The organism is Actinospica durhamensis (assembly GCF_018139695.1).
In the GTDB taxonomy this organism is placed as follows: domain Bacteria; phylum Actinomycetota; class Actinomycetes; order Streptomycetales; family Catenulisporaceae; genus Actinospica; species Actinospica durhamensis.
Genome location: NZ_JAGSOG010000010.1, coordinates 1 through 55,133, shown reverse-complemented (window position 1 = coordinate 55,133; position 55,133 = coordinate 1). Strand labels below are relative to the sequence as shown.

Genomic DNA, 55,133 nt, shown 5'->3' with positions numbered 1-55,133 from the left:
GGTTCGACACCGCTCGCCACCAACTGCGCACCGAGCGCGGCCACCATGGCGCCGTTGTCGGTGCACAGGCCCGGGCGCGGAACACGCACCCTGATGCCCATCGCCTCGGCCCGCTCGGTGGCCAGCGCGCGCAGCCGCGAGTTGGCCGCGACGCCGCCGCCGATCAGCAGATGGTCGACGCCGTTCTCCTTGCAGGCGCGCAGCGCCTTGCGGGTGAGCACGTCCACCACGGCCTCCTGGAACGAGGCGGCCACGTCCGCCACCGGCACCGGCTCCCCGGCCCGCTCCCTGGCCTCGATCCAGCGCGCGACCGCGGTCTTGAGGCCGGAGAAGGAGAAGTCGTACGGGGCGTCGCGCGGGCCGGTCAGGCCGCGCGGGAAGGCGATGGCCGCGGGGTCTCCGTCGCGGGCCGCGCGGTCCACGTGCGGGCCGCCCGGGAAGCCGAGGCCGAGCACCCTGGCCACCTTGTCGAAGGCCTCGCCGGCCGCGTCGTCGATGGTGTTGCCCAGCGGGCGCACGTCGGTGGCCACGTCCGGCACCAGCAGCAGCGAGGAGTGGCCGCCGGAGACCAGCAGCGCCATGGCCGGCTGCGGCAGCGGGCCGTGCTCGAGCTGGTCCACGCACACGTGCGCGGCGAGGTGGTTGACCCCGTAGATCGGCTTGCCCAGCGCCAGCGCGTACGCCTTGGCCGCCGCGACCCCGACCAGCAGCGCGCCGGCCAGGCCCGGGCCCGAGGTGACCGCGATCGCGTCGATGTCGGAGAGCTTGAGCCCGGCCTGGTCCAGCGCCCGGTGCACGGTCGGCACCATCGCGTCGAGGTGCGCGCGCGAGGCGACCTCGGGGACCACGCCGCCGAACCGGGCGTGCTCGTCCACGCTGGTGGCCACCGCGTCGGCGAGCAGCTCGATCCCGCGCACGATCCCGACCCCGGTCTCGTCGCAGGAGGTTTCGAAGCCGAGCACGATCGGCTGGTCGGCGGTCATGGGTTCACCCTGTTCTCGATGTCTGCTTCGGCGCCGCCCGCGGGCAGGGCGTGCGCGCCGCCGCCCGCGATCCCGGCCGGGCCGGGACCGAACCGGGCCAGCACCCCGCCGGCGCGCATCACCAGCGCGTCCACGTTGGCCGGCTGGTAGTAGCCGCGGCGCACCCCGATGCCGACGAATCCGAAGCGCTGGTAGAGCTTCTGTGCCCGCTCGTTGTCCACCCGGACCTCGAGCACCACCTCGTCGCAGCGGCGCCGGGCCGCCTCCCGCATCAGTTCCGTGAGCAGCCGCGCGCCGAGCCCGCGCCCGGCCCTGGCCGGGTCCACCGCGATGGTGAGCACCTCGGCCTCGCCCACCCCGGCGAGCAGCCCGGCGTAGCCGACGATGCGCGGCTCGTCCGTGCCCGGCCGTCCGCCGCGCGCGCCGGTGTCCTCGGCCACCACGTAGTGGCGGCTGCCGGCCTCGGCCAGCTCGGACCAGAACATCCCGACCGACCAGGCGTCCTCGGGGAAGGTCAGGTTCTCCAGCAGGATCACGCCGGGCAGGTCCCACCAGCGCATCCGGCGCAGCCTGATCCCGGTCTCGGCGATCTCGGCCGGCGGCCGGGCCGCGCCGTTCACGCCCGGCCCGCCCCGGTCGTCGCGCGGCCGCCGAGCTCGCGCGCGTCCGGCTGGTGCACCGACTTGCGCGCGCCGGGCTCGACCGCGTCGGGGCGGCGCAGATACAGCGGCAGCGGCGGCAGCAGCGCGCCCGGGTCCTCGGCCAGCAGACGGGCCGTCAGCTCGGCCAGCCCGGCCGCGCTCGGCAGCGCCGGCTCGAGCGCGCGCGGGAAGAACTCCGGGTAGAGCGCGGGCCCCTGCCCGGCCACCGCACGGCCGGCCAGCCGCTCGGCGATGTCGGCCGGCCGGTCCACCGCCGGTGGCGTTCGCCGTCGTCCGTGCGCGTCGTACTCGGCCCAGTACACCTCGCGCCGGCGCGCGTCGGTGGCGACCGCGAAGTCCTCGGCCCCTGCGGCGGCGACCGCCGCGGCCAGGATGTCGAGCGTGCACACCCCGTAGACCGGGATCTCCAGCGCGTCGCCCAGCGCCCGAGCCGTCATCAGACCCACCCGCAGCCCGGTGAACGGGCCTGGCCCGACCCCCACGGCCACCGCGGTCAGCGCCGTGCGGGAGGCGCCGGCCGCGGCCAGCACCCGCTCGATTCCCGGGGCGAGCAACTCGCCGTGTCTGCGGGCGTCGACCTCGGTGTGCTCTGCGAGCACGCCGTCCTCGCCGCGCAGGGCGACGGTCACCGCCGGGGTCGCCGTGTCGAAAGCCAAGAGCAGCACCCGGCCATTATTCATCACCGCGAGTCCGGCCCCCGTCACGGCTCCGATCCGGCGCCGGGGCCGCCCCCGTACCGGCGCGCCGGGCCCGCCACGGACCGTGTCGAGGCGCATTCGCCCGCCCCCGGCTCTTAACCCATACGGTGCCGGTAGGGCATGATGAGCCCCATGGGTAGAGGAACCCGGGCCGCCGGCGCCCGCAAACACGGCGCCGCCCCCGCGGCCCCGGACCCCGTGCGGGGTCCCCGTCCGGCCCGGAAATCGGGACGGGGCGCGACCTTCTCGGTCCTCATGATGACGATCGCCGCGCTGGCCGGCGTGGGCATCCTCGCCGCCCAGGCCGAGGCGACCGCGCCGCACGCGAGCGCGAACAGCGCCGCGAAGGTCTCGGCGACCTCGACCAACGCCGCGCCCCAGGCCGACGCGCTGCCGGCGAACTCGGGCAGCGGCACCCGGATCGTCTACTCCCCGAGCCTGCACCGGGTCTGGCTGGTTCAGGGCTCGACCGTGAGCCGCACCATGCAGGTGGTGCCCGGCACCGTCACCCCGCCCGCGGGCACCTACCCGGTCTACGCCAAGAGCCCGGGATCCACCGGCGGTGACGGGGTCAGCGTCGTCTACCTGGTGCGCTTCGACTCCAGCTCCTCCACCGTCTTCGGCTTCGACGCCGAGGCCGGGCTGATCGGCATGCCCCCGGCGCCCAAGGGCCACACCGGCGGCGTGCGGATGGAGCAGACCGACGCGCAGGTGCTCTACCAGTTCGCCGCGGTCGGCACCGACGTCGTCGTGGTCTGACGCTCTCGCCGCGCGCCGGCGCGCGGCTCAGACCTGCTCGACGGTGATCTCGCGCACGTCGTCCGCGCGGGAGCGGTCGAATCTGACCACGTAGTGGCCCTCGCGCCCCTCGGCCAGGGCCTCGGCCTTGCCCTCGCCCCACTCCACCACCGTGACCGACTCGTCCATCGACGCGTCCAGGTCCAGGTCGTCGAGCTCTGCCAGGCTGACCAGCCGGTAGGCGTCCACGTGCACCAGCGCCGGGCCGCCGGTGAGCGAGGGGTGCACCCGGGCCAGCACGAAGGTGGGCGAGGTGATCGGCCCGCGCACCCCGAGGCCCTCGGCCAGCCCCTGGGTGAAGGTGGTCTTCCCGGCCCCGAGTTCACCCGAAAGGATGACCAGATCGCCGGGCCGCAGCCGTGCGGCGAAGTGCAGCCCGACCGCGCGGGTCGCCGCCGCGTCCTCGGCCCGCGTCGTCGTGGTCTGTGATCGCTTCGGCTCCGAGGCCGCCGACGGTCCGTCAAGCACGTTCACTGCGCCGCTCTCCTGGGGGACGGGGACGGGTCGAGTCGCGCCTCGACCCGGTCCACCAGGGTACGCAGAGCCTCGTCCACCGAGTCCGGGTGCTCCAGGATGACGGCGTGTCCGGACTCCGGCAGCACCACGTACGCGGCCGAGGGGATGGCCGCGGCCAGCGCCTCGCTGTGCGCCACCGGCAGCACCAGGTCCCCGGCTCCGCCGAGCACCAGCGTGGGCACCCGGTCGAACAGCGGCACCGCCGCGCCCAGGTCCAGGTGGCTTATGGCCGGGTAGAACTCGGCGATCACGTCGATCGGGACCGACTCGATCATGTCGAGGGTGAAGCGCACCACCGACTCCGGCACCTCGGAGCCGTAGGCGTAGCGGCGGGTGAGCACCAGGCCCAGGTCGCCGCCGAGCGACCGGCCCCGGTCCACCAGCGCCGCCTGCCGGGCCAGCAGGCCGAGCATCCCGGGCGTGGCCCGGTGCAGCAGCTGCGCCCCGGGCCGCGGCAGCCCGAAGGCCACGTCCTCGAACCGGCCGGCCGAGGTGCTGATCAGCGCGGCGCCCACGATCCGGTCGCCGATCAGCTCCGGGTGCGCGGCGGCCAGCGCCATCATGGTCATCCCGCCCATGGAGTGCCCGACCAGGATCACCGGGCCCTCCGGACAGGTGGCCTGGAGCACCGCGTAGAGGTCCTCGCCGAGCTGATCCACCGTCACCGGCTTGGTCCGGCCGTTCTCCTCGCGCGGCAGCCGGCCGGAGCGGCCGTGCCCGCGCTGGTCCCAGAACACCATCCGGTGTGTGGCCGAGAACTCAGCCCGCTGATAGTGCCAGCAGTCCTGGTGCAGGCAGAACCCGTGGGTGAACAGCAGTGTCGGCCGCCCGGCCGCCTCGTCCGGATCGCTCGCCGCCCCCGCGCGCCCCACCACCGCGCCGCCGGCGAACCCGCGCGGCTCGTCCACCTCGACGTAGAGCTCCACCCCGTCCGAGGCGGTCACCGTGCGCGGATCGCCGCGCAGAGAGCCGAAGGGCTCGCCCGGGTCGTGTATGGCGGCCATCCGCCGCACCGCCCGCCCGATGGTGAGCCGCTCCACGGTGAAGCCCACCGCCACCCCGGCCGCGACCACCCCGACCGCGGCGCCGAGAAGCCCGGCCCGCCTGCCCTTCCCCGACGCCTCTGCCACCGCTCGGCCGCCTTCCGCACTGCCCCGGCGCCCTCGCGGCGCCACCGCCTCACGCCGCCGCCGAACCGGGCGACGTGCCCTCACCGCGGCCGCAGCGCCGCGATCTCACTCGCTATTGTTGCCCGGCAGCCGCGCTTCAAGCGTTCGACCGGCCGACACCGCACGGTTCCGGCCGAGCCACCTGACGTGCGCTCAGTCCACGTACACCCGCGGCACCCGGCCACCGATTCGGGTGACCACCTCGTAACCGATGGTGCCGATCGCCTGTGCCCAATCCTGCGCCGTCGGCCCGCCGTCCTCGCCCGGGCCGAACAGCACCACCTCGTCGCCCGCCGCCGGACTCTGCTCGCCGGGGCCGGCCGGACCGAGGTCGACCACGAACTGGTCCATCGCCACCCGGCCCGCGATCACGTATCTGCGCCCGCCGATCCACACCGGGCCCCGGTCCGAGGCCGCGCGCGGGATGCCGTCCGCGTATCCGGCCGGGACCAGCCCGAGCCGGGTCTCGCCGGTCGTGTGATAGGTGTGCCCGTAGGACACCCCGTGCGCCTCCGGCACCTGCTTGACCAGGGCCAGCCGCCCGCGCAGGGTCATCACCGGCCGCAGCCCGAAGTCCGCCGGCACGCCCAGTTCCGGCGCCGGGCTCAGCCCGTAGACGGCCACGCCCGGGCGGACGAGGTCGAAGTGGCTCTCCGGCAGGGTGAGGGTGGCCGGGGAGTTGGCCATGTGCCGCAGCCGCCCGCGCAGCCCGGCCGCCTCGGCATACTCCAGCGCCTCGTGAAAGCTCGTCAGCTGACGGCGGATCGAGGGATGCCCGGGCTCGTCGGCACAGGCGAAGTGCGACCACAGGCCGGTCACCTCCACCAGCCCGGCCCGCTCGGCCTTGACCGCCTCGTCCACCACCGCGGGCCACTCCCGCGGCTGGATCCCGTTGCGCCCGAGCCCGGTGTCCGCCTTCAGCTGGATCCGCGCGGGCCGCCTGGTGCCACCCACCGCCGCCAGCACCGCGTCCAGCGACCACTGGCCCGAGATCGAGACGTCCACCCCGGCCCGCACCAGCGCCGCGAAGTCGTCGCCGGGCGCGTGCAGCCAGGTCAGGATCGGCACCTCGAGCCCGGCCGCGCGCAGCGCGAGGGCCTCCTCCGGCAGCGCCGTGCCCAGCCAGGCCGCCCCGGCCTGGACGGCCGCGCGGGCACAGGGCACCATTCCGTGCCCGTATGCGTCGGCCTTCACCACGGCCATCACCTGTGCCGGACCGGCGATCTCACGCAGCCGGCGGACGTTGGACCGAAGCGCGTCGAGATCCACACGGGCTTCGAGCCGTGCGGGCGGTGCGGCGGTACGGGTGCTCATCCGGCGACATTCTGCCAGGCCGCCGACAGGGCCGCGACCAGGTCACTCGCGGCGACCGGACCGCTGCGAGCCGCGAGCAGCCCCGCCGACCCGTGCAGATAGGCCGCCACCGACGCCGCGTCCAAAGCCGAAAGCCCGCCCGCCAACAGACCTCCGGCCAACCCGGCCAGCACGTCGCCGCTCCCGGCCGTGGCCAGATACGCGGTCGCGTGGGTGTTGACTCTTAAACCGGGTGCAAGGGGGTCCGCGATCAGGCTGAAGGGCCCCTTCAACAACACCGCGGCGTCGTAATCGCGCGCCAGGGCCCGCACCGCCTGAATTCTTCCTGAGTCCACCTCCTCGGCGCTCGAGCCGAGCAGTGCCGCCGCCTCGCCGCTGTGCGGGGTCAGCAGTGTCGGCGCACTGCGCTTGAGCGACTCCTTCGGCAGCAGCCTGAGACCGTCCGCGTCCACCAGCACCGGCACGTCGCTCTCCAGCACCCGGCTGAGCCTGCGCCGCGCCTCCTCGCTCTGCCCGAGCCCGGAGCCGACCACCCAGGCCTGCACCCGGCCGTCGCCCAGCAGCACCTCCGGATGGGTGCCGACGACCTCGACCGGCCCGTCGTAGCGCACCGCCCCCACACCCGAGCGCAGCGCCGCCCCGGTCGCGAGCAGCGCCGCGCCCGGATAGCGCTCGGAGCCGACCGCGAGCCCGACCACGCCCCGGCTGTACTTCTGGGCCAGGCGCGCGGGTTCGGGCAGCAGAGCACGCACATCCGACTCCTGCAGCACCTCGGCGACCGGCCGGGCCTCGGGGAAGTCGAGCCCGATGTCGACGAGTTCGACGATGCCGGCGTGTCCGGCCGCGGGGTCGATCAGCAGCCCCGGCTTGAAGGTGCCGAAGGTGACGGTGACCGCGGCCCGGATCGCGAGGCCGGCCACCTCGCCGGTGTCCGCGTCGACGCCGCTGGGCAGGTCCACCGCCACGATCGGCGCGCCGGTGGCCTCGACCGCGGCGTGCGCGGCCTCGGCGAGTTCGGCGAAGACCCCGCGCAGCCCGCCGCGGCCGCCGATGCCGAGCAGTCCGTCCATGATCAGGTCCGCGCGCCCGGCCAGGGTCCGGGCGTCGCCGGGCCCTGCGACCCGTCCGCCGGCCCCGCGCAGGGCGGCGAGCCCCGCGGCGTGCGCCCGGTCGGGGTCGGCGAGCACGGCGTGCACCGCGGCGCCGCGCCGGGCCAGCAGCGCGCCGGCGTACAGGGCGTCGCCGCCGTTGTCGCCCACGCCCACGAGCAGCAGCACCCGCGCGCCGTAGACGCCGCCGCGGGCCTGGCCCAGGATGGCGGCGGTCACGCTCGCCAGCCCGGCCGCGGCCCGCGCCATCAGCGTCCCGTCCGGAAGACGGGCCATCAGTTCCTGTTCCGCCGCCCGCACGGACGCGACGTCGTATGCGTACCTCACCCCGCCATTGTGCCGGGTCAGGCCGATTCGGCCACGACCATCGCCGAGGCGATCCCGGCGTCGTGGCTGAGCGAGAGGTGCCAGCGCACCACGCCGAGCTCCTGCGCCCGCCGGGCCACGCCGCCGGTCACCACCAGATACGGCCGCCCGTTCGGCTCGCTCCGCACCTCGGCGTCCTGCCAGCTGAGGTCTCCGGGCACGCCCAGGGCCTTGCCCACGGCCTCCTTCGCCGCGAACCTGGCCGCGAGCGAGGCCGTGGCCAGGCCCCGCTCGCCGGGGGTGAAGACCCGCTCGAGCAGCGCCGGGGTGCGCTCGAGGGTGGCCTGGAACCGCGCGACGTCGACCACGTCGATGCCCACGCCCACGATCATCGGCGGCCTCCGGCCTGCTGAGAGTGCTGCTACTCCACCGTCACGGACTTGGCCAGGTTACGCGGCTGGTCCACGTCGAGGCCCTTGGCGTCCGCGAGCGCGGAGGCGAACACCTGCAGCGGCACGGTGGCCACCAGCGGCTGGAGCAGGGTGGGCAGTTCCGGCACGTAGATCAGCGTGTCCGCGAACGGGGCCACCGCGGTGTCGCCGTCCTCGGCGATCACGATGGTGCGCGCGCCGCGGGCCCGGATCTCCTGGATGTTGGAGACGATCTTGTCGTGCAGCAGCGGCCGGTCGGCCGGGGGCACCACGACGACGACCGGCAGGCCCTGGTCCACCAGCGCGATCGGGCCGTGCTTGAGCTCGCCCGCGGCGAAGCCCTCGGCGTGCACGTACGCCAGTTCCTTGAGCTTCAGGGCGCCCTCGAGCGCCACCGGGTAGCCCACGTGCCGGCCCAGGAACAGCACCCGGCCCTCGTCCTTGAGCAGCCGGCCGAGCTCGCGCACCGGGCCCATCCGGTCCAGCGTCTCGCGCACCTTGGCCGGGGCCTGGGACAGCTGCTCGAGGATGTCGGCGATCTCGTCCGGGAACTTCGCCGCGCGCACCTGGGCGAGGTAGAGCCCGACCAGGTAGCAGGCGATCAGCTGGGTCAGGAAGGCCTTGGTGGAGGCCACCGCGATCTCCGGGCCGCCGTGCGTGTAGACCACGGCGTCGGCCTCGCGCGGGATGGTGGCGCCGTTGCTGTTGCAGATGGCCAGGACCCGGGCGTGCTGGTCCTTGGCGTGGCGCAGCGCCATCAGCGTGTCGGCCGTCTCACCGCTCTGCGAGATCACCAGGACCAGGGTGTCCCTGGTCAGGATCGGGTCGCGGTAGCGGAACTCGGAGGCGAGTTCGACCTCGACCGGGATCCGGGTCCAGTGTTCGATGGCGTACTTGGCGATCATGCCGGCGTGGTACGAGGTGCCCGCGGCGATCACGATCACCTTGTCCACGCTGCGCAGTTCGCTCTCGCTCATGCGCATCTCGTCGAGCTGCAGCCGGCCCTCGGCGCTGATCCGGCCGAGCAGCGTGTCGGCCACGGCCTGCGGCTGCTCGTCGATCTCCTTGTCCATGAAGTAGTCGTAGCCGCCCTTCTCGGCGGCGGCCACGTCCCAGTCCACGTGGAAGGGCTTGCCCGCGGCGGGCTCGCCGGCGAAGTCGGTGATGACCACGGCGTTGCTGCGCACCTCGACGACCTGCGCCTGGCCGAGCTCGATCGCCTCGCGGGTGTGGCCGATGAACCCGGCCACGTCGCTGCACAGGAAGGCCTCGCCCTCGCCGACGCCGACCACCAGCGGGGAGTTCAGGCGGGCGCCGACCACCACGTCGGGCGCGTCGGCGTGCACGGCGACCAGGGTGAAGGCGCCGTCGAGGCGGCGGCAGACCCGGCGCATGGCCTCGGCCAGGGCGCCGTCGCCGTGGGACTCGACGCAGCCGGGGAACTGCTGGCCGAGCAGGTGCGCGACCACCTCGGTGTCGGTCTCGCTGGCCAGGGTGATCCCGGCCTGCTGCAGTTCCTCGCGCAGCGCGGCGAAGTTCTCGATGATGCCGTTGTGTACGACGGCGACCCGGCCGGTGGAGTCGAAGTGCGGGTGCGCGTTGCCGTCGGTGGGCCCGCCGTGGGTAGCCCAGCGGGTGTGGCCGAGGCCAAGGCCGGACTCGGGCAGCGGGTGCGCGGCCAGCTCCTTCTCCAGGTTGCCGAGCTTGCCGGCCTTCTTCCGGGAGGTCAGCCCGCCGTCGGCCACCACGGCCACTCCGGCGGAGTCGTAACCGCGGTACTCCAGCCTCCGCAGCCCCTCGATCACGACATCGAGGGCCGTTTTAGGACCGACATATCCGACGATTCCGCACACCTGGATCTATTCCTCTCGCCGTAGGTGTCCCCACTCTATCCGTCCCGAGGCGTACGCGACTGTCCCGAGAACTGTAAAACCGCAGGTAGAGGTATAGACCAGTGCTCCGGACGGGTTCGCCGGGGCCCGGCCGCCCGAGACCGGGGGCCGGCGGGATCGGGGAAATACCCCGAGACCGGCTCGGGGCCCGCCATCCTTCCGGATGACCTCGGAACCCGCCCACGGCCCGACGCCGCGGCCGGGCCGCGGCGACTACCGTTCGCAGCGTGTCAGTCATCGAGCAACCGATCATCGAGGCGAAGTCGCTCACGATGCGCTATCCGGGCGGCGTGACCGCCCTGAGCGACCTCGAGCTGTCCGTCCAGCCGGGTATCACCGGCCTGGTCGGCGCCAACGGCGCCGGCAAATCCACCCTTATCAAGATCCTGCTCGGGCTGATCACGCCGAGCTCCGGCCAGGTCCGGGTACTCGGCCTCGACGCGCAGGAGCAGGGTCCGGAGATCCGCGCCCGAGTGGGCTACATGCCCGAGCACGACTGCCTGCCCGCGGACGTGAGCGCCACCGAGTTCGTCACCCACCTCGGCCGGATGAGCGGGCTGCCGCCCACCGCGGCCAAGGAGCAGGCGGCCGAGGCGCTGCGGCACGTGGGCCTGCACGAGGAGCGCTACCGCCAGATCGGCACCTTCTCCACCGGCATGAAGCAGCGGGTCAAGCTGGCCCAGGCACTGGTCGGCAACCCGGGGCTGCTGCTGCTGGACGAGCCCACCAACGGCCTCGACCCGTCCGGGCGCGACGCCATGCTGGCGCTGATCCGCCGGATCGGCTCCGAGTTCGGCATCGCCGTGGTGGTGGCCTCGCACCTGCTGAGCGAGATCGAGCGGATCTGCGACCACCTGGTGGCGATCGACGGCGGCAAGCTGCTGCGGGCCGCGTCGCTGGACTCGATGACCCAGGCGCTGCCGTGGCTCGCGATCGAGGTGGACGAGGGCAGCGAGCCGCTGCGGGCCCGGCTCGAGGGCGCGGGCCTGACCGTCAGCCTGCAGGGCCGCGCGCTGCTGGTCCGGCTGGACGGGGACCCGGTCTTCGACACCGTGCGCGACACCATCGCCGACCTCGACCTCCCGCTGACCCGGCTCGAGCACCGCCGGCACCACGTCGAGGAGCTTTTCGAGCGGCGCGAACTCGACGAGCCGACGGAGGCGAAGCTGTGAGCACCCCCACCACGAGCGTCATCCACGACATCGGATACAAGCCGTACACCGGTCCACGCCTGGGCCGCGGCCAGATCCTGCGTGCCCTCTACGTTCACGGACTGCGGGCGGTGTTCGGCTTCGGCCGCGGCCCCAAGGCCAAGATCGTGCCCTGGTTCGTCACGCTGGTCATGGTGATCCCGGCCGCGCTCAACGTCTACGCCAGCTCCGAGAACAAGCCGCTGATCCTGGACTACTCGCTGATGGGCGTCCGGATGATGCTCTTCACGGTGCTGCTCGTGGCGGTCAGCGCGCCGGAGTTGGTCACCCGGGACCTGCGCCACCACACCCTGCCGCTGTACTTCTCCAGGCCGCTGCGCCGCGGGGACTACCCGCTGGCCAAGCTGCTCGCGCTGTTCACCGGCGTGCTGGCGGTGACGCTGCTGCCGGTGCTGATCACCTACCTCGGCCAGGTCGCCTCGTCCACCAGCGGCCACATGATCTGGCTCGACACCCGCGCGGCCTTCCCCGGCCTGTTCGTCTCGGTGCTCCAGTCCGCCGTGCTCAGCGTGCTGGCGCTGCTGCTCGCCGCCTCCACCAGCCGGCGCGTCATCGCCACCGGCCTGATCGCGATCTTCTTCCTGGTCACCCTGGCCATCTCGCAGGTGATGGCGAACGCTCTCGGCACGAGTTGGAAGACCCACCAGGAGAGCTGCGTGGTACCCGCCCTCGACCCGAACGCGCCGAACCTGAGCGGAAACCTCTTCGGGGTCGGCGGCGGCGTGAACGGCCCGCCGGACTTCGTCATCAACCAGTACTGCCAGGGTGTGAACGCGCGCGAATACGGCATCGACAACGTCACCGGGGTGAAGGACCCGAACAAGCCCGGGTACGCCGACATCACCGTGACCTACGAGACCCCGGTCTACTCCGCTATCGCCAAGGCCGGCGGCCTGGCGAATCCGGTGTACGTGGTCGAGGGCCTGCGCATCTGGGTGTTCAACGCCACCGACAGCGATCTGCCCAACCCCTCCCCGCTCGGCCCGCTCTACGGCGCCGAGGCCGCCCTGATCGTCCTCGGCGGCAGCGCCGGGCTGTTCCTGCGTTACCGGAAGGTGAGCGTCTCGTGACCGCCGTCGAACCCTCCGCCGTGCCCGCGGCCCGTACGGCCCCGGAGCCCGCGACCCCCGCCGTCGTCAGCTTCGACCACGTGACCCACTGGTATGGCAACGTGGTCGCCGTCAACGACATCTCGCTCGAGCTCGGGCCGGGGGTGACCGGGCTGCTCGGCCCGAACGGCGCGGGCAAGTCCACCATCCTGCACCTGCTCTCCGGCTTCCTCTCGCCCTCGCGCGGCTCGGTCACCATCGGCGGCGTCGCCCCGTGGCGCCACCCGGCGATCTTCGACACCGTCGGCCTGGTACCCGAACGCGACTCGGTCTACGCATTCCTGACGGCGCGTGAGTTCGTGCTGGCCTCGGCGAAGCTGCACAAGCTGCCCGACCCGAAGGCCGCGGCCGAGCGGGCGCTGCAGTTGGTGGAGATGATCGACGCCGCGGACCGCCCGATCCAGACCTACTCCAAGGGCATGCGCCAGCGGGCCAAGGTGGCCGCGGCGCTCGTGCACGACCCGAAGGTGCTGCTGCTGGACGAGCCGTTCAACGGCATGGACCCGCGCCAGCGGATGCACATGATGGACCTGCTGCGCGACCTCGGGCAGCGCGGGCGCACCATCTTGTTCTCCTCGCACATCCTGGAGGAGGTCGAGCGCCTGGCCGACACGGTCCAGGTGGTGGTGGCCGGCCGGCTCGCCGCCTCCGGCGACTACCGGACCATCCGGCGGCTGATGACGACCCGGCCGCACGTGTTCCTGCTGCGCAGCACCGACGACCGGGAACTGGCCAGGGTGCTGATGGCCAGCCCCGCGGTGCAGGGCGTGGCGCTGACCAAGGACGGCCTCGAGGTGCGCGCGAGCGACCACGGCACCTTCACCCGGAAGCTGGCCCGCTCCTGCCGGGACGCCGGGATCGGGCTGCGCGAGGTCATCCCGTCGGACGAGTCGCTCGAATCCGTCTTCGCCTACCTCGTGGGAGCCTGAGCCATGTACAACACCACTGTGGCCTGGATCACCTTCCGGGCGTTGTTCGGGCGCAGAAGGGCCCTGCTGTTCGCGTTGCCCGCGCTGATCCTGATCGTGCTCACGCTCGGGCTCAAGAGCGCCAGCGGGACCGTGGCCGACTGGCCGGCCATCGTGCTCGGCCAGGTCGGCGCGGGAGCCGTGGTGCCGCTGACCGCGCTGCTGATCGGCACCTCGGTGCTCGGTTCGGAGATCGACGACAACAGCGTGCTGCACCTGCTGGCCACCCCGGTGCCGCGCCGGGCCGTGGTCATGGCCAAGACGAGCGTCGCGACGGCGGTGACGTTCCTGTTCGCGGCCGTGCCGGTGCTGATCGCGGGCGTGATCGCGCAGGGCGGGCTGCACTCGCTGGCGGTCGGCTGCTTCCTCGGCTCGGCGCTCGGCGCGGTCGTCTACTCCTGCCTGTTCGTGATGATCTCCGCGGCGGTGCGCCACCCGGTGATCTACGCCCTGGCGTACGTGGCGCTGTGGGAGGAGCTGATCAGCAACCTGGTCAGCGGCGCGAAGTACCTCTCGATCGAGCAGTGGTCGCTCGGCGTCGCGCACGCGGTGTCGAAGAACACGAATCTCAACGCGCACCTGACCATCACCCCGTCGCTGGTGCTCGCGGTGATCGCGGTGGTGGTGCTGCTGACCTACGCGACGCGGCGGCTGAGCGCGTTCACCGTCCGGGCCGACTAGAGGTGTAAGTGCCCTGGCCCGGAATTCGGCTCAGTACACGTCAGGGCGCGCCGTACGCACGGCGCGCCCTGACCTCGTCTCAGCTTCAAGCCACCTCGGCCACCGTGTCGGCCACCGTCAGCGCGGCGCGCACCGCGTCGGCCAGCCGGTGCGCGACCGACTCGGCCTGCTCCTGCGTCTGCGCCTCGACCATGACCCGCACCAGCGGCTCGGTGCCCGAGGGACGCAGCAGCACCCGGCCGCCCGAGCCGAGCTCGACCTCGGCCTCGGCCACCGCGGCGGCCAGTTCCGTGCTCGCGGCCAGCCGCGACTTGTCCACCCCGCGCACGTTCACCATCACCTGCGGCAGCTTGCGCATCACCGCGGCGAGCTCGGCCAGCGGCTTGCCGCTCTCGGCCACCCGGGCCAGCAGGTGCAGGCCGGCCAGCACGCCGTCACCGGTGGTCGCGTGTTCCTGCATGATGATGTGACCGGACTGTTCGCCGCCGAGCACGAAGCCGCCCTCGCGCATGGCCTCGAGCACGTAGCGGTCGCCCACGGCGGTCTGCACCACCTTGAGCCCGGCCCGCTCCATCGCGATCTTGAAGCCCAGGTTCGCCATCACCGTGGCCACGACCGTGTCCGACGCCAGGGCGCCGCGCTCGCGCAGGGACAGCGCGAGGATCGCCATGATCTGGTCCCCGTCGATCACCTCGCCGGTGTGGTCCACCGCCAGGATCCGGTCCGCGTCCCCGTCGTGCGCCACCCCGAGGTCGGCGCCGTGCTCGAGCACCGCGTCGCGCAGCGCCTCGAGGTGGGTGGAGCCGCAGCCGTCGTTGATGTTCAGCCCGTTCGGGGCGTCGCCGATGGCGATGACCTCGGCACCGAGCCGGCGCAGCGCCGCGGGGGCCGCCACCGCGGCGGCGCCGTGCGCCGTGTCGAGCACCAGCCGCAGCCCGTCGAGCCGGTTGGGCACCGTGGAGACCAGGTAGTCGATGTAGCGCTCCACCCCGTCCGGCAGGTCGGTGATCCGCCCGATGTCCGCGCCCACCGGCCGCTGCCACGGCTCGCCCAGGCGCGCCTCGATCGCGTCCTCCACCTCGTCGGCCAGCTTCAGCCCGCCGCGCGCGAAGAACTTGATGCCGTTGTCCGGAGCCGGGTTGTGGCTGGCCGAGAGCATCACCCCGAAGTCGGCGCCGAGCGCGATGGCCAGGTAGGCCACCGCCGGAGTCGGCAGCACGCCGAGCCGCACCACGTCCACCCCGGCCGAGGCCAGGCCCGCGGCCACCGCCGCCTCCAGGAACTCACCCGAAGCCCGCGGGTCGCGCCCGATGACCGCCGTGGGCCGGTGTCCGGCGAAGTCGCCGCGCTCGGCCAGCACGTGCGCCGCCGCGACTGCCAGGTCGAGCGCGAGCTCCGCTGTGACCTCGCGGTTCGCCGTCCCGCGTACTCCGTCGGTGCCGAAAAGTCGGGCCATGGATGCGGACCCCTTAGGTGTCGTGGTTGGGCCTGAGAGAGAACAGACAACCCCACCGTACGCCGTCGGGCGGACGATGGGGCTGTCTGACTTGCCGATAAACGGGGAAGACGTCCTCGTCGTGTTCGACGATTAACGCTTCGAGTACTGCGGAGCCTTACGGGCCTTCTTGAGGCCCGCCTTCTTGCGCTCGGTGGCACGCGCGTCGCGGGTCAGGAAGCCGGCCTTCTTCAAGGTCGGACGGTTCGCCTCGACGTCGGCCTCGTTCAGGGCGCGGGCGATGCCCAGGCGCAGCGCGCCGGCCTGGCCGGAGATGCCGCCGCCGTTGATGCGGGCGATCACGTCGTACTGGTCGTCCAGCTCGAGCACGTGGAACGGCTCGTTGACTTCCTGCTGGTGCACCTTGTTCGGGAAGTACCCGTCGAGGGTGCGGCCGTTGATCTTCCACTTACCGGTGCCGGGGATGATGCGCACGCGCGCCACCGCCTCCTTGCGCCGGCCGGTGCCGCCCGCGGGAACCAGGTTCGCGGCGCGGCGCACGGGGGCGTCGGCGGCCGGAGCGGTCTCCGTGGTGTAAGTCTCGGGAACTTCTTCGTCGTCGAGGGTCTCGACGTCGGTGGTCTGGTCGGACACTGCCGCAAACTCCTTGATCGTTACTGGGCGACTTGGGACAGCTCGTACGCGACGGGCTGCTGTGCGGCGTGCGGGTGGTTCGGTCCGCCGTAGACCTTCAGCTTCTTGAGCATGTCGCGCCCGAGGCTGTTGTGCGGGAGCATGCCGCGCACGGCCTTCTCGAGGGCCTTGCGCGGGTCCTTGTCGATCAGGTCGCCGTACTTGACCGAACGCAGACCACCCGGGTAGCCCGAGTGGCGGTAGGCGAGCTTGTCCTCGCGCTTGTTGCCGGACAGGTGCACCTTCTCCGCGTTGACGATGATGACGAAGTCACCGGTGTCCACGTGCGGAGCGAACTGCGGCTTGTGCTTGCCACGCAGCAGGATGGCCGTCTGGCTGGCGAGCCGGCCGAGAACGAGGTCAGTGGCGTCGATGACGTACCACTTGCGCTCGACCTCGCCGGGCTTGGGGCTGTACGTACGCACGGGTCGTATGCCTTCACTCGATGTCGGAAGTCCACGGGTTCGTGGAAGTGGACGTGAACCGCAGGCGGAGTGCACTCGACACCTACGGCATCAGGCACCGGGCCCCCCGGTTCCTTGTACCCTCAGCCCGGCGGGCCGGTCGGAGTAGAAGTCCGGGCGCGCATCAGATCGCGCGGAACACAACTGGCCTCACCGTACAGGGACCGACCCGGCCAGGTCAAAACGGGGTACTCGTCCGATTCGTCGGAACCGCGGCGGGGCTCGCGGCCCTCAGCAGCCCAGCACCCGTATCTTGCGCGTCTCCTCCACCCGCGCGGCCAATTCGGCGTCGCTCGGGTACCTGACCTCCTCGAGCGTCAGCCCGTGCGGCGGCAGCACGTTCACCGACGGGTGCCGCTCCCGGCTCGCCAGCACCGTCGCCGGGAAGTCGGGCGCGACCCGGCCGTCGCCGGCCATGAGCAGCCCGGCGACCAGGGCGCGGACCATGGAGTGGCAGAACGCGTCGGCCTCGATGGTGGCCTCGAGCTCGTCGGGCCTGGTGCGCTCCCAGTGCACGTCGAGCAGCCGGCGGATCGTCGTCGCGCCCTCGCGCTTCTTGCAGTACGCGGCGAAGTCGTGCTCGCCGAGCAGCAGCCGGGACGCCTCGGCCAGGCGCTCGAGGTCCAGCTCCCGGTTGTGCCAGAGCACGAACCTGCGGCGGGTGGGCAGCGTGCCGACCCTGGAGTCGCAGACGCGGTAGACGTAGCGGCGCGAGGTGGCGGCGAAGCGGGCGTCGAAGCCCTCGGGGGCGGCCGAGACCCGGGAGACGCGCACGTCCATCGGCAGCTTCCCGGCGAGGCGGCGCAGCAGCTTCTCCTCGTGCGCCAGCCACACCCCCTCGGGCATGTCCACGTGCGCCACCTGCCCGGACGCGTGCACGCCCGAGTCGGTGCGCCCGGCCACGGTCAGCTGGGCCGGCTCGTCGAGGCGCAGCACCGCGGTCAGCGCCTCCTCCAGCACCTGCTGCACCGTGCGCACGCCGCTGCGCTGCCGGGCCCAGCCGGCGAACTCGGTCCCGTCGTAGGCCAGGTCCAGCCGTACCCGGGTCACCCGCGTCATGCTCCAGCCTCTCCCATCCTCGTGAAACACCGGCCCTCGTGCCGAAAGCCGAAAGGGCGCCCCGCCGGGACCTGCCCGGCGCGACGCCCTTCACCGTACTGCCTCGAAGCTCCGTGGAGCCCGGACTCAGGACTCGGTGGTCTCCGACTCCGCGGCCTCGTCAGTGGCCTCGTCCGCCTCGGTCTCGGCCTCGGCGGCGGGCGCCTCGTCCTCGACGACCGGGGCCTTGGCCTCGGTCTCCTTGACCGCGCGCTTGGTCGCGGCCTCGGCCTCGCGGGTGGCCTCCTGAGCGACCGTCAGCGGCTCGACGAGCTCGATGATCGCCATCGGGGCGTTGTCGCCACGACGCGGGCCGAGCTTGACGATGCGGGTGTAACCACCCGGGCGGGCCGCGTAACGCGGAGCGATCTCTTCGAACAGCTTGTAGAGCATGTCGCGGCCGCTGTAGAACGGCGTGTTACGCAGCTCCAGCGTCGCGGCCACCTGCCGACGGGCGTGCAGGTCGCCCTTCTTGGCCTTGGTGATCAGCGGCTCCACGAACGGGCGCAGCTGACGGGCCTTGGCCTCGGTGGTGGTGATCCGCTCGTGCTCGATCAGCGACTTGGCGAGGTTCGCCAGGATGTGCTTCTGGTGGGTACCAGAGCCGCCGATACGCGGACCCTTCTTGGGGGCGGGCATGTTCTCTCCCTGATTGATCCTGTGCGAGCCGGACTAGGTACTCACACAGTCCCGGGGCTCCTCGGTAACGGAGCCCCGGACGTGTTGTGGCGCCTGACGTGATGTCAGGGCGAAAATCAGTACTGCTCGGTCTCCGCGAACGACAGGTCGTCGTCCTCGTAGCCCTCGTCCGTGGCGGCGAGGGCGGCCGACGGGTCGAACCCGGGGGGCGAGTCCTTCAGCGCCAGGCCCATGCCGTGCAGCTTGGCCTTGACCTCGTCGATCGACTTCGCGCCGAAGTTGCGGATGTCGAGCAGGTCGGCCTCGGACCGGGCGACGAGCTCACCCACGGTGTGGATGCCCTCGCGCTTGAGGCAGTTGTAGGAGCGGACGGTCAGCTCCAGCTCCTCGATCGGCAGCGCCAGGTCGGCGGCCAGAGCGGCGTCCGTCGGGGACGGGCCCATGTCGATGCCCTCGGCCTCGACGTTGAGCTCGCGGGCCAGACCGAACAGCTCGACCAGCGTCTTACCGGCGGACGCGACGGCGTCGCGGGGGCGCAGGCAGGGCTTGGTCTCGACGTCCACGACCAGCTTGTCGAAGTCGGTGCGCTGCTCGACACGGGTCGCCTGGACCTCGTACTTGACCTTGAGCACCGGGGAGTAGATCGAGTCGACCGGGATGCGGCCGATCTCCTGGCCGGGCTGCTTGTTCTGCACGGCGGAGACGTAGCCGCGGCCGCGCTCGACCGTGAGCTCCATCTCCAGCTTGCCCTTGGAGTTGAGCGTGGCCAGGATCAGCTCGGGGTTGTGCACCTCGACGCCGGCCGGGGGGGCGATGTCGGCGGCGGTGACGATGCCGGGGCCCTGCTTGCGCAGGTACATCACGACCGGCTCGTCGTGCTCGGAAGACACGACCAGACCCTTGATGTTCAGGATCATGTCGGTGACGTCTTCCTTGACGCCGGGGATGGTCTGGAACTCGTGCAGCACGCCGTCGATGCGCAGGCTGGTCACGGCCGCGCCCGGGATCGAGGAGAGCAGGGTACGGCGCAGCGAGTTACCGAGGGTGTAGCCGAAGCCCGGCTCGAGCGGCTCGATGGTGAACCGGGAGCGGAATTCGTCGACGACCTCTTCGGTCAGCGTGGGGCGCTGAGCGATGAGCAAGGGAAACCTCCATGATCAAGGACGCCCGACATATGACGTCCGACAGTGCACCTGGGCTGGAAAGCGCACAAGGTGCCGTCCCAGTATACCCCAACCGGGGCATACCGAAACGGCACCTTGTCAAGCGCCGGGCGTGCTTACTTCGAGTAGAACTCGACGATCAGCTGCTCCTGCACGAGCGTGTCGATGGCACCGCGCTGCGGGAGCGCGTGCACCAGGATACGCATCTTGGACGGCACGACCTCGATCCAGGCCGGGACGGTCCGGTCGCCGGACTCGGCGCGGGCCACCACGAACGGGGTGAGCTCGAGCGAGGACTTGCGCACCTCGACGATGTCGCTCTCACTCACGCGCATCGAGGGGATGTCGGCCTTGTGGCCGTTGAGCGTGATGTGGCCGTGGCGCACCAGCTGACGGGCGTGGTCACGGGACTTGGCGAAGCCCGCGCGATAAACCACGTTGTCAAGCCGGGTCTCGAGGATGCGCAGCAGGTTCTCGCCGGTCTTGCCCTGCTTGCGGCTCGCCTCCTCGTAGTAGCCGCGGAACTGCTTCTCGAGGACGCCGTAGATGCGCGCGCACTTCTGCTTCTCGCGCATCTGCAGCAGGTACTCACTGTCCTTCGAGCGGCCGCGGCCGTGCTCGCCCGGGGGGTACGGACGGATCTCGATGGGGCACTTGGCCGACTCGCACTTGGCACCCTTGAGGAAGAGCTTCGTCTTCTCGCGGCGGCACCGCTTGCAGTCGGCTCCGGTGTAACGGGCCATTTCTCAGTATCTCCTAGGACTCGGGCTCAGACGCGGCGGCGCTTCGGCGGACGGCAGCCGTTGTGCGGGGACGGGGTCACATCGTTGATGGACCCGACCTCGAGGCCGGTCTGCTGCAGCGAACGGATCGCGGTCTCGCGGCCGGAGCCCGGACCCTTCACGAACACGTCCACCTTGCGCATGCCGTGCTCCATGGCGCGACGAGCGGCGGCTTCGGCGGTCATCTGGGCGGCGTAGGGGGTCGACTTGCGCGAACCCTTGAAGCCGACCTGACCCGACGAGGCCCAGGAGATCACGTTGCCCTGGGGGTCGGTGATCGAGACGATCGTGTTGTTGAACGTGCTCTTGATATGGGCGTGCCCATGAGCGACGTTCTTCTTCTCCTTGCGGCGCACCTTGGTCTTGGCGGCTGCCGCAGCCTGACGGCTCTTGGGAGGCATTTCTCGGTGTACTCCAGGTTGAGGTGATCGGTCCCTGATTTCCGGATTTCCAGAGGGAACCGGAGGGGGACTACTTCTTGCCCGGCTTCTTCTTGCCGGCGATGGCGCGACGCGGGCCCTTACGGGTACGCGCGTTGGTGTGGGTGCGCTGGCCGCGGACCGGCAGGCCCTTGCGGTGGCGCAGACCCTGGTAGCACCCGATTTCCATCTTGCGACGGATGTCGGCGGCCACTTCGCGACGGAGGTCACCCTCGGTCTTGTAGTTGGCGTCGATCCAGTCGCGCAGCTTGATCAGGTCGTCTTCGGACAGGTCCTTGACGCGGATGTCCGGGGAGATCCCGGCCCCGGCGCAGGTAGCCTGCGCCCGGGTACGGCCGATGCCGTAGATGTAGGTCAGCGCGATCTCCACCCGCTTCTCACGGGGGAGATCGACTCCGACGAGGCGAGCCATCTGGCTGTCTCCTAGATTCTGTTCCGGAGGTCTGGCGCGGTACCGTTCCCGGTCGCAGCCGCGAGCGGCCGTACATGGAAGGTCCCCGGCCTCCGAGCCGAGGGTGGCGTCCCGTTCCGACGGCCGAGGCCGCGCTGGTGGAACGGGGGTCGGGATACCGCGCTCTTACGGGTGCTGGACGTCAACGCGAAGACGACGAGCAAGCGCAGGCAAGAAACACGTGAAGCGCCTCGCACACGCAGGTCAGCGGCTGAAATCAGCCCTGGCGCTGCTTGTGGCGAAGGTTCTCGCAAATCACCATGACCCGGCCGTTGCGGCGGATCACCTTGCACTTGTCGCAGATCTTCTTGACGCTCGGCTTGACCTTCATAACAGGTCCCTTTCGAGCGGCGACCGCTGGAGGGCGGCCGTGTGATCGCGATGTTTTTACTTGTACCGGTAGACGATCCGCCCACGGGTCAGGTCGTACGGGCTGAGCTCGACGACGACCCGGTCATCCGGCAGGATACGAATGTAGTGCATCCGCATCTTTCCGCTGATGTGCGCAAGAACTTGGTGCCCGTTCTGCAGCTCCACCCTGAACATGGCGTTGGGCAGAGATTCGACGACGGTGCCCTCGATCTCGATGGCCCCTTCTTTCTTGGCCATATCCTCGCACTTCTTTGGTCGGAGACGATGGGGGTCGGCCTTGGCCGGTGCTGTAGGTGGCCGAGTGCGTACAGCACCCATGACACATACCGCAACGAAGTCTACGCTGCGCGCCTGCGGAAAGGCCAATCGGACGATCTTGGCGGACGACCGGTCCCCCGACCCCGCGGCCTCAGTGCTTGTTGCCCCATTCCTTGATGAAACTCGCCAGGCCAAGGGCGCCGATGATGCCGAGCGGCCAGGCCGGCCAGTAGTAGCCGGCGCCGGAGATCACCCAGATCACGCTGAGCACCACGCCCAGGCTGATCCAGCTCGAGACGGCGCCGCGCACCTGCCGGGAGACCGGAACCCGCGCCGCCTGCCTGCGGGCGAGCTCCGCCTGGGCCCGGCCGTGCGCGGCGAGGTCCACCGGCAGGTCGGTGGTCAGCTCGGCCAGCGAGCCCATGGTCCGTGCCGAGTACGCGGCGCTCATCCGCTCCTCGAACTCCTCCGAGGTCAGCCGGCCCTCGACGTTGTTCTGCCGCAGGATCTCCACGACCCGCTCGCGGTCCTCGTCGGACGCCCGGATCGACGGGTTCAGCGCGTCGGCGCCCTCGTTCTTCCCCATGCGCCCAGCTTAGCCAGGCCGACGCGGCCGCGTCAGTGACGGATGTCAGGCCTCAGGGGTGCACCGTGACGCCGAAGGGCGCGAGCCCGGCCTTGCCGCCGTCCGCCGCGGTGGTCACCCACAGGCCCTGCTCGGTCAGGCACACGGTCTGCTCGAAGTGCGCGGCCGGGGAGCCGTCCCGGCTCACCACGGTCCAGTCGTCGTCGAGCTCGAGGGTGAACTTGCTGCCGAGGGTGAGCATCGGCTCGATGGCCAGCGCCATCCCCGGCCGCAGCTTGAGCCGGGAGCCGCGGTCCATGCTGCGGTGGTTGTGCACGAACGGATCCATGTGCATCTCGGTGCCGATGCCGTGCCCGCCGTAGCCCTCGACGATGCCGTAAGGGCCCTGCGAACGCACGTAGCCCTGGATGGCCGTGCCGATGTCACCGAGGCGCTTGCCGTCCTGGATGGCCGCTATCCCGTGCCACATGGACTGCTCGGTCACCCGCAGCAGCTCGGCCAGGGACTCGTCGATCTCGCCGCAGCCGACGGTGATGGCCGCGTCCCCGTGCCAGCCCTGGAAGATCGCGCCGCAGTCGATGGAGATGATGTCCCCGTCGTGCACCACGGTCTTGCCCGGGATGCCGTGCACGATCTCGTGGTTGAGCGAGGCGCAGATGACCCCGGGGAACGGCGGGTGGCCGTAGCCCTTGAACGAGGGGACCGCCTCATGCGACCGGATGTAGTCCTCGGCCAGGGCGTCGAGCCGGGCCGTGGTCACCCCGTCCTTGACCTCGCCGCGCAGCGTCTCAAGGGCGCCGCGCACGATCAGCCCGGCCTCGCGCATGAGCGCGAACTGTTCCTCGTTCTTGAGCTCGATCATGAGAGACATTCTCTCATCGCCGACGCCCGCCTTCGCCCCCGCGCGGATGAGTGCCGGGGGCGCGGCGTGGGCTCAGTTGACCTCGAGCGCGGTCAGGATCCGCGCGGTGACCGCGTCGAGCGCGCCGGTGGCCTCCACCGAGGCGAGCAGGCCCCGCTCGGCGTAGAAGCCCACGATCGGGGCGGTCTCGTCCTGGTAGACCCGCAGCCGCTCGCGGACCGTGCTCTCCCGGTCGTCGTCGCGCTGGTAGAGCTCGCCGCCGCACACGTCGCACACCCCGGCCACGGCCGGGGGCTTGGAGTCCACGTGGAAGATGTGGCCGCTGTCGTTGCGGCACAGCCGGCGCCCGGCGATGCGGCGCACGACCTCGTCGTTGTCCACCTTCAGCTCGACCACGCGGTCGAGCTTGACCTCGATGCCGGTCAGCATCGTCTCGAGGGCCTCGGCCTGCGCCACGTTGCGCGGGAAGCCGTCGAGCAGGAACCCGGCGGAGGCGTCCGCCTCGGTCAGCCGGTCCCGGATGAGGCCGATGGTGACCTCGTCCGGCACCAGCAGACCCTGGTCCATGTACTTCTTCGCCTCGACACCGAGCTCGGTGCCCGCCGCGACGTTCGCCCGGAAGATGTCTCCGGTGGAGATGGCCGGGATGCCCAGACGCTCGGCGACGACCTTGGCCTGGGTACCCTTGCCCGCTCCCGGCGGGCCCACGAGGACGATGCGCATGCTGGTTACCGGAGGAACCCTTCGTAGTTGTGCTGCTGCAGCTGGCTCTCGATCTGCTTGACCGTCTCCAGGCCGACGCCCACGAGGATCAGGATCGAGGTGCCGCCGAACGGGAACTTGGCGCCGGAGTGGAACTCCATCAGCGCGATCATCGGGATGAGCGCGATCAGTGCCAGGTAGAGCGAACCGGGCCAGGTGATCCGGGTCAGGATGAAGTTCAGATAGTCGGAGGTCGGCTTGCCCGCGCGGATACCCGGGATGAAGCCACCGTACTTCTTCATGTTGTCCGCGACTTCATCGGGGTTGAACGTGATGGCCACGTAGAAGAACGCGAAGAACAGGATCAGCAGGAAGTAGGCGCCCATGTAGATGCCCGAGTAGCCCTGCACGCTGTAGCCGAGCTCGCTGTGCACCCACTGCGACCAGCCGTGGGTGAAGTTCGGGTCGGCGAACTGGGCCACGAGCACGGGCAGCTGCAGCAGCGAGGAGGCGAAGATGATGGGGATGACGCCTGGTTGGTTGACCTTGATCGGGATGTAGGTGGAGGACCCGCCGTACATCCGCCGGCCGACCATGCGCTTGGCGTACTGGACGGGTACTCGGCGCTGGCCCTGTTCGATGAACACGACCAACCCGACAAGGACTACACCGACCAGGATGACCGCGATGAACGCCACCCACCCGTCGCCGAGGGAGGTGTTGGTCTTGATCGACCACAGCTGGCTCGGCAGCTGCGAGGCGATGGAGGTGAACATCAGCAGGGACATGCCGTTGCCGACACCGCGGTCGGTGATCAGCTCGCCCAGCCACATGATGATCGAGGTGGCCGCCACCATGACCGCGACCATGACGACAATGCCGAGGGTGCCGACCTTCGGGTAGATGACCGGGGTCTGGCACTGCACGCCGAACAGGTAGGCGCTGTTGGTCCGGGCGGTCGCGACCAGGCCGGTGGCCTGGAGGATGGCCAGTCCCACGGTCAGGTACCGGGTGTACTGGGTGATCTTCGTCTGTCCGGCCTGGCCCTCCTTCTTGAGGGCGTCCAGGCGCGGGATGACCACCGTCAGCAGCTGCAGGATGATCGACGCGGTGATGTACGGCATGATGCCGAGCGCGAAGACCGACAGCTGCAGCAGCGCGTTGCCGGAGAAGAGGTTGATCAGTCCGAGGGCGCTGCCCGAGGCGCCGGAAAGCCCGAGACACTGGCTGATCGCGGCCTGGTCCACGCCGGGTGCCGGGACGTGCGATCCGACCCGGAAAAGGGCCATGATCGCGAGCGTGAAAAGCAGCTTCTTGCGCAGGTCCGGGGTTCTAAAGGCCCGGCCGAAGGCAGAGAGCACTGTTCCTCCTGCGCACTACCCGGTAGGCCCGTGCAAGGCCCGCCGGCGGCGGTTGACGATGATGCGGTACTTGGGCGTGGGTGTGGACCCCCGGAACGAGTCGGACATAGCCGCCTCTGTCCGGCACTTCTGGTGAAGACCGAATCCACGTGCTTTCGGTTCCCGCCGGGCATGCGTGAGCTGCCTGCGGACACTTCGGCTCGCGACATCTTACGCAATACTCATCGCTCAAAGCGAGAGCGTGGAGAAAGCTCGGTATACGAACAGCGAAAATCGCCCTGGATCGGTGAAAGATCCAGGGCGATTGCCGCAGCGGACCGACGGCCGTGCCCGGTGAAGGGGGCGGCCGCCGGTCCCGGGACCTACTTGGCGCCGAGCTCCTCGGCGCTGCCGCCGGCGGCGGCGATCTTCGTCTTGGCGGACGCGGAGTACGCGTCGACCTTGACGTTCAGCGCGACCTCGACCTCGCCGGTGCCGAGCACCTTGACGAGCTCGCCCTTGCGCACGGCGCCCTTGGCCACCAGGTCGGCGACGGTGACGTTGCCGCCCTGCGGGTAGAGCTCGGCCAGCTTGGCCAGGTTCACGACCTGGTACTCCACCCGGAAGTGGTTCTTGAAGCCCTTGAGCTTGGGCAGCCGCATGTGCAGCGGCATCTGCCCACCCTCGAAGCGCTCCGGCACCTGGTAGCGCGCCTTCGTACCCTTGGTACCGCGACCGGCGGTCTTACCCTTGGAGCCCTCACCGCGACCCACACGGGTCTTCGCGGTCTTGGCACCCGGGGCGGGACGCAGGTGGTGCACCTTCAGGACGTGCTGCTTCTCCTGCTCGGACATCAGTCGACCTCCTCAACCTCGACGAGGTGACGAACGGTGTGGACCATGCCGCGGAACTCCGGGCGGTCCTCCTTGATCACCGTGTCGTTGATCCGCTTGAGGCCGAGCGACCGCAGCGTTTCGCGGTGGTTCTGCTTCGTGCCGATCTTCGAACGGACCTGCGTGATCTTCAGCTTGGCCATCTCAGGCACCCACTCCCGCGCGGGCGCGCAGCAGGGCGGCCGGAGCGACGTCCTCGAGCGGCAGGCCGCGGCGGGCCGCGATCTCCTCGGGACGAACCAGGCCCTTGAGCGCGGCGACGGTGGCGTGCACCACGTTGATCGCGTTGTCCGAGCCCATGGACTTGGACAGCACGTCGTGGATGCCCGCGCACTCGAGCACGGCGCGCACCGCGCCACCGGCGATGACACCGGTACCGGCGGAGGCCGGCTTGAGCATCACGACACCGGCCGCGGCCTCGCCGACGATCGGGTGGGGGATGGTGCCCTGGATGCGGGGGACCTTGAAGAAGTGCTTCTTGGCCTCCTCAACGCCCTTGGCGATGGCGGCCGGCACCTCCTTGGCCTTGCCGTAGCCGACACCGACGGTGCCGTCACCGTCGCCCACGACGACCAGGGCGGTGAAGGAGAACCGACGTCCACCCTTCACGACCTTGGCCACGCGGTTGATGGTCACGACGCGCTCGACGTAGGCGGTCTTCTCGGCAGCCGGGGTGGAGTCCTGGTTCCGGCGGTCGCGACGGTCCCGCCGCTCTCCACCACCCTCACCACGACCCTGGCCACCCGGGGCGCCACCGCGGCGCTGGGGTCCGGGCATCAGGAATCCCTCATTTCAGTGTTCTGGTTCATGGTCGTCATCAGAAGTCCAGTCCGGCGTCGCGGGCGCCCTCGGCGACCGCGGCCACCCGGCCGTGGTACTTGTTGCCGCCGCGGTCGAACACGACCGTGGCGACACCGGCGGCCTTGGCGCGCTCGGCGACGAGCTTGCCGACCTCGCGGGACAGGTCAACCTTCTTGCCGTCGGCCGAACGCAGCGTGGCCTCCATGGTGGAGGCGGAGGCCACGGTGTGGCCGAGCTTGTCGTTGACGATCTGGGCGACCATGTGGCGGTTGGAGCGCGTCACGACGAGGCGCGGACGCTCCTCCGTGCCGTTGACGCGCTTGCGCACGCGGATGTGACGACGCTTGAGCGCAACGCTCTTCTTGGCGTTGCCCTTGGCGATCTTGTGACCATAGGCCATGGCTACTTACCAGCCTTTCCGACCTTGCGGCGGATGACCTCACCCTGGTACCGCACACCCTTGGCCTTGTAGGGGTCGGGCTTGCGCAGCTTGCGGATGTTCGCCGCCGTCTCACCGACCAACTGCTTGTCGATGCCGGAGACCACGAACCGGGTCGGGGCCTCGACGGCGAAGGAGATGCCGTCGGCCGGCTCCACCACGATCGGGTGCGAGTAGCCGAGCGCGAACTCCAGGCTGGAGCCCTTCGCCGTGACGCGGTAACCGACACCCGAGATCTCCATGACCTTCGAGTAGCCGGTCGTCACGCCGATGATCATGTTGTTGATCAGGGTACGGGTCAGGCCGTGGCGCTCCTTGGCGGCGCGCTCGTCGTTGGGACGGGTCACCTGCAGGGTGCCGTCCTCGGCCTTCTCCACCGAGATCGGGGTGACGACGGTGTGGCTCAGGGTGCCCTTGGGGCCCTTCACCGTCACGTCGCTTCCGTCAATGCTGACTTCGACGCCGGCCGGGACCGGGATCGGCAGCCGTCCAATACGAGACATAGCTGTCTTTACTCCCTTCCGGACTTACCAGACGTAGGCGAGGACTTCTCCGCCTACGCCCTTCTTGGCGGCCTGTCGGTCGGTCAGCAGACCGGACGACGAGGAGATGATGGCGATGCCGAGTCCGCCGAGCACCTTCGGCAGGTTCGTGGACTTGGCGTAGACGCGCAGACCCGGCTTCGAGATGCGCTTGATGCCGGCGATCGACCGCTCGCGGTTCGGGCCGAACTTGAGGTCGATGATCAGGTTCTTCCCGACCTCGAGGTCCTCGACGACGTAGCTGGCGATGTAGCCCTCCTGCTTGAGGATCTCGGCGATGCGAGTCTTCAGCTTGGAGGACGGCATGGTGACCTGGTCGTGGTACGCCGAGTTGGCGTTACGCAGACGCGTGAGCATGTCTGCGATCGGGTCAGTCATGGTCATAAGGGGGCCTTGGGCCTTCCCACCGTGGTTTCCGGCCCAGGCGCATCGCGGATACCGTGCCCTGAGAAGGTGCGGTGCCCTTGATTCGCCGGGAGGACCTGCGGCGTCGTAGTGACAGTTGCTAAGGGCACCTGGCATGGCCGTGACGACCGAACCAGCAGTCACCGGGTATCCCTTGCCGTGCTCGAGAGCACCGCGGGACCAGGGTGACGGACTCGCTTTCGCTAGAGCGCCCACACGCGCGTTAGCCCGGGGGCAGACACGCGTTGGTCCAGGTTAACAGAGCATCCCCGGGCCGCCCAAATCGGACAGCGCAGATCGCACGGCGCGGGCCGCACGGCGCAGGCCGCGGCCCCCGCCTCGCCGGAGACGGGGGCCGCGGTGTCACGGGGCTCGCGTGGGGTGTCAGTCGACGAAGTAGCCGAACATGTCGAGCACGATGCCGGTGGTGGCCCCACTGGTGCCGAGGTAGAGGTACTGGCCGGAGCCGTCCGGCGCCCAGGTGAGCTCGGCCATGTTCGCCACGTTCTGCGCCTTGGCGAAGTTCAACGTCGAGGTCGCGGTGAGCTCGTAGAGGACGACGGCCGAGAAAAACCCGTTGGCCGAGGGATCGACCACGGTCACGTTCGCGGCGATCCCGGCGGCGTGGGCCGGGATCCCGGCCAGCTTCGTCGGGTCCACCTCGGTCCCGCTCGTCGGCCCCTTGGCCTGCAGGCCAAGGCCGCTGCGGGTGTCGATCAGCCGGGTCGGGCGCGTCGGCACGAAGCCGGTCCCGTAGGTGTCGGGCTGGTTGGTGTAGAAGCCCTCGACGTCGATCAGGACCTTCACCGTCGCGCCGGCCTTGCCGCCGGCGACCAGGTCGATGTACCCGTCGGAGCCGAGCGGCACGATCGCCATGTTCGCGATGTTCTCGTTCGCGCTGTAGTTCACGTTCGAAGCGGTCGGCATCTTGCCGCCGTCCGCGTACGCGCTGACGAAACCGGCCGCGGTGCCCTGGGTCGCGGTGATGTTGACCGCGACCGCGGCCGCACCGGTGCTCAGCCCGTTGTAGCCCGAGTAGAACAGGGATGCCGGGACGGGCTTGCCGACCGTCAGGGTGACCGCGTCGGAGCGGTAGTTCTCGACTCCGGAGAATCCGGTGCCGGTGCCCGGCGCGTAGTAGCCCTCGAGGTCCGCGACGAGGTCGGAGGTGCCGTTGCCGCCGTTGCGCAGATCCACGCTGCCGTCAGAGCCGAGCTCCACCGTCACCAGGTTCGGTCGGTTCTCCCCCTTGAGGAAGTTCAGGTTCGAGGCGGTCGGGACCGCGGTGCCGTCCGGGTAGGCCGTGATGACGCCGTTCGCGGTCGGGCCGACCACGGTGACGTTCAGCACGACCGCGACGGCCCCGGTGGCCGGAACCCCGCCGACGCCGGCCACCTTGAGCTTGACGCCGCCGTCGGCCGGAACACGCGCGGTGGCCGTGCCGATGCCGTGCCGGGTGTCGAGCACCCGGGTGGGCGCGATCGGGTAGTACGCGTTGCCCCCGGCCAGAGTGAACGGCGCCGCCTGCGCGCCGGCGGAACCGTGATCACCGTCGACGGCGGTGACGGTCGGCCGGTACGTTCCGGCCGTCGTGTACGTGTGCTGGATCACCGGGGAACTCGAGGACTGCGTCGTGCCGTCGCCGAAGTCGAAGTCGTACGTGACCGAGGACGACCACGGCGTACCGGTCAGCGTCGCGGTGATGGTCTTCGTCACCGAACCGGCCGCCCAGGTGCTCGAATCGGTCGCGGTCACCTTGATCGGATCCGGGATCTGCACGGCCCCGCGGTCGTAGTAGCCGCCGCCGGTGCCGGTCACCGGGTCATTCGGGTCCAGGGGCCCGGGCGTTGCCGTAGAAGTCGGTCGACGCCTCGCCGGGCGCGGAAGCGTCGGCGCTGTTGATGGTGGGCGAGCCCTCGACCGGCGCGAAGGTGCCGGCGGAAATCGCGGGGCCCGTGTTCACGTCGTGCGCGCCTTGGCCGGTCGCCGCGTCGAGAGCCGCGGCGCTCTGGTAGTTGGCACCGTCGAAGCTGTAGAGGGCAGCGGTGTTCGTGGCCGGGGTGAGGACGAAGTTGTAGTCGAGAGTCGTACCCGCCGCCGACGAGGTGTCGACGTAAACCCCGTTCGCCCCGGACTTGGTCGGTAACACGACATTGTTCTCGATCGTGGTGCCGGCGGCGCCGGAGTCGACCTGGACGCCGGTTCCCAGCACGCGGTAGAAGGTGTCGCCGGTCACCGCGGTGCCTGACGCCCCGTCGACCCAGACGCCACCACCGGTCAAGTAGGCGATGTCATTCGTGATCGTCGTGTCGCTCGCCCCGGAATCGACCTCGACGGCGTTGCCCGTAGCGGTCAAGTCCGGGGTGAAGTAGTCCTCCGCGATCGTGACCGCGCTGGAGCCCGCGCCCACGATGAGGCCGCTGGTGTCCCCCGCGTCGATCGAGTCGTGGTCCAGCACGATGCCGGAGGACTCCTCGACGAGGACGTCACCGGTCGGCTGGCCCATGATCTTGACATTGGAGAACTCGACGTTGCTCGCACCGTCGATCAGCAGCCCGTAGCCGGTGGTCGAATTCGCACCGGAGCCGCCGATCTGCACCGCCTGATCGTTGTACGGCTGCATGGAGAAGTCGCCTTCGCCGACGAACTTGATCGGCGCGGCCGCGGTACCGGACCGGGTGATCGTGACATTGCTGTCGTACGTGCCCTCGGAGATCTGCACGGTCTGTCCGGGCTCGACGACGTTCGCCGCGGCCTGGATGGTGCAGTACGGCGTCACCGAACTGTCGGTGGTCGTGTCCGAGCAGGTGGGCCCAGTTTTGACGTACAGAACGCTCCCGCTCGCCGCCGCGTGCGCGGCGGCCGGTATCCCGACCAGCGATCCGATCGAGACGATCAGCGCGGCCCCGGCCGCCATGTGTTCCCTGCGCATGCGCACACCCCCTCCTCGAGCTCAACCACTTGTCAAGCAACGCGGAGCATACACCCGCGCAAAAAACAGTCGGGCCCCGCACACGTCATAACGTGTGCGGGGCCCGACTGTGAATCGCCGTCAGGTTCCGGCGTCGCGGACTACCAGCTCGACTTGGTCACGCCGGGCAGCTCGCCGGCGTGGGCCATCTCGCGCAGGCAGACGCGGCACAGGCCGAACTTGCGGTACACCGAGTGCGGACGGCCGCACTTCTGGCACCGGGTGTAACCCCGGACCTTGAACTTCGGCTTGGCGTTCGCCTTGTTGATCAGCGCGGTCTTCGCCATGATCAGGCCTCCTTGAAGGGGAAGCCGAGCAGCTTGAGCAGCGCGCGGCCTTCGGCGTCGTTCGGGGCGGTGGTCACGACCGTGATGTCCATACCGCGGACCCGGTCGATCTTGTCGGGGTCGATCTCGTGGAACATCGACTGCTCGTTGAGACCGAAGGTGTAGTTGCCCTTGCCGTCGAACTGCTTCGGCGACAGGCCGCGGAAGTCACGGATGCGCGGCAGCGCGATCGAGACCAAGCGGTCCAGGAACTCCCACATGTAGTCACCGCGCAGGGTGACGTGGGTGCCGATCGGCTGGCCCTCGCGCAGCTTGAACTGCGCGATGGACTTGCGGGCCTTGGTCACGGCCGGCTTCTGGCCGGTGATGGCCTGCAGGTCGCGGATGGCGCCCTCGATCAGCTTCGAGTCACGGGCGGCGTCGCCGACACCCATGTTCACGACGACCTTGGTGACGCCCGGGATCTGCATGACGTTCTCGTACTTGAACTGCTCACGCATCGCCGGGGCGATCTCGGCGCGGTACCGCTCCTTCAGGCGCGGCGCGACCTTGGTCTGCTCGTCGGTCACAGTCATCAGATCGCCTCTCCGGTCTTCTTCGCGTACCGCACGGAACGCGTGACCGTCTTGGTCGTACCGTCAGGCAGCTTGCGCTCCTGCTCCTCACGCCGGAAACCGACGCGGGTGACGACCTTCTTGCCCTCGTGCTCGACCACCAGCATCACGTTGCTGACCTGGATCGGCGCTTCGACGGTGACGATGCCGCCGGTCTTGGAGCCACGCGCGGTCTGACCGACCTTGGTGTGCTTCTTGACCCGGTTCACGCCCTCGACGATGACCTTGCCCGCGGTCGGCAGGGCCTGGATGACCTTGCCCTGCAGGCCCTTGTCCTTGCCCGTGATGACCTGGACCAGGTCACCCTTGCGGATCTTCTGCTTCGCCATGGCTAGAGCACCTCCGGAGCCAACGAGATGATGCGCATGTAGCGCTTGTCACGCAGCTCGCGGCCCACCGGGCCGAAGATACGGGTACCGCGCGGGTCCCCGCCGTCCTTGATCAGGACGGCCGCGTTCTCGTCGAAGCGGATGTACGAACCGTCCGGACGGCGACGCTCCTTGACGGTGCGCACGACGACGGCCTTGACGACGTCGCCCTTCTTCACGCCCGCGCCCGGGAGGGCGTCCTTCACGGTGGCGACGATGACGTCGCCGATGCCCGCGTAGCGGCGGCTCGAGCCACCGAGAACCCGGATGCAGAGGATTTCCTTTGCACCGGTGTTGTCGGCGACCCGCAGCCGCGATTCCTGCTGAATCACGTTCTACTCCTGACTGGTGGCCGCACCGGTCGGCGCGGCCGTTGTCTCTTCGCAGAAAACCCCGCTCCCGGCGGCGGATACACCGCCGGGAGCGTGAGGCTGCTTACTTGGCCTTCTCCAGGATCTCGACCACGCGCCAGCGCTTGGTCGCCGAGAGCGGCCGGGTCTCCATGAGCAGCACGCGGTCGCCGATGCCACAGCTGTTCTGCTCGTCATGGGCCTTGAGCTTGCTGGTACGACGCATGACCTTGCCGTACAGCGGGTGCTTGACCCGGTCCTCGACGATCACGACGACCGTCTTGTCCATCTTGTCCGACACGACAAGGCCCTCACGGGTCTTGCGCGCGCCGCGCTGCTCGTCTTCCACGCTGCTCGCCTCGCTGATCACGGGGTTAGTCACTTCTGATCACCTTCCGTGATGCCCAGCTCGCGCTCGCGCTGGATCGTGTAGACCCGGGCGATGTCGGCCTTGACGGCCTTCATGCGGCCGTGGTTCTCGAGCTGGCCGGTGGCCTGCTGGAAGCGGAGGTTGAACAGCTCCTCCTTGGCCTCGCGGAGCTTGTCCACCAGGGCCGCGTCCGAAAGCTCACGCAGCTCGTGCGTTGCGGTTCCGGCTGCCATCAGATCTCACCTGCCTCGCGCTTGATGATCCGGCACTTGAGCGGCAGCTTGTGCGACGCGCGCAGCAGAGCCTCTCGAGCGACCTTCTCGTTCGGGTAGGAGAGCTCGAAGAGCACCCGACCCGGCTTGACGTTCGCCACCCACCACTCGGGCGAGCCCTTACCGGAACCCATCCGGGTCTCGGCCGGCTTCTTGGTCAGCGGGCGGTCCGGGAAGATCTGGATCCAGACCTTGCCACCACGGCGGATGTGCCGGTTGATCGCGATACGCGCCGACTCGATCTGCCGGTTGGTGACGTAGGCCGGGGTCAGAGCCTGGATGCCGTACTCGCCGAAGTTCAGCTCGTTGCCGCCCTTCGACGCACCGCCGCGCTCCGGGTGGTGCTGCTTGCGGTGCTTGACACGACGCGGAATGAGCATCGGTCAGCCCTCCTTCGGAGCTTCGGCCGCCGCGACTGCCTCGGCCGGAGCCTCGGTCGCCGGGGCGGAAGTGTTCTCGGTGCGGCCCTGGCCGCGTCCGCCACGCTCGCCGCCGCGCTCGCCGCCACGCGACGGACGTCCGCCGCGGGGACGGTCGCCGCCGCGACGCTCGTCACGGCCGCCGGCCGACGGACGCCGCTGCTCGGCGGCGGCCGCGGCACGCGCCGCGCTGAGCGAGGTGACGTCGCCCTTGTAGACCCAGACCTTCACGCCGATGCGGCCGAAGGTCGTGCGGGCCTCGTAGAAGCCGTAGTCGATGTTCGCGCGCAGCGTGTGCAGGGGCACGCGGCCCTCGCGGTACTGCTCGGAACGCGACATCTCCGCGCCGCCCAGACGTCCGGAGACCTGGACCTTCACGCCCTTGGCGCCGGCCTTCATGGTCGTCTGGATCGCCTTGCGCATGGCGCGGCGGAACGCGACACGCGAGGAGAGCTGCTCGGCCACACCCTGAGCGATGAGCTGGGCGTCGAGCTCGGGGTTCTTGACCTCGAGGATGTTGAGCTGCACCTGCTTGCCGGTGAGCTTCTCGAGCTCGCCGCGGATGCGCTCGGCCTCGGCGCCACGCCGACCGATCACGATGCCCGGACGCGCCGTGTGGATGTCCACGCGGACGCGGTCGCGGGTGCGCTCGATCTCGACCTTGGAGATGCCGGCCCGCTCCATGCCCTTGGTCATGAGCTTGCGGATCTCGACGTCTTCCTTGACGTACGCCTTGTACATCTTATCGGCGTACCAGCGCGACTTGAAGTCGGTGGTGATGCCGAGGCGGAACCCGTGCGGGTTGACTTTCTGGCCCATTACCGGGTCCTGCCCTTCTTCGCGGCGACCTCGGACTGCTCAACCACGATGGTGATGTGGCTGCTGCGCTTGCGGATGCGGTACGCGCGGCCCTGGGCCCGCGGACGGAACCGCTTGAGCGTCGGGCCCTCGTCCACGTACGCGGCCGTGATGACCAGGTCACCGTGGAGCTGCTTGTTGTTGCGGGCATTGGCGGCCGCCGAGGCGACGCACTTGTAGACCGGCTCCGCAGCCGCCCACGGGGCGAAGCGCAGGTAGTCCAGCGCCTGCTCCACCGGGACACCGCGGACCTGGTCCACGACGCGGCGGACCTTCATCGGGGTCATCCGGACGTGGCGGGCCTGGGCGATCGCCTGGTTCTCGGGCAGGTCCTTGGCCTTGTTCTCAGCCACGGCGCGACCTCCGATCGTCCTTCACGTGACCCTTGAAAGTACGGGTCGGGGCGAACTCGCCCAGCTTGTGGCCGACCATCGACTCGGTGACGAACACCGGGACGTGCTTGCGGCCGTCGTGCACGGCGATCGTGTGGCCCAGCATCGCCGGGACGATCATCGAGCGCCGAGACCACGTCTTGATGACGTTGTGGGTGCCCTTGTCGTTCTGAACGTCCACCTTCTTGATCAGGTGGTCGTCCACGAAGGGACCCTTCTTGAGACTGCGCGGCATCTAGACCTCCTCCTAGCGCTTCTTGTTCGACTTGCGGCGACGGACGATGTACTTGTCACTGGCCTTGCCCGGCTGGCGGGTACGGCCTTCCTTCTGACCCCACGGGGAGACCGGGTGGCGACCACCGGAGGTCTTGCCCTCACCACCACCGTGCGGGTGGTCGATCGGGTTCATCGCGACACCGCGGACGGTCGGGCGCTTGCCCTTCCAGCGCATGCGTCCGGCCTTGCCCCAGTTGATGTTGCCCTGCTCGGCGTTGCCGACCTCGCCGACGGTCGCGCGGCAGCGCGCATCGACGTTGCGGATCTCGCCGGAGGGCATACGCAGCTGGGCGTAGGGGCCGTCCTTGGCGACGAGCTGGACGCTGGCGCCGGCCGAGCGGGCGATCTTCGCGCCGCCGCCGGGCCGAAGCTCGATGGCGTGGATGGTCGTACCGGTCGGGATGTTGCGCAGCGGCAGGTTGTTGCCCGGCTTGATGTCGGCGTTGGGGCCGGACTCGATCGGGTCGCCCTGCTTCAGCTTCGCCGGAGCGATGATGTAGCGCTTGGTGCCGTCCACGTAGTGGAGCAGCGCGATGCGCGCGGTGCGGTTGGGGTCGTACTCGATGTGCGCGACCTTCGCCGGCACGCCGTCCTTGTCGTCCCGACGGAAGTCGATGACACGGTAGGCGCGCTTGTGGCCACCGCCCTGGTGACGGACCGTCACGCGACCCTGCGCGTTACGGCCGCCCTTGGAGTGCAGCGGGCGGACCAGAGACTTCTCCGGGGTGTCCCGGGTGATCTCGACGAAGTCGGCAACGCTGGCGCCGCGGCGACCGGGGGTCGTCGGCTTGTACTTGCGAATGCCCATGGCTATGAGATTCCTCTAAGTTCCTCGGTACCGGCCTCAGGAGACCGGGCCCCCGAAGATGTCGATGCGGCTCTTCTTGCTGGCGTCGTTCGGCTGAGGGTCGACCGACACGATGGCGCGCTTGGTCGACGCGCGGTGGCCGTAGGTGCCGACCCGGGTCCGCTTGCGCTTCCCCTTGCGGTTGATCGTGTTGACAGCCGTGACCTCGACGTCGAAGAGCAGCTCGACCGCGTCGCGGATCTGCTCCTTGTTCGCGTCCGGGTGCACGATGAACGTGTACTTGTTCTCGTCGAGCAGCGCGTAGCTCTTCTCCGAGACGACCGGCTTGATCAGCAGGTCGCGGGCGAGAACGTAACGGTCCTTGATAGCCATCAGGCCTCGCTCCCTTCGGTGTCGGCCGAGGCCTTCTTCGGGCCGGCGACGAACGCGTCGAAGGCGGCCTGAGTGAAGATCACGTCGTCGCTGATGAGCACGTCGTACGTGTTCAGCTGGTCGGCGTGGAGCAGGTGGACCTCGGGAAGGTTGCGCAGCGAGAGCCACGCGTTGGTCTCTTCGCGACCGAGCACGACGAGCACGTTGCGGCGCTCGGTGACGGAAGCGATCGCGGCCTTGGCGCCCTTGGTCGAGGGAAGATCCCCGGCGAAGGCGTCGACGACGTGCAGCCGACCGTTGCGGGCGCGGTCCGACAGGGCGCAGCGCAGGGCGGCGGCCTTCATCTTCTTCGGCGTCCGCTGCGCGTAGTCACGCGGCTTGGGGCCGTGCACGACGCCACCACCGGTGAACTGCGGCGCGCGGGTCGAGCCCTGACGGGCGCGGCCGGTGCCCTTCTGGCGGTACGGCTTCTTGCCGCCGCCTCGGACTTCGCCACGGCGCTTGGTGCTGTGCGTGCCCTGGCGCGCGGCCGCGAGCTGGGCCACGACGACCTGGTGCACCAGCGGAACGTTCACCTGGACGTCGAAGATCTCCGCGGGGAGATCGACGGTAACAGTGGTAGTCATCTCTCTCAGCCCTTCGCCGCCGTCTTGACGAGCACAAGGCCGCCGTTGGGGCCGGGAACGGCACCCTTGATCAGCAGCAGGCCCTTCTCGGCGTCGATCGCGTGGACGGTCAGGTTCTGCACGGTGACGCGCTCGTTACCCATCCGGCCGGCCATCCGCACGCCCTTGAACACGCGACCGGGGGTCGCGCAGGCGCCGATGGAACCGGGCGAACGGTGCTTGCGCTGCACGCCGTGTCCGGCGCCCAGGCCACGGAAGTTGTGGCGCTTCATGACACCGGCGAAGCCCTTGCCCTTGGAAGTGCCCACCACGTCGATCTTCTGGCCGGAGGTGAACACCTCGGCGGTGACTTCCTGGCCGGCGGTGTACTCCGCGGCGTCAGAGGTGCGGATCTCGACGAGGTGCCGACGCGGGGTGACGTCGAACTTCTCGAAGTGGCCCTTCTCCGGCTTGTTCACCTTGCGCGGGTCGATCTCGCCGAAGGCGAGCTGGACCGCGGCGTAGCCGTCCTTCTCGATGCTGCGCACCTGGGTCACGACACACGGCCCGGCCTTGACGACGGTTACCGGGACGACCCGGTTGTCCGCGTCCCAGACCTGGGTCATGCCGAGCTTCTCGCCCAGGACGCCCTTGATCTGCTTCTCCATGATCCTAAGCGTCCTTACAGCTTGATCTCGATGTCGACACCGGCCGGCAGGTCGAGCCGCATGAGCGAGTCAACCGTCTTGGGCGTGGGGTCGAGGATGTCGATGAGCCGCTTGTGCGTACGCATCTCGAAGTGCTCGCGCGAGTCCTTGTACTTGTGCGGCGAGCGGATGACGCAGTACACGTTCTTCTCAGTCGGCAGCGGCACCGGGCCCGCGACCTGAGCACCAGTCCGGCTCACCGTCTCGACGATCTTGCGCGCCGAAGAGTCGATGACCTCGTGGTCGTAGGCCTTGAGCCTGATGCGGATCTTCTGTCCCGCCATGGCTGCGTAGTTTCCTTCTTCTCGGTAACCTCTGCGGCCTCTCCGGCGGTCCAGCGGACCGACAGGGAAGCCCTGCTGTCTTACGACCGCACGCGGGAAGCCGCATGAGATCTTCGGGCCGTCATCCGCTGGGTTCGCACCCGTCGGACCGTACCCGGCGGTAGGTCTTGTCCGGTTTTCTCCGACCCACGCGGTCGGGCGTGTCGCGTTGCGGCCGCACGCCTTCCCGCAGGCAGGCGCCAACCTGCCGGTCACTATCACTCCAGGAGGACGGTGATGCGGGCCCGGAGAGCCGCCCGTCGGCCCACGCCCCCACAACAGGGGGCGGCCGAACGAACGGTGCGCACCGGGGGGCCGGTGCGACTCCGGAAGCACCCGGAACAGGGCATGCCTGCACCCTGCACCGAGCAACTTCAACAGTGTGCCGTATTTCCCGGATCGATACCAAATCCGGGTGCAGCTCAGGCGCCGTGGAACCACTCCCCAGCCGGTGGGGCCGCCGAGCGTGCATGTGTACGGCCGAGTACGGCCCTAGGAGGCCCTAGCCGGGGCTCGGGCGCTCCGGGGCGGAGGCGGGCCGCGGAAGGCCGCCTTGATGAGGCTACGCCCGTTTCGACGGATCGCCGGGCCGGTGCGAGAATGCCAGCGCCGACGGTATGCGCGGCGGGTGGGGCATCGACGCTGTGGCAGCGATGCGATGTGAAGAAAAGGCGGCGCGCGGAACATGCGAGCACGGGCCTCTGCCGATCTGGGCACCGAGGGCGGGACTGAAACCATGCGGGAACGTACGCAAGAGCCGGTAGCGGGCTCCGGACGCTCGTATGGCGGCTCTTGGACGCCCACGGTGCACGCCGTGGAGCCCGCGGCCACCCCCCTGCCGGGGGACAACGACGTCACCGAGACGCTGCTGCTGTTCCGCAACGAGCTCGAGCGCGAGATCGAGCGCCGGGCCCGCGACGAGGCCAGGGCGGCCCGGCCGCGCGGCCTGCGCCGACTGCTGCCCTACCTCCCGCTGCTTCCCGTCCTCGCAGTTCAAAGCCTGCTCGCGACGCGGCTGATGAGCGGCCGCTCGGCCTCCGTGGAGGAGGCGGCGGACCTGTTCGCCGGCCACATGGAGATCGGCCACCTGCTGCACGGCACCACGGTCAGCAACTATCCGACCTTCTTCTCCGGGGCTCCCACGCTCTACCCGGTCGCCGCGGCCCTCGCGGACGCGGCGCACGGACTGTTCGGCGCGCGCTGCCTGAGCCTGCTCTGCATGCTCCTGGCGACCGCCGCGGTCTACAAGACCGGCCGGCGCATCTACGGCGTACCGACCGCGGTCGGCGCCGCGGCCCTGTTCTCGGTACTCGGCCCCACGCTGCACCTGAGCTCCTACGCCACCTTCGACGCCCCTGCGCTGTGCCTGCTCGCCTGGTCGCTTTACTACACCGTCGCCTTCGCACACGGCGACAGCCGCAATGCCCTGATCTACGCCATCGGGTTCATGGTGCTGGCCGACTGCGTGAAGTACGCGGTGCTGCTGTGGAACCCGCTGATCGTGGCGATGGTCGCCGCCGCCGGGCCCGGCATGGACGCCTGGAAGGTCACCCGCTCCTGGAACGTGCAGCGCTTCGGGCTCCTGGCCGCCAGCGTGCTCGGGGTGGCCCTGCTGGCCGGACGCGAGCCCTACTTCACCGGCCTGACCAGGACCGCGAAGCTGACGGTGGACAGCAACCTGCTGCGCGGCAGCGTGCTGAGCGAGGTGGACCACTGGTTCGGCGTGCTGTTCGTGCTCGCCCTCGCGGGCTTCCTGACCCTGCTTCCCGCCGCCCGCCGCGACCCCGCCGGCTTCGGCCCGAAGGCCGGCGCCGCGGGCCTGCTGCTGTGCGGCGGCTTGATCGCACCGCTCTACCAGCTGCTGATCAACTCGAACCTGTCACTGGACAAGCAGACCGACATCGGTGCGGTGTTCGCGGCCGTCCCGGCGGGCTGGCTGCTCGCCAGGATCGCGCAGACCGCACGCCAGCCGCAGGCTCTGACCGCCGCCGTGACCGCGGTCTTCTCGCTCGCCGTGGCCGTCCCCATGGGCATAGCCGGCGTGTCCCAGGCGACCAGCCTGGCCAACGCCTGGCCGAACTCCACCCAGATGATCAGCATGCTGCGGCCCCTGGTGGCGCGCGGAAAGCAGAACTACCTGGTCGAGGACGCGGCAGTGGCCGAATACGCGCTCGGCGGCAAGACGGTCAAGTGGACGCAGTGGCACGACACCGCCGGCTGCACCTGGAGCGACGGGACCACCTTCCTGACCGGTGCGGCCGCCTGCTCCGCGGCCATCTCGGCGAACTACTACTCCATCATCGTGCTGGACTACGCGGAGACCCCGAAGCTGGACGCCGCGATCTTCCCGACCATCAGCCACTCCGGCTACCGCCTTCAGGGCAGCTACTCCGTGCCCACCTCCCTCGGCACCCGCACCTACTCGGTCTGGGCGCTGGTCGGATAGCGGGCGCGGCGAGCGGGCCGCCGCAGGCCGAACGCACAGCCGAAACGCAGGTCGCCGGTACTCGTACGAGTACCGGCGACCTGCGTTTCGGCGGCTGCCCGCGCTGAGGAGTCGGGACCGCGCTAAGGAGTCGGGATCGGGGCGAGCTTGATGGCCTTGATTCCGGCGTGGAAGGCGGCCAGGGAGTCCGCGTCGGCGTCGTAGCCCCACTCCATGCGCGCGCCGGCCTGTTCGGAGTACTCGTTCCAGATGAAGCCGATCACGTTGGACTGCTGCGGCAGCCACGTCAGGAGGCTGTTGATCCAGGCCACCTTGTTGGAGTTCGGCTGGCCGCCGGTCTCGGTGATCAGCAGGTCCTTCTGGGTGAACTTCCGGATGTCGGTGATCGTGGGGCCGAACAGCGCCGTCGCGGTGCTCTCGTAGTCCTCGTAGGCGGTCATGCCGACCCAGCCGACGTACTTGTCGCCGGGGTAGACGTCGGCGAGGTGGATGTCGTTCTGGGCGCCGCGCAGGACGTTGGGAGCCCAGATCCAGATCACGTTGTCGGCACCCACCTGGTGGAAGATGTTCCACACGTGCTTCCAGGCCTCGATGTACTGCGCGTCGGTGTTGCCGTTCACGCCGGGCGACCAGGGGTACCAGTTGCCGTTCATCTCGTGCATGAAGCGGATCGCGATCGGGACCTTGGCCGCCTTGACCGCCTCGGCGTACTGGGTGATGTACGCGTCGTGGTTGCCCGCGATGATCGTGGAGAGCGCGTAGTCGGGCTGGTCGAGGATCGTGTGACCGGTGGTGCCGCCGGCGAAGGGCTCCCAGGTGATCACCGGGAGCGCGCCCTCGGAGTACGCGTCGTAGACGTCCTCGGTGCTGAAGTCCTGGGTCCAGTTCACGTAGTACTCGACCATGTTGGGCGAGACGCCCGCGGTCTTCGCGACCGCGCTGAACGCCGCCGGGGAGCCGGGCAGGTCGTCGGCGGTGACTCCGAAGTATTTGCCGGGCTCGGCCTCGATCTGGGCCACGGTCGGGGTGGTATGGGTGGGCGAGGGGGAGGCCGCCGTGGCGGCCGCGCTCGAACTGGCGCCGACGGCGCCGACCACCGGGGCCCCCGGGCCCACGGCGTGCGCCGCCGCCGCGGTCCGCCCGGCCTGGCCCTGGCTGTTGGCGGCCCAATAGACCCAGCTGACGAACGTCGCCAGCACGACCACGTTGACCGTCATCCAGAGGCGCAGCCGCACCGTGGACCGCTTCTTGCCGCGCCGGGACACCGCCCGCGAGCTGCTAGACATTGACCATCACCGAGGCCACGAGCATGAGGGTTCCCAGGATGTAGGGGACGACGATCAGCGGGCTGTGGCTGCTCTCTCCGGCGAAGCTGTCCTCGCGTGTCCCCCAGCTCGCGTTGTGCCCGCAGCGGAAGAAGCCGAGCAGTCTGATCGGCAGGAGCAACCCGGTGTTGATGAGCATGAAGATCGGCAGGTAGAGCAGGTCCTTCGGCCGGAAGGCGAAGTGGCGGCCGAAGCGAACGGCGACGGAGACCGCGGACATCCCGACGGCGGAGAGCACAAGCAGCCCGAGTTCGGCCAGGCCCGAGCCGGGCAGCGGCAGCTGGCCGTAGATGGCCGGCTTGCCCTGGTGTGTCGCGAACGCGTAGGCCCAGCCGGCGAAGGTGCCGAGCAGGACGAAGGGGACGAGGATGTCGATCGCGTAGAAGACGGCGAGGAAGCGCGCCTCCCGGATCATCCAGCCCATCATCCGCAGCGAGTTGTACTGGGAGCCGCGCGCCCAGCGGTACTGCTGCTTGAGTAGCTTCTTGAGCTTGAGCGGGGCGTCGGTGTAGACCAGCGAGGTGGCCTGGTAGACGGTCTTGTACCCGGCCATCAGCGTGTAGTTGGTCAAGGTCCGGTCGTCGCTGACCTCGATGTAGACGCCGAGGAACTTCTCGCTGAGGAACTTCTCCATGCAGTCCACGAGGATGGAGCGGCGGAAGGCGATGGTGCGGCCGGGCAGACAGCCGACCGTGCCGAGCACGCTCATCGCCGGCATGGAGTACTCACAGCGCACGCTCTCGAGCCAGTCGGCCCAGCGGGTCAGCAGGTTGCGCTCGGGTTCGAGGATGCGCTGGCGCGTGGTGACCCCGCCCACCTGGGGGTTGCGGAACGGCTTGAGCAGTTCGACCAGGGTGCGCTCGGTCCAGATCGTGTCCGAGTCGACGAGCACGACTATCTCGCCGACGGACTTCTCCACACCGATGCGCACCGCGTTGCGCTTGCCCGGAATCTCGGTCCAGACCCAGTCGACCCCGGCCTCGGAACACAGCTTCTCGAGCACGTCGTTGCGCGGCCCGTTGATGACCACGATCACCTGGTCCGGCTGCTGCTCGTTGATCCGCCGCAACACGTCCCGGAACAGTTCCTCCGGCTCGTCCACCACGGGGATCACGACGGACACGGAGCCGTCGTAGCGGCGGCGCCACGGCCGGTAGCGTGCGACCAAGAAGAGCCTGACCACCCACAGTGCCCAGACCAGCGTCATGAAAGCGGCGAAGGAATAGAAATCGCCGCGCATCCACCAGTTGCGCATCTCAAGGAGATATGCCAGCACGTCCGCCCCAATTTGTCCGAGCCCGTCAGACACGGGGCTCTACTTCGTCGGATCTCGCGAGGGTCGACGGACCGTCTCGACGAAGGCACTTGATCGGCGGGCAGTCTACCAGCCGCGGCGAGCCGGGAGATTACGGCCGGGTACGACGATATGAACACCGTAACGCCATCGCCGCCGCTCAATCACTATGCGCAAGCGGTTCTGCCGCCACCGTAGTCAGTGCTTTGCCATCTGATTGAATCAAGTACTTGAATTCTGCCGCGCCGTTCGGGTGATCCACCAGCATGTGGTCGCCCTTGGTGCCGACATAGTCGAAGTAGACGAGCGCCTTGACCGTCTGCGGGTACTGCGCCGCCCACTGGAAGACCCCGTCGAACAGCCAGGCGTTGTCCGGGTCGGGCGAGGTCACGCCCCACTCGGCCAGCATCATCGGCTTGCCGTGCTGCCCGGCGAACCTGGCCAGCTGGTCGAGGCCGTCGGTCTCGGTGAACGCGTCCTGGCTCTCGCTCTGCCTGGGGTAGGCGTCGGAGCCGATCCAGTCCACGTACGCGTCGCCGGGATACCAGTCGGAGGCCGGCTTGCCGAGCGGCTCGCCCACGTTCGGACACCAGACGAAGGCCGCGTTCGTCACGCCGAGCGTACGGAACAGCCGCACCACGTAACGCCAGTCGGTGATGTACTGGCCGGCCGAGACGCCCGACGGGGACCAGTCCGGGTACCAGTTGCCGTCCATCTCCCAGTCCGGGCGCAGGAATACCGGCTTGCCGTAGGCGATGACGGCGGCAGCCTGCTGGCGCAGATAGGAGTCCATGCTCCCGTCGCGGAAGTCCTTGGTGAAGTCGAGTTCCCAGGAGACCATGGGCGCCGTGCCGGAGTAGGGCTGGGCGTGCGCCAGGATCGGGGAGACCTGGCCGTCGAGGGCGGTATAGCCGCCGAGTACGGCCGGCTGGTCGATCCCGACCTCGCTGTCGAACTGGGAGACCCGGTCGGGCTCGATGTCCGCGCCGATGTAGAGATGCCCGGCGGCCGGGACGGCCGGCTGCCCGCCGGCCGAGGAGGAGCCCTCCGGCAGCGTCGAGCCTCCGGTCGGAGCGGTCAGGGGGGCGGTGGCCAGGGTCGGGCCCCCGGATCCGCCCGCGGCCGAGACGAGGACCGCGACGCAGGCGGCCGCGAGGATCACAGCCAGGAACGCGGTGAGGCCGAGGTACTTGGGGCGCACGAGGGAGGCCTTCATATCGACTCGGGGACGGTCGCGGGCACGGACCTCGAGCGGCTGTCGCGGCGCACCGCTGCTTTGGTACCGTGCACCGGCGTGCACCATCCCCTCAGGAGGGCCGGGATGGGACGCTTCTACGGGAACCCGACCGACTGGCGGGGCGGCGGCTTGCCCCGAACCGCTCGTCGGACACAGGAGAAGCCATGCCGGCACAGAGAAACGACGTCGAGCCGATGATATCGAAATCCCGTGCGAACGCCGCCGAGGGCGACGCGCAGCAGTCGCTCGAGGAGTCGGGCCGAGAGCGTTCCGCCGACGTGCCGCGGCCGCGGCGACCCGAGCAGCCCGCGAACGCCTCGGGCGGCAACTCCCGCATCCCGCTGCTCCTGCTCCTGCTCATCCTCGCCGTGCAGTGCGGAATCAGCCTGTGGCTCATACATGCGAACGGAATGTTCGAGGACGAAGGCACCTATGCCTACGACGGCCACGAATTGTGGCAGTCCTGGTTCGATCATGTGCCCAACACGTCGAACTACTCGAAGATCCTCTCCGGCGTCCCGGACTTCTACCCGATCATCTCGGCCGGCCTGGACAAGCTCGGCGGCCTGTTCGCGATCCGGCTCTTCAGCTGCGCGATGATGCTGGTGTCCACCTCCGCGCTCTACAGCTTCACCCGGCGGCTCTACGGCCCGCGGGCCGCGGTGATCGCGGCGGCGCTGTTCGCGCTGTTGCAGCCCACGACGTACATGGGCGCGTTCGGCACGTACGACGCGATGGCGCTCGCGCTGCTCTCCCTCGCCGCCCTGTGCGCCCTGCGCTCGACCGAGAGCCGGTTCGCCTGGCTCTGGATCTTCGGCGTGTTCCTGTGCTGCTTCCTCGCCGACTCGGCGAAGTACGCCGCGGCGCTGTGGAACGCGCCGGTGTTCGCGGTACTCCTGTTCGCCTCGGTGCCGTACACGGGCTGGCGCAAGGCACTGATCCGAACCTTCGCCGCGCTGGCCGGCCTCTGCGCGCTCATCGGCGCGGGCCTCGCCCTCGGCGGAGCGGATCTGCGCGCGGGTATCGCGTTCACCACGACCCAGCGCGCGGCGGGCACCACCCCGGCCTCGCTGATCTATCACGACACGATGCTGCGCCTCGGGATCGTGCTCATCGCCGCCCTGCTCGGCCTGGCCTTCGCCGCGCTCTCCCCGGTCTCCGGCGGCAGATTCCGCACACCCGGAACGCTGCTGGCCGCGAGCCTGATCGTGGCAGGGCTGCTGGCACCGATCAACCAGGCGCGCATCGACACGAACGTGGCCTTCCCGAAGCACCTCGGTTTCGGCGCCTGGTTCACCGCGGCGCTGGCCGGCTTCGGCATCGCAGCCTTCTTCGCCCACAACCGCTCGCGCACCGCGGCGAACCTCGTCACCGCCGCGGCCGTGCTCGCCTCCGGCCTCTACGGCACGCAACAGGCGCACATGCTCTTCCAGACCTGGGGCAACGCGCAGCAGGCGGTACAGGCGATGAAGCCGTACATCAGCAAGGGCAACGCCCGCTACCTGGCCGAAGACGACCCGGTCGAGCAGTACTACCTGCGCAACCAGACCAACCAGAGCCAGTGGTACAACACCTGGTCCTTCAGCTTCCGCGACCCGCACACCGGCGCGCACCTGAGCGGCACCCCGGCGTACGTGGATGCGATCAAGCACGAGTTCTTCAGCGTGGTCGAACTGCTGGCGGTGAACACCGAGGACGCCGACAAGCAGATGGCGACGCAGTTGTCGAAGACCAAGGACTACGTGCTGGTGGCGAAAGTGCCGCTCTACGAAAATGGATCCAGCACACCGTTCAGCTACTACTATATCTGGGCACTGCACAAACACGCGTAAGCCGAATCCGGCAGGGGGCTCAAGGGCCGCGCGCGGCCGGATCGCGGTGTACGGGAGGGAAGACCAACACAGTGAGCAGTGAAGACAGCCGCGAGCGCCCGGCGCCTACCCGCCGCCGCACGCGCGCCCGGATACGCACGCTCGCCGGGGTGACGGCGGCGGCGCTGGCGCTCTGCGCGGTTCCGGCGTCCGCGAGCGGCGGCGCGTGGTACCTGGACCAGTTCGACATGAACGCGGTCTGGCGCACCAGCACCGGATCCGGGGTCGTCGTGGCCGAGGTCGACACCGGCGTGAACGCCGGGGACCACGACCTGTCCGGCCGGCTGTGGGCGGAGATCGGCCTGCAGGGCGGCGCCCTGAAGAAGGCCTCCGGAGACTCTTCGGCCTCTTATGACGGCACCCAGGTCGCCACGCTCGTGGCGGGCAACGGCTCGGGCGGCTCCAAGCTCCAGGGACTGGCCCCGAAGGCCACCGTGCTGCCGATCCAGATCCAGGACTCCGGCGCCAACGGGATCGCGGCCAGCGACGCGGCGGCGATCCACTACGCGGTGGCGCACAACGTCCGGATCATCCTGTTCCCGACGCCGCTGCCGCGCACTTCGCCGTCCTTCGAGGCCGCGGTCAAGTACGCGGTGACCAACAACGCGATCGTCATCGCCGCCGCCGGGAACAACGGCTCCGACGCGGTGATCGGCGACCCCTGCGCGGCGGCGGGCACCCTGTGCATCAGCGCCACGACCTCGGCCGAGTCGGCCGCCGCGGTCTCGAGCGTCGGCCCCGACGTCACCCTCGGCGCGCCCGGCGATCAGATTCCGGTGCCGGCCAAGAAGGGCGGGGTGAGTACGGGCTCGAGCACGCACTACTCCGCCGCGCTCGCGGCCGGCGAAGCCGCGCTGGTATGGGCGGCCCACCCGGACTGGACGGCAGGCCAGGTCGTGCGGGTCATGCTGAACACGGCCAAGGACGGCAACGCGCAGCACACCCGGGTCGACGACAGCATCGGCTACGGGATCATCGATCCGGCGGCGGCCGTCGCGGCGAGCGCGCCCCCGCAGGTGACCAACCCGCTGCTGCCGGTCGTGCCGACCTCGAGCCCGAGCACGGCGGGTGCGAACCCGAGCCGGAGCGCGGCCTCGCACTCGACGGCGGCCGCGGGCTCCTCGTCCTCCGGCCCCTGGCTCGGGCTGGGCCTCGGCTTCGCCGCGCTCGTGGTGGTCGGCGCGGGTGTGGTGTTCCTCCGGCGCAGGCGGCCGGGCAAGCGCAACTACTACGCGTTCGATCCCTCGTTCATGCCGCCCACGCACCAGGTCGAGGTGCCGAACCCGAGGCCGCAGAGCCCGGGCTTCGCACCACCGGGGCAGGCTCCGCACGCGGCCCCACAGCAGCCGTACGGCATCCAGTACGGCGTAGAACCGCCGGGCGCGCAGCCGCCCACGCCGGCGTCCCCGCAGTCTCCCCCGCCGTGGCCGCCGCAACAAAGCTGACAGATGCGCACCTTGATGGACCTGAGATCGCGAAGGGCGTGAAGATCCGATGAGTGAGATGGACCGCCGTCTCGGCAGCCGGTACGTGCTCAAGGAGCGCCTCGGCCGGGGCGCGATGGGCACGGTGTGGCGGGCGATCAACACCGACACCCACACCGATGTCGCGGTGAAGGTACTGAGTGAAGAACTGAGCGGGGAGCCAGAGATGGTCACCCGCTTCATCCAGGAGCGCAACGCGCTGGTCGCGGTGCACCATCCGAACCTGGTGCGCATCCACGATCTGGTGGTCGAGGACGGCCGGCTCGCCATCATCATGGACCTGATAGCCGGGCCGGACCTGCACCGGCACCTCCTCGAGCGCGGCGTGCTCGGGCTCGGCGAGACCGCGTTCATCGGCCGCGGCGTGGCGGCCGCACTCGCCGCGATCCACAGCGCGGGCATCATCCACCGGGACCTGAAGCCGGCCAACATCCTGCTGGACCTCAGCGGTCCGCACCCCGAGCCGAAGCTGGTGGACTTCGGCATCGCCCGCATGCTCAGCAGCAGTCGGCTCACCGCCCGCTCCTCCGTGGTGGGCACGCCGCAGTACCTGTCCCCGGAGGCGATCAGCGGCGCCGAGCCGGGGCCGGCCGTCGACGTCTACGCCCTGGGCATCGCCCTCTACGAACTGCTCACCGGCGCTCCGCCGTTCCACAGCGAGCAGCTGCTGCAGGTGCTCAACCAGCACATGTACCAGGAGCCGCCGTGGCCGGCCTCCATCCCAGCGCCGATCCTGCCGCTGCTGCAGGCGATGCTGGCCAAGAACCCGCAGGTGCGGCCGAACGCGGCGGAGATCGCCCGGCAGATGGACCTGCTGGTCGCCGGCGGCCCGTACCCCACGCCGATCCCGCAGCAGCCCGGCACCCCGGTCGGCAGCCCGATGGGCCTGGCGCCCATGCCGCAGCAGAGCCCTTATCCACAGCCTCCGGCCTATCCCCCCGCTCAGCTTCCCTCGCCCTACGGACGGCCGGAGCAGTTCCCTCCCGGCACACCGCAGCCGGTCCCGGAGCCCACGCCGTCCGGCTTCTTCTATCCGAACACCGCGATGCTCTACCCGAACCAGGCGGCCGCGGACCTGTCGCAGACCCCGAACCCGGTCGGCGCGGTGTTCTCGCCGAACCCGCCGCCGTTCACCGACGCGATGTTCGCACCGAAGAAGCAGGGCGAACGCAAGAAGCTCTACCTCGGCGCCGGAGCGGTCCTCGGCGTCGCGGCGGTCGCCGGCATCGCCATCGCCCTGACCGGCGGGGGCTCATCCGGAAACCACCCGCTCGCCGCGGGTTCCACCTCGGCGCATGCCACCACGAGTGCGTCGGCCTCCCCCACGGTCGCACCGAGCTGCCCGGCGCAGACGATCACCCCGACCGCCGACTGGCCGCTCAACGGCACCTTCGCGGGCTGCTCGGACATCGGCGCCCTGCACCAGTTCGGCGGGGCGGGCTTCGAGAACTCCGCCCGCGGCGAGGTGCTCAAGGTCAACGGGCAGGCCGGCCGGGCCACGATGCCGCTCGGCTCTCTGGTGGACACCTCGCACAGCTTCACCGTCTCGATCTGGGTCGACGTCGACTCGCTGCCCACCGCTCAGAAGACCGTGGTGGCCTTCCAGGGCGTCGCGACCGACGCCTTCGCTCTGCGCTACGACCACGGCTGGGCCTTCGGCTACAGCGCCAAGGACACCGCCGGCGCGGCCTGGGCCGCCGCCACGGACCCGAAGGCCGCGAAGACCCACTCCTGGACGCACCTGGTCGGTGTCTACGACGCGAGCGGCCACACCCTCACCCTGTACGTCAACGGCGTGAAGGGCGCCTCCCGCAACGGCGTCGTCGGCTTCAAGGCCGTCGGGAAGATCACCCTCGGCGCCAGCCTGAACGCCACCGGGCAGCCCTCGCAGGACCTCGACGGCGAGCTGAGCGCGATCGAGGTCTTCACCGGCGCTTTCTCCCAAACCCAGGTAGACGCGCTGGGATAGTGCGGAAACGACGAAGGCCCCCGACTCCCTCGCGGGAATCGGGGGCCTTTTGGCCGTTTGAGGACTACCGGTCCTCGATCGACGTCCTGGTCCGAAGACTAGGCGACGATCTTGACAACCCGGCCGGCGCCGACGGTACGGCCGCCCTCGCGGATGGCGAAGCGCAGGCCCTCCTCCATGGCGATCGGCTGGATCAGCTTGACCGACATCTCGGTGTTGTCGCCGGGCATGACCATCTCGGTGCCCTCGGGCAGCGTGACGACGCCGGTGACGTCCGTGGTGCGGAAGTAGAACTGCGGACGGTAGTTGTTGAAGAACGGCGTGTGACGGCCACCCTCGTCCTTGGACAGGATGTACGCCTGGCCGAGGAAGTCGGTGTGCGGCGTGACCGAACCCGGCTTGATGACGACCTGGCCGCGCTCGACGTCCTCGCGCTTGATGCCGCGAAGCAGCAGACCGACGTTCTCGCCGGCCTGGCCCTCGTCGAGCAGCTTGCGGAACATCTCGACACCGGTGACGGTGGTCGACTGCTTGTTGGTGCGGATACCGACGATGTCGACGGTCTCGTTCACCTTGATGATGCCGCGCTCGATACGACCGGTGACGACGGTGCCACGACCGGTGATCGTGAAGACGTCCTCGATCGGCATGAGGAACGGCTTGTCGGTCTCGCGCTCCGGCTGCGGGATCGACTCGTCGACCGCGTCCATCAGGCCGAGCAGCTTCGCGCCCCACTCGGCGTCGCCCTCGAGCGCCTTGAGCGCGGAGACGCGCACGACCGGCACGTCGTCGCCCGGGAACTCGTACTCGGACAGCAGCTCGCGGACCTCGAGCTCGACGAGCTCCAGGATCTCCTCGTCGTCCACCATGTCGGACTTGTTCAGAGCCACGACGATGTAGGGGACGCCGACCTGGCGGGCGAGCAGCACGTGCTCCTTGGTCTGCGGCATCGGGCCGTCGGTGGCGGCCACGACCAGGATCGCGCCGTCCATCTGGGCGGCACCGGTGATCATGTTCTTGATGTAGTCCGCGTGACCCGGGCAGTCCACGTGAGCGTAGTGACGCTTCTCGGTCTGGTACTCGACGTGCGCGATCGAGATGGTGATGCCGCGCTGACGCTCTTCGGGAGCCTTGTCGATCTGGTCGAACGCCGACGCCTGGTTCAGCGTCGGGTACTTGTCGTGCAGCACCTTGGTGATCGCCGCGGTAAGAGTGGTCTTACCGTGGTCGATGTGACCGATGGTGCCGATGTTGACGTGCGGCTTAGTCCGCTCGAACTTCGCCTTCGCCACTTTGTCCTCCTGTGGACTGGTGCGGTGCCGGACGGCTGGATTGCCCCGGCGGCATTGGATTGATCAGGTGGGTCGGCTTGGGCTACTCGCCGCGCGCCTTCTTGACGATCTCCTCCGCGATGTTCCGCGGAACCTCGGCGTAGGAGTCGAACTGCATGCTGTACGAGGCCCGGCCGGAGGTCTTCGACCGCAGGTCGCCGACGTAGCCGAACATCTCGGACAGCGGAACCAGGGCCTTGACGACCCGGGCGCCGAACCGCTCCTCCATGGCCTGAATCTGGCCACGGCGGGAGTTGAGGTCGCCGATCACGTCACCGAGGTAGTCCTCGGGGGTCGTGACCTCGACCGCCATCATCGGCTCGAGGATCGCGGGGCTGGCCTGGCGGGCAGCCTCCTTGAACGCCATCGAACCGGCGATCTTGAACGCGAGCTCGGACGAGTCCACCTCGTGGTACTGACCGTCGAGGAGGGTCATCTTCACACCGGTCAGCGGGTATCCGGCCATGACGCCGAACTCCATCGCCTCCTGGGCACCGGCGTCCACCGAGGGAATGTACTCCCGCGGGATACGGCCACCGGTGACCGCGTTGACGAACTCGTAGCCGCTGTCGCCGTCGGCGCCGCCCTCGAGGGGCTCGAGCTTGATGATCACACGCGCGTACTGACCGGAACCACCGGTCTGCTTCTTGTGCGTGTACTCGGTCTTCTCGACCACGCGGCGGATCGTCTCGCGGTAGGCCACCTGCGGCTTACCGACGTTGGCCTCGACCTTGAACTCGCGGCGCATGCGGTCCACCAGGATCTCCAGGTGGAGCTCGCCCATGCCGCCGATGATCGTCTGGCCGGTCTCCTCGTCGGTCCGCACGGAGAAGGACGGGTCCTCCTCGGCGAGCCGCTGGATCGCGGTGCCCAGCTTCTCCTGGTCGCTCTTGGTCTTCGGCTCGATCGCGACGTGGATGACCGGCGCCGGGAACGTCATCGACTCCAGGACCACCGGGCTCGACGAGTCGCACAGCGTCTCGCCGGTCGTGGTGTCCTTCAGGCCCATGACGGCGACGATGTCGCCCGCGCCCACGAACGGGATCTCCTCACGCTTGTTCGCGTGCATGCGGTAGATCTTGCCGATGCGCTCCTTGCGGCCCTTGACCGAGTTGAGCACCTGCGAGCCCGCCTCGAGGCGGCCCGAGTACACCCGGACGAAGGTCAGCTTGCCCAGGTGCGGGTCGCTCATGATCTTGAACGCCAGCGCCGCGAGCGGCTCGTCGTCGGAGGGCTTGCGGTGCAGGATCTCCTCCTCGTTGCCGACGGCGTGGCCGTCGATCGAGGGGACGTCCAGCGGCGAGGGCAGGTAGCGCACGACCGCGTCGAGCAGGGGCTGCACGCCCTTGTTCTTGAACGCGGTGCCGCAGAAGACCGGCGTGAGCTTCGAGGCGAGGGTGGCGCGGCGGATACCCGCGTACAGCTGCTCGATGGTGGGCTCGGTGCCCTCCAGGAACAGCTCCATCAGCTCGTCGTCGTTCTCGGCGATGGTCTCGACGAGCTTGTTGCGCCACTCGTCGGCGATCTCGGCGTGCGTGGCGGGGATGTCGACCTCGTCGTACATCTCGCCCAGCTTGGCCTCGATGTTCCAGATCAGGGCCTTCATCTTCACGAGGTCGATGACGCCCTTGAAGTCGCCCTCGGCACCGATCGGCAGCTGCATCACCAGGGGGATGGCGTTGAGGCGGCTGACGATCATGTCCACACAGCGGTGGAACTCGGCGCCGGTGCGGTCGAGCTTGTTGACGAAACAGATTCGGGGCACACCGTAGCGGTCAGCCTGCCGCCACACGGTCTCCGACTGCGGCTCCACGCCGGCGACGCCGTCGAACACGGTGACCGCGCCGTCGAGGACGCGCAGCGAGCGCTCGACCTCGACGGTGAAGTCCACGTGACCGGGGGTGTCGATGATGTTGATGGTGTGGTCGACGTCGTCCGTCTTCCAGTGGCAGGTCACCGCGGCGGAGGTGATGGTGATGCCGCGCTCCTGCTCCTGCTCCATCCAGTCGGTGGTGGCGGCGCCGTCGTGGACCTCACCGATCTTGTAGCTCATGCCCGTGTAGTACAGGATGCGCTCAGTCGTGGTGGTCTTACCGGCGTCGATGTGCGCCATGATGCCGATGTTGCGGACCTTCGAGAGGTCTACGGCGGCGTTCGTGGCCATGGTGGCTCGTCTACTTTCGCGAGTCGAGAGGGTTGATGCTCAAGGGGGCGGGGGGCCGCCGCCGCGTGACAGCCGTCAGCGGCCCGATACCCCTTACTACCAGCGGTAGTGAGCGAACGCGCGGTTGGCGTCCGCCATCTTGTGGGTGTCCTCGCGTCGCTTGACGGAGGCGCCCAGACCGTTGGAAGCGTCCAGAAGCTCGTTCATCAGCCGCTCGGTCATCGTCTTCTCGCGACGGGCGCGGGAGTAGCTGACCAGCCAGCGCAGGGCCAGCGTGTTCGAGCGGCCGGGCTTGACGTCGACCGGCACCTGGTAGGTCGCGCCGCCGACGCGGCGGGACTTGACCTCGATGGACGGCTTGACGTTCTCCAAGGCCCGCTTGAGCGTGATGACCGGGTCGGTACCGGACTTCTCGCGGCAGCCCTCGAGGGCGCCGTAGACGATGCGCTCGGCGGTCGATCGCTTGCCGTCCAGCAGAACCTTGTTGACCAGCGCGGTCACCAGCGGAGAGGTGTAAACCGGGTCGATGACGACCGGGTGCTTCGGGGCAGGACCCTTACGAGGCATTACTTCTTCTCCTTCTTGGCGCCGTAGCGGCTGCGGGCCTGCTTGCGGTTCTTGACACCCTGGGTGTCGAGCGAGCCGCGGATGATCTTGTACCGCACGCCGGGGAGGTCCTTCACACGGCCACCGCGCACGAGCACGATCGAGTGCTCCTGCAGGTTGTGGCCGACGCCGGGGATGTAGGCCGTGACCTCGATGCCGCTGGAAAGGCGCACGCGGGCGACCTTGCGCAGGGCGGAGTTCGGCTTCTTGGGGGTGGTGGTGTACACACGCGTGCACACTCCGCGCCGCTGCGGGCTGCCCTTGAGTGCAGGAGTCTTGGTCTTTGAGACCTTGTCCTGCCGGCCCTTGCGGACCAACTGCTGGATCGTAGGCACTACGTCTCCGTCTTCCGTTCAGCCAAGCCTTCGGCCGACCCGTCCCGGTGTTCCGGGGAACACGGTGCGGGCCGCCAGGCGTCCTCTGGCGAATTCGCATCCTCGCGGATGCTTGGGTCATGCTGGGGGTTTGTCCGGCTTCGCAGTGCTTGCTCCCGCCCACGAGGTCGGGTGTGTCGCCCCACTCACGCTGCGCCGTGGCGCGACGTAAGGAGTCAACCAAGCCCCGTGCGGTCCATTACCGGACGGCCATCGCAGTGTCCTGGGGCAGCCCCCGGGGGTACGCGCGCACACGGGCAAAGCCGGGGGAACCCCAGCATCAGGCGAGAGCCTACCGACGCACCCGCCTTCCGGTCAAAACGACCGGTTTCCGGGGTTCGGCGCCTCGGCGTGCTCCGCCGCGACCATTGTCTCATGCGTCGAGACCCGGCCGCACAGGGTTATCCGAGGCCGTGACGCCCGCTCAGGCTCACGTCGTGCCCGTCGCACTGGGCGAGACCACCGGCGCGGCGCTCCCGCCCGCGTTGCCGCTTCCCGTGGACGACGGGGTCACGGCCGACGGGCTCGCCGGGGGCGAACTCGCGGACGGGCTCGGCGAGGGCGAGGCGCTCGGCGAGGCGCTGGTGGCCGACGGGGTCGGGCTGGGCGACGGGCTCGGCGAGGACGGAGCGCTGGTGGACGGCGCGGCACTGCTGGTGGTGGGCGCCGGCGAGATGCTCACCGTGTCCGCCCCGCTCGTGCTCACGCCGGTGACCGGCGGTACCACCGGAGCCGGGTTGGCGCGGTTGTGGTTGAGCCAGAGCGCGAGGGCCGCCGCGGCCGCGGCGAGCAGCAGCACGAGGCCGATCGCGATGGCCCAGGCCCGCC

General features: G+C 69.6%; 63 protein-coding genes and 1 pseudogene (1 of these 64 running past the window's edge). 10 read left to right on the top strand and 54 right to left on the bottom strand.

Annotation, left to right across the window (positions count from 1 at the left end; translation table 11 throughout):
* The 3 genes in view from tsaD to tsaB are tightly spaced (at most 56 nt apart) and all read right to left on the bottom strand, a layout consistent with a single transcriptional unit that may run on beyond the window.
* Positions 1–983, bottom strand: partial view of a tRNA (adenosine(37)-N6)-threonylcarbamoyltransferase complex transferase subunit TsaD gene (gene tsaD / locus KDL01_RS03980; protein ID WP_212526927.1) — the 5' portion only. Its footprint begins 70 nt before the window's first position; 983 of the gene's 1,053 nt are visible here — the first part of the coding sequence; it begins with the start codon at positions 981–983; its stop codon lies beyond the left edge, outside the window.
* On the bottom strand, positions 980–1,543 hold the full coding sequence (rimI, locus tag KDL01_RS03975; RefSeq protein WP_212526944.1) for a ribosomal protein S18-alanine N-acetyltransferase: 564 nt from the start codon (positions 1,541–1,543) through the stop codon (positions 980–982). The genes tsaD and rimI overlap by 4 nt, the downstream gene beginning before the upstream one ends.
* Positions 1,544–1,599: 56 nt before the next feature.
* Positions 1,600–2,310, bottom strand: coding sequence for a tRNA (adenosine(37)-N6)-threonylcarbamoyltransferase complex dimerization subunit type 1 TsaB (gene tsaB / locus KDL01_RS03970; protein WP_212526926.1), 711 nt, complete (start codon positions 2,308–2,310; stop codon positions 1,600–1,602).
* 288 nt (positions 2,311–2,598) lie between these two features.
* Between tsaB and KDL01_RS03965 the strand changes: the two genes are divergently transcribed.
* Positions 2,599–3,102 (top strand): L,D-transpeptidase, encoded by a 504-nt coding sequence (locus KDL01_RS03965; RefSeq protein ID WP_212526925.1) that lies wholly within the window; start codon positions 2,599–2,601, stop codon positions 3,100–3,102.
* A gap of 27 nt (positions 3,103–3,129) precedes the next feature.
* Here KDL01_RS03965 and tsaE read toward each other — a convergent pair whose 3' ends face one another.
* The 6 genes from tsaE to glmS all read right to left on the bottom strand — a co-directional run bounded on the left by tsaE (position 3,130) and on the right by glmS (position 9,839).
* Entirely contained in the window at positions 3,130–3,609 is a 480-nt protein-coding gene (gene tsaE, locus KDL01_RS03960; RefSeq protein WP_212526943.1) for a tRNA (adenosine(37)-N6)-threonylcarbamoyltransferase complex ATPase subunit type 1 TsaE, read from the bottom strand.
* Positions 3,610–3,611: 2 nt separating this feature from the next.
* Positions 3,612–4,787, bottom strand: coding sequence for an alpha/beta fold hydrolase (locus KDL01_RS03955; protein WP_212526924.1), 1,176 nt, complete (start codon positions 4,785–4,787; stop codon positions 3,612–3,614).
* Positions 4,788–4,979: 192 nt separating this feature from the next.
* Positions 4,980–6,140, bottom strand: coding sequence for an alanine racemase (gene alr, locus KDL01_RS03950; protein WP_212526923.1), 1,161 nt, complete (start codon positions 6,138–6,140; stop codon positions 4,980–4,982).
* Positions 6,137–7,576 (bottom strand): NAD(P)H-hydrate dehydratase, encoded by a 1,440-nt coding sequence (locus tag KDL01_RS03945; RefSeq protein WP_212526922.1) that lies wholly within the window; start codon positions 7,574–7,576, stop codon positions 6,137–6,139. The genes alr and KDL01_RS03945 overlap by 4 nt, the downstream gene beginning before the upstream one ends.
* Before the next feature lie 17 nt (positions 7,577–7,593).
* Positions 7,594–7,947 carry a holo-ACP synthase gene (locus KDL01_RS03940; protein WP_212526921.1) on the bottom strand — a complete coding sequence of 118 codons (354 nt, stop codon included), beginning with the start codon at positions 7,945–7,947 and terminating at the stop codon, positions 7,594–7,596.
* Between the two features lie 29 nt (positions 7,948–7,976).
* On the bottom strand, positions 7,977–9,839 hold the full coding sequence (gene glmS / locus KDL01_RS03935) for a glutamine--fructose-6-phosphate transaminase (isomerizing) (protein WP_212526920.1): 1,863 nt from the start codon (positions 9,837–9,839) through the stop codon (positions 7,977–7,979).
* A gap of 311 nt (positions 9,840–10,150) precedes the next feature.
* Between glmS and KDL01_RS03930 the strand changes: the two genes are divergently transcribed.
* From KDL01_RS03930 to KDL01_RS03915, 4 genes are read left to right on the top strand one after another with little or no spacing between them, the layout of a single operon-like run.
* Positions 10,151–11,050 (top strand): ABC transporter ATP-binding protein, encoded by a 900-nt coding sequence (locus KDL01_RS03930; protein WP_212526942.1) that lies wholly within the window; start codon positions 10,151–10,153, stop codon positions 11,048–11,050.
* Positions 11,047–12,159, top strand: coding sequence for an ABC transporter permease (locus KDL01_RS45090; protein WP_212526919.1), 1,113 nt, complete (start codon positions 11,047–11,049; stop codon positions 12,157–12,159). The genes KDL01_RS03930 and KDL01_RS45090 overlap by 4 nt, the downstream gene beginning before the upstream one ends.
* Positions 12,156–13,127, top strand: coding sequence for an ABC transporter ATP-binding protein (locus KDL01_RS44370; RefSeq protein ID WP_212526918.1), 972 nt, complete (start codon positions 12,156–12,158; stop codon positions 13,125–13,127). Before KDL01_RS45090 ends, KDL01_RS44370 begins: the two co-directional genes overlap by 4 nt.
* A gap of 3 nt (positions 13,128–13,130) precedes the next feature.
* Positions 13,131–13,847: an ABC transporter permease gene (locus KDL01_RS03915; protein ID WP_212526917.1), complete on the top strand. Its 717-nt coding sequence runs from the start codon at positions 13,131–13,133 to the stop codon at positions 13,845–13,847.
* 85 nt (positions 13,848–13,932) lie between these two features.
* Here the strand turns inward: KDL01_RS03915 and glmM are convergent, their stop codons facing one another.
* The 38 genes from glmM to rpsJ all read right to left on the bottom strand — a co-directional run bounded on the left by glmM (position 13,933) and on the right by rpsJ (position 38,165).
* On the bottom strand, positions 13,933–15,303 hold the full coding sequence (gene glmM / locus KDL01_RS03910) for a phosphoglucosamine mutase (protein WP_212526916.1): 1,371 nt from the start codon (positions 15,301–15,303) through the stop codon (positions 13,933–13,935).
* 132 nt (positions 15,304–15,435) lie between these two features.
* Positions 15,436–15,936, bottom strand: coding sequence for a 30S ribosomal protein S9 (rpsI, locus tag KDL01_RS03905; RefSeq protein ID WP_212526915.1), 501 nt, complete (start codon positions 15,934–15,936; stop codon positions 15,436–15,438).
* A gap of 20 nt (positions 15,937–15,956) precedes the next feature.
* Complete coding sequence (rplM, locus tag KDL01_RS03900; RefSeq protein WP_212526914.1) at positions 15,957–16,400, bottom strand: 50S ribosomal protein L13; 444 nt, start codon at positions 16,398–16,400, stop codon at positions 15,957–15,959.
* A gap of 270 nt (positions 16,401–16,670) precedes the next feature.
* Positions 16,671–17,498, bottom strand: coding sequence for a tRNA pseudouridine(38-40) synthase TruA (gene truA, locus KDL01_RS03895; RefSeq protein ID WP_212526913.1), 828 nt, complete (start codon positions 17,496–17,498; stop codon positions 16,671–16,673).
* 126 nt (positions 17,499–17,624) lie between these two features.
* A complete protein-coding gene (gene rplQ, locus KDL01_RS03890; RefSeq protein WP_212526912.1) occupies positions 17,625–18,176 on the bottom strand; it encodes a 50S ribosomal protein L17 in 552 nt (183 codons plus the stop codon).
* Between the two features lie 116 nt (positions 18,177–18,292).
* Positions 18,293–19,318, bottom strand: a complete 1,026-nt coding sequence (locus KDL01_RS03885; RefSeq protein WP_212526911.1) for a DNA-directed RNA polymerase subunit alpha — start codon at positions 19,316–19,318, stop codon at positions 18,293–18,295.
* Between the two features lie 137 nt (positions 19,319–19,455).
* The gene (gene rpsD / locus KDL01_RS03880; protein ID WP_212526910.1) at positions 19,456–20,082 is read right to left on the bottom strand and encodes a 30S ribosomal protein S4; all 627 of its coding nucleotides are present in this window, start codon (positions 20,080–20,082) and stop codon (positions 19,456–19,458) included.
* 26 nt (positions 20,083–20,108) lie between these two features.
* Positions 20,109–20,522, bottom strand: coding sequence for a 30S ribosomal protein S11 (rpsK, locus tag KDL01_RS03875; RefSeq protein WP_212516497.1), 414 nt, complete (start codon positions 20,520–20,522; stop codon positions 20,109–20,111).
* Between the two features lie 70 nt (positions 20,523–20,592).
* A complete protein-coding gene (gene rpsM / locus KDL01_RS03870) occupies positions 20,593–20,973 on the bottom strand; it encodes a 30S ribosomal protein S13 (RefSeq protein ID WP_212526909.1) in 381 nt (126 codons plus the stop codon).
* 256 nt (positions 20,974–21,229) lie between these two features.
* Positions 21,230–21,343, bottom strand: a complete 114-nt coding sequence (gene rpmJ, locus KDL01_RS03865) for a 50S ribosomal protein L36 (protein ID WP_034266058.1) — start codon at positions 21,341–21,343, stop codon at positions 21,230–21,232.
* Positions 21,344–21,399: 56 nt separating this feature from the next.
* Positions 21,400–21,621, bottom strand: a complete 222-nt coding sequence (infA, locus tag KDL01_RS03860; protein WP_034266061.1) for a translation initiation factor IF-1 — start codon at positions 21,619–21,621, stop codon at positions 21,400–21,402.
* Positions 21,622–21,793: 172 nt separating this feature from the next.
* On the bottom strand, positions 21,794–22,228 hold the full coding sequence (locus tag KDL01_RS03855) for a DUF1707 SHOCT-like domain-containing protein (RefSeq protein WP_212526908.1): 435 nt from the start codon (positions 22,226–22,228) through the stop codon (positions 21,794–21,796).
* 52 nt (positions 22,229–22,280) lie between these two features.
* The gene (map, locus tag KDL01_RS03850) at positions 22,281–23,090 is read right to left on the bottom strand and encodes a type I methionyl aminopeptidase (protein ID WP_246575910.1); all 810 of its coding nucleotides are present in this window, start codon (positions 23,088–23,090) and stop codon (positions 22,281–22,283) included.
* Positions 23,091–23,162: 72 nt separating this feature from the next.
* Entirely contained in the window at positions 23,163–23,813 is a 651-nt protein-coding gene (locus KDL01_RS03845) for an adenylate kinase (protein WP_212526906.1), read from the bottom strand.
* Positions 23,814–23,818: 5 nt separating this feature from the next.
* Entirely contained in the window at positions 23,819–25,153 is a 1,335-nt protein-coding gene (secY, locus tag KDL01_RS03840; RefSeq protein ID WP_212526905.1) for a preprotein translocase subunit SecY, read from the bottom strand.
* A 362-nt stretch (positions 25,154–25,515) separates the two neighbouring features.
* The gene (gene rplO, locus KDL01_RS03835; protein ID WP_212526904.1) at positions 25,516–25,986 is read right to left on the bottom strand and encodes a 50S ribosomal protein L15; all 471 of its coding nucleotides are present in this window, start codon (positions 25,984–25,986) and stop codon (positions 25,516–25,518) included.
* A complete protein-coding gene (gene rpmD, locus KDL01_RS03830; RefSeq protein ID WP_212526903.1) occupies positions 25,986–26,168 on the bottom strand; it encodes a 50S ribosomal protein L30 in 183 nt (60 codons plus the stop codon). The genes rplO and rpmD overlap by 1 nt, the downstream gene beginning before the upstream one ends.
* Position 26,169: 1 nt before the next feature.
* Positions 26,170–26,802, bottom strand: a complete 633-nt coding sequence (gene rpsE, locus KDL01_RS03825) for a 30S ribosomal protein S5 (RefSeq protein WP_212526902.1) — start codon at positions 26,800–26,802, stop codon at positions 26,170–26,172.
* Between the two features lie 40 nt (positions 26,803–26,842).
* Complete coding sequence (gene rplR / locus KDL01_RS03820; protein ID WP_212526901.1) at positions 26,843–27,226, bottom strand: 50S ribosomal protein L18; 384 nt, start codon at positions 27,224–27,226, stop codon at positions 26,843–26,845.
* Positions 27,227–27,228: 2 nt separating this feature from the next.
* Entirely contained in the window at positions 27,229–27,768 is a 540-nt protein-coding gene (gene rplF, locus KDL01_RS03815) for a 50S ribosomal protein L6 (protein WP_212526900.1), read from the bottom strand.
* Positions 27,769–27,792: 24 nt separating this feature from the next.
* Positions 27,793–28,191 carry a 30S ribosomal protein S8 gene (gene rpsH / locus KDL01_RS03810; protein ID WP_212526899.1) on the bottom strand — a complete coding sequence of 133 codons (399 nt, stop codon included), beginning with the start codon at positions 28,189–28,191 and terminating at the stop codon, positions 27,793–27,795.
* Between the two features lie 405 nt (positions 28,192–28,596).
* Positions 28,597–30,030, bottom strand: a complete 1,434-nt coding sequence (locus KDL01_RS03805) for a PKD domain-containing protein (RefSeq protein WP_212526898.1) — start codon at positions 30,028–30,030, stop codon at positions 28,597–28,599.
* A 4-nt stretch (positions 30,031–30,034) separates the two neighbouring features.
* The gene (locus tag KDL01_RS03800) at positions 30,035–31,144 is read right to left on the bottom strand and encodes a right-handed parallel beta-helix repeat-containing protein (RefSeq protein WP_212526897.1); all 1,110 of its coding nucleotides are present in this window, start codon (positions 31,142–31,144) and stop codon (positions 30,035–30,037) included.
* 140 nt (positions 31,145–31,284) lie between these two features.
* Positions 31,285–31,470, bottom strand: coding sequence for a type Z 30S ribosomal protein S14 (locus tag KDL01_RS03795; protein ID WP_212526896.1), 186 nt, complete (start codon positions 31,468–31,470; stop codon positions 31,285–31,287).
* 2 nt (positions 31,471–31,472) lie between these two features.
* Positions 31,473–32,045: a 50S ribosomal protein L5 gene (rplE, locus tag KDL01_RS03790; protein WP_212526895.1), complete on the bottom strand. Its 573-nt coding sequence runs from the start codon at positions 32,043–32,045 to the stop codon at positions 31,473–31,475.
* On the bottom strand, positions 32,045–32,413 hold the full coding sequence (gene rplX, locus KDL01_RS03785) for a 50S ribosomal protein L24 (protein ID WP_212526894.1): 369 nt from the start codon (positions 32,411–32,413) through the stop codon (positions 32,045–32,047). The genes rplE and rplX overlap by 1 nt, the downstream gene beginning before the upstream one ends.
* Positions 32,414–32,415: 2 nt before the next feature.
* Positions 32,416–32,784, bottom strand: a complete 369-nt coding sequence (gene rplN, locus KDL01_RS03780; RefSeq protein WP_034266103.1) for a 50S ribosomal protein L14 — start codon at positions 32,782–32,784, stop codon at positions 32,416–32,418.
* A 103-nt stretch (positions 32,785–32,887) separates the two neighbouring features.
* Entirely contained in the window at positions 32,888–33,169 is a 282-nt protein-coding gene (gene rpsQ, locus KDL01_RS03775; RefSeq protein WP_212526941.1) for a 30S ribosomal protein S17, read from the bottom strand.
* Between the two features lie 11 nt (positions 33,170–33,180).
* On the bottom strand, positions 33,181–33,405 hold the full coding sequence (gene rpmC, locus KDL01_RS03770; protein WP_212526893.1) for a 50S ribosomal protein L29: 225 nt from the start codon (positions 33,403–33,405) through the stop codon (positions 33,181–33,183).
* Positions 33,405–33,824 (bottom strand): 50S ribosomal protein L16, encoded by a 420-nt coding sequence (gene rplP, locus KDL01_RS03765; protein ID WP_212526892.1) that lies wholly within the window; start codon positions 33,822–33,824, stop codon positions 33,405–33,407. Before rplP ends, rpmC begins: the two co-directional genes overlap by 1 nt.
* Before the next feature lie 3 nt (positions 33,825–33,827).
* A complete protein-coding gene (gene rpsC, locus KDL01_RS03760) occupies positions 33,828–34,682 on the bottom strand; it encodes a 30S ribosomal protein S3 (protein WP_212526891.1) in 855 nt (284 codons plus the stop codon).
* Positions 34,682–35,074 (bottom strand): 50S ribosomal protein L22, encoded by a 393-nt coding sequence (gene rplV / locus KDL01_RS03755; RefSeq protein WP_212526890.1) that lies wholly within the window; start codon positions 35,072–35,074, stop codon positions 34,682–34,684. Before rplV ends, rpsC begins: the two co-directional genes overlap by 1 nt.
* Complete coding sequence (gene rpsS, locus KDL01_RS03750) at positions 35,067–35,348, bottom strand: 30S ribosomal protein S19 (protein ID WP_212526889.1); 282 nt, start codon at positions 35,346–35,348, stop codon at positions 35,067–35,069. The genes rplV and rpsS overlap by 8 nt, the downstream gene beginning before the upstream one ends.
* Positions 35,349–35,360: 12 nt before the next feature.
* The gene (gene rplB, locus KDL01_RS03745; protein WP_212526888.1) at positions 35,361–36,197 is read right to left on the bottom strand and encodes a 50S ribosomal protein L2; all 837 of its coding nucleotides are present in this window, start codon (positions 36,195–36,197) and stop codon (positions 35,361–35,363) included.
* 36 nt (positions 36,198–36,233) lie between these two features.
* The gene (gene rplW / locus KDL01_RS03740) at positions 36,234–36,569 is read right to left on the bottom strand and encodes a 50S ribosomal protein L23 (protein WP_212526887.1); all 336 of its coding nucleotides are present in this window, start codon (positions 36,567–36,569) and stop codon (positions 36,234–36,236) included.
* Complete coding sequence (gene rplD, locus KDL01_RS03735) at positions 36,569–37,195, bottom strand: 50S ribosomal protein L4 (protein WP_212526886.1); 627 nt, start codon at positions 37,193–37,195, stop codon at positions 36,569–36,571. The genes rplW and rplD overlap by 1 nt, the downstream gene beginning before the upstream one ends.
* A 5-nt stretch (positions 37,196–37,200) precedes the next feature.
* Positions 37,201–37,842, bottom strand: coding sequence for a 50S ribosomal protein L3 (rplC, locus tag KDL01_RS03730; protein ID WP_212526885.1), 642 nt, complete (start codon positions 37,840–37,842; stop codon positions 37,201–37,203).
* Between the two features lie 14 nt (positions 37,843–37,856).
* The gene (gene rpsJ, locus KDL01_RS03725; protein WP_034266131.1) at positions 37,857–38,165 is read right to left on the bottom strand and encodes a 30S ribosomal protein S10; all 309 of its coding nucleotides are present in this window, start codon (positions 38,163–38,165) and stop codon (positions 37,857–37,859) included.
* Positions 38,166–39,018: 853 nt separating this feature from the next.
* Here rpsJ and KDL01_RS03720 point away from each other — a divergent pair.
* Positions 39,019–40,650, top strand: a complete 1,632-nt coding sequence (locus KDL01_RS03720; protein WP_212526884.1) for an ArnT family glycosyltransferase — start codon at positions 39,019–39,021, stop codon at positions 40,648–40,650.
* A 122-nt stretch (positions 40,651–40,772) separates the two neighbouring features.
* Here the strand turns inward: KDL01_RS03720 and KDL01_RS03715 are convergent, their stop codons facing one another.
* The 3 genes from KDL01_RS03715 to KDL01_RS03705 all read right to left on the bottom strand — a co-directional run bounded on the left by KDL01_RS03715 (position 40,773) and on the right by KDL01_RS03705 (position 44,485).
* Positions 40,773–41,936, bottom strand: a complete 1,164-nt coding sequence (locus KDL01_RS03715) for a glycoside hydrolase family 26 protein (RefSeq protein ID WP_212526883.1) — start codon at positions 41,934–41,936, stop codon at positions 40,773–40,775.
* A complete protein-coding gene (locus KDL01_RS03710; protein ID WP_212526882.1) occupies positions 41,929–43,251 on the bottom strand; it encodes a glycosyltransferase family 2 protein in 1,323 nt (440 codons plus the stop codon). Before KDL01_RS03710 ends, KDL01_RS03715 begins: the two co-directional genes overlap by 8 nt.
* A 178-nt stretch (positions 43,252–43,429) precedes the next feature.
* Positions 43,430–44,485 carry a glycoside hydrolase family 26 protein gene (locus tag KDL01_RS03705; RefSeq protein WP_212526881.1) on the bottom strand — a complete coding sequence of 352 codons (1,056 nt, stop codon included), beginning with the start codon at positions 44,483–44,485 and terminating at the stop codon, positions 43,430–43,432.
* A 185-nt stretch (positions 44,486–44,670) separates the two neighbouring features.
* On the opposite strand from KDL01_RS03705, the gene KDL01_RS03700 reads away from it, so the two are divergent.
* From KDL01_RS03700 to KDL01_RS03690, 3 genes are all read left to right on the top strand, one after another.
* Positions 44,671–46,338: a glycosyltransferase family 39 protein gene (locus tag KDL01_RS03700; RefSeq protein WP_212526880.1), complete on the top strand. Its 1,668-nt coding sequence runs from the start codon at positions 44,671–44,673 to the stop codon at positions 46,336–46,338.
* 71 nt (positions 46,339–46,409) lie between these two features.
* Positions 46,410–47,822, top strand: coding sequence for a S8 family serine peptidase (locus tag KDL01_RS03695; protein ID WP_212526879.1), 1,413 nt, complete (start codon positions 46,410–46,412; stop codon positions 47,820–47,822).
* 58 nt (positions 47,823–47,880) lie between these two features.
* Positions 47,881–49,830, top strand: a complete 1,950-nt coding sequence (locus KDL01_RS03690; protein WP_212526878.1) for a protein kinase domain-containing protein — start codon at positions 47,881–47,883, stop codon at positions 49,828–49,830.
* A gap of 98 nt (positions 49,831–49,928) precedes the next feature.
* Here KDL01_RS03690 and tuf read toward each other — a convergent pair whose 3' ends face one another.
* The 4 genes from tuf to rpsL form a co-directional block, all read right to left on the bottom strand.
* Positions 49,929–51,122, bottom strand: coding sequence for an elongation factor Tu (tuf, locus tag KDL01_RS03685; RefSeq protein WP_212526877.1), 1,194 nt, complete (start codon positions 51,120–51,122; stop codon positions 49,929–49,931).
* 82 nt (positions 51,123–51,204) lie between these two features.
* Positions 51,205–53,325, bottom strand: coding sequence for an elongation factor G (fusA, locus tag KDL01_RS03680; RefSeq protein ID WP_212526876.1), 2,121 nt, complete (start codon positions 53,323–53,325; stop codon positions 51,205–51,207).
* A 96-nt stretch (positions 53,326–53,421) separates the two neighbouring features.
* Positions 53,422–53,892: a 30S ribosomal protein S7 gene (gene rpsG, locus KDL01_RS03675; protein ID WP_212526875.1), complete on the bottom strand. Its 471-nt coding sequence runs from the start codon at positions 53,890–53,892 to the stop codon at positions 53,422–53,424.
* Positions 53,892–54,266: a 30S ribosomal protein S12 gene (rpsL, locus tag KDL01_RS03670; protein WP_034266172.1), complete on the bottom strand. Its 375-nt coding sequence runs from the start codon at positions 54,264–54,266 to the stop codon at positions 53,892–53,894. Before rpsL ends, rpsG begins: the two co-directional genes overlap by 1 nt.
* A 476-nt stretch (positions 54,267–54,742) precedes the next feature.
* Between rpsL and KDL01_RS03665 the strand changes: the two are divergent.
* Positions 54,743–55,133: pseudogene (locus tag KDL01_RS03665) on the top strand (hypothetical protein); the annotation flags it as partial.

Coding starts and splice junctions, on each gene's coding strand:
- KDL01_RS03845 (WP_212526906.1), bottom strand. CDS start 23,813: ATGCGCATCGTCCTCGTGGGCCCGCCGGGAGCGGGCAAGGGTACCCAG.
- rpmJ (WP_034266058.1), bottom strand. CDS start 21,343: ATGAAGGTCAAGCCGAGCGTCAAGAAGATCTGCGACAAGTGCAAGGTG.
- rpsG (WP_212526875.1), bottom strand. CDS start 53,892: ATGCCTCGTAAGGGTCCTGCCCCGAAGCACCCGGTCGTCATCGACCCG.
- rpsH (WP_212526899.1), bottom strand. CDS start 28,191: ATGACCATGACTGACCCGATCGCAGACATGCTCACGCGTCTGCGTAAC.
- KDL01_RS03940 (WP_212526921.1), bottom strand. CDS start 7,947: ATGATCGTGGGCGTGGGCATCGACGTGGTCGACGTCGCGCGGTTCCAG.
- KDL01_RS03795 (WP_212526896.1), bottom strand. CDS start 31,470: ATGGCGAAGACCGCGCTGATCAACAAGGCGAACGCCAAGCCGAAGTTC.
- rimI (WP_212526944.1), bottom strand. CDS start 1,543: ATGCGCTGGTGGGACCTGCCCGGCGTGATCCTGCTGGAGAACCTGACC.
- rplQ (WP_212526912.1), bottom strand. CDS start 18,176: ATGCCCGCCCCCAAGAAGGGTCCGCGTATCGGCGGCTCTGGTACCCAC.
- KDL01_RS03705 (WP_212526881.1), bottom strand. CDS start 44,485: ATGAAGGCCTCCCTCGTGCGCCCCAAGTACCTCGGCCTCACCGCGTTC.
- map (WP_246575910.1), bottom strand. CDS start 23,090: ATGATCGAGCTCAAGAACGAGGAACAGTTCGCGCTCATGCGCGAGGCC.
- rpmD (WP_212526903.1), bottom strand. CDS start 26,168: ATGGCCAAGCTGAAGATCACGCAGGTCCGTTCGAAGATCGGCACGAAG.
- rplD (WP_212526886.1), bottom strand. CDS start 37,195: ATGACTACCACTGTTACCGTCGATCTCCCCGCGGAGATCTTCGACGTC.
- truA (WP_212526913.1), bottom strand. CDS start 17,498: ATGACGCGGGTGACCCGGGTACGGCTGGACCTGGCCTACGACGGGACC.
- KDL01_RS03965 (WP_212526925.1), top strand. CDS start 2,599: ATGATGACGATCGCCGCGCTGGCCGGCGTGGGCATCCTCGCCGCCCAG.
- fusA (WP_212526876.1), bottom strand. CDS start 53,325: ATGGCCACGAACGCCGCCGTAGACCTCTCGAAGGTCCGCAACATCGGC.
- rpsC (WP_212526891.1), bottom strand. CDS start 34,682: ATGGGCCAGAAAGTCAACCCGCACGGGTTCCGCCTCGGCATCACCACC.
- glmM (WP_212526916.1), bottom strand. CDS start 15,303: ATGGCCCGACTTTTCGGCACCGACGGAGTACGCGGGACGGCGAACCGC.
- rpsJ (WP_034266131.1), bottom strand. CDS start 38,165: ATGGCGGGACAGAAGATCCGCATCAGGCTCAAGGCCTACGACCACGAG.
- KDL01_RS03700 (WP_212526880.1), top strand. CDS start 44,671: ATGCCGGCACAGAGAAACGACGTCGAGCCGATGATATCGAAATCCCGT.
- KDL01_RS03690 (WP_212526878.1), top strand. CDS start 47,881: ATGGACCGCCGTCTCGGCAGCCGGTACGTGCTCAAGGAGCGCCTCGGC.
- alr (WP_212526923.1), bottom strand. CDS start 6,140: ATGAGCACCCGTACCGCCGCACCGCCCGCACGGCTCGAAGCCCGTGTG.
- rplO (WP_212526904.1), bottom strand. CDS start 25,986: ATGTCCGAGCAGGAGAAGCAGCACGTCCTGAAGGTGCACCACCTGCGT.
- KDL01_RS03715 (WP_212526883.1), bottom strand. CDS start 41,936: ATGTCTAGCAGCTCGCGGGCGGTGTCCCGGCGCGGCAAGAAGCGGTCC.
- rplF (WP_212526900.1), bottom strand. CDS start 27,768: ATGTCTCGTATTGGACGGCTGCCGATCCCGGTCCCGGCCGGCGTCGAA.
- infA (WP_034266061.1), bottom strand. CDS start 21,621: ATGGCCAAGAAAGAAGGGGCCATCGAGATCGAGGGCACCGTCGTCGAA.
- rpsE (WP_212526902.1), bottom strand. CDS start 26,802: ATGCCCGGACCCCAGCGCCGCGGTGGCGCCCCGGGTGGCCAGGGTCGT.
- rpsK (WP_212516497.1), bottom strand. CDS start 20,522: ATGCCTCCCAAGAGCCGTCAGGCTGCGGCAGCCGCCAAGACCAAGGTG.
- KDL01_RS03915 (WP_212526917.1), top strand. CDS start 13,131: ATGTACAACACCACTGTGGCCTGGATCACCTTCCGGGCGTTGTTCGGG.
- rplW (WP_212526887.1), bottom strand. CDS start 36,569: ATGGCTATCAAGGACCGTTACGTTCTCGCCCGCGACCTGCTGATCAAG.
- rpmC (WP_212526893.1), bottom strand. CDS start 33,405: ATGGCAGCCGGAACCGCAACGCACGAGCTGCGTGAGCTTTCGGACGCG.
- rplE (WP_212526895.1), bottom strand. CDS start 32,045: ATGACTGTGACCGACGAGCAGACCAAGGTCGCGCCGCGCCTGAAGGAG.
- rpsS (WP_212526889.1), bottom strand. CDS start 35,348: ATGCCGCGCAGTCTCAAGAAGGGTCCCTTCGTGGACGACCACCTGATC.
- rplX (WP_212526894.1), bottom strand. CDS start 32,413: ATGGCGAAGCAGAAGATCCGCAAGGGTGACCTGGTCCAGGTCATCACG.
- KDL01_RS03800 (WP_212526897.1), bottom strand. CDS start 31,144: ATGCGCAGGGAACACATGGCGGCCGGGGCCGCGCTGATCGTCTCGATC.
- rpsD (WP_212526910.1), bottom strand. CDS start 20,082: ATGGCCCGTTACACCGGAGCCGACTGCAAGCGGTGCCGCCGCGAGAAG.
- rplC (WP_212526885.1), bottom strand. CDS start 37,842: ATGGAGAAGCAGATCAAGGGCGTCCTGGGCGAGAAGCTCGGCATGACC.
- KDL01_RS03855 (WP_212526908.1), bottom strand. CDS start 22,228: ATGGGGAAGAACGAGGGCGCCGACGCGCTGAACCCGTCGATCCGGGCG.
- rplR (WP_212526901.1), bottom strand. CDS start 27,226: ATGGCCTATGGTCACAAGATCGCCAAGGGCAACGCCAAGAAGAGCGTT.
- rplP (WP_212526892.1), bottom strand. CDS start 33,824: ATGCTCATTCCGCGTCGTGTCAAGCACCGCAAGCAGCACCACCCGGAG.
- KDL01_RS03930 (WP_212526942.1), top strand. CDS start 10,151: ATGCGCTATCCGGGCGGCGTGACCGCCCTGAGCGACCTCGAGCTGTCC.
- rpsM (WP_212526909.1), bottom strand. CDS start 20,973: ATGGCTCGCCTCGTCGGAGTCGATCTCCCCCGTGAGAAGCGGGTGGAG.
- rplB (WP_212526888.1), bottom strand. CDS start 36,197: ATGGGCATTCGCAAGTACAAGCCGACGACCCCCGGTCGCCGCGGCGCC.